The 57,671-nt window shown below is 60.9% G+C and carries 45 protein-coding genes and 1 CRISPR repeat array (2 of these 46 cut by a window edge); of the genes, 15 read left to right on the plus strand and 30 right to left on the minus strand.

Features of this window, described 5'->3' with window-relative positions:
• Both DESLA_RS0107270 and DESLA_RS22350 read right to left on the minus strand, forming a co-directional pair.
• On the minus strand, positions 1 to 309 hold the beginning of the coding sequence (locus tag DESLA_RS0107270; RefSeq protein WP_028571934.1) for a PHP domain-containing protein. It extends 552 nt beyond the left edge of the window; only the first 309 of its 861 coding nucleotides appear in the window; it begins with the start codon at positions 307 to 309; the stop codon falls past the left edge of the window.
• Between the two features lie 120 nt (positions 310 to 429).
• Positions 430 to 744, minus strand: a complete 315-nt coding sequence (locus DESLA_RS22350) for a flagellar protein FlaG (RefSeq protein WP_169732606.1) — start codon at positions 742 to 744, stop codon at positions 430 to 432.
• 536 nt (positions 745 to 1,280) lie between these two features.
• Between DESLA_RS22350 and DESLA_RS0107280 the strand changes: the two genes are divergently transcribed.
• Positions 1,281 to 2,228 (plus strand): flagellin N-terminal helical domain-containing protein, encoded by a 948-nt coding sequence (locus DESLA_RS0107280; protein ID WP_028571936.1) that lies wholly within the window; start codon positions 1,281 to 1,283, stop codon positions 2,226 to 2,228.
• A gap of 109 nt (positions 2,229 to 2,337) precedes the next feature.
• On the opposite strand, the gene rnc is transcribed toward DESLA_RS0107280, so the two are convergent.
• A complete protein-coding gene (gene rnc / locus DESLA_RS0107285) occupies positions 2,338 to 3,039 on the minus strand; it encodes a ribonuclease III (RefSeq protein ID WP_028571937.1) in 702 nt (233 codons plus the stop codon).
• Between the two features lie 474 nt (positions 3,040 to 3,513).
• Between rnc and DESLA_RS0107290 the strand changes: the two genes are divergently transcribed.
• Positions 3,514 to 4,578 (plus strand): phosphotransacetylase family protein, encoded by a 1,065-nt coding sequence (locus DESLA_RS0107290; protein WP_028571938.1) that lies wholly within the window; start codon positions 3,514 to 3,516, stop codon positions 4,576 to 4,578.
• Positions 4,579 to 4,650: 72 nt separating this feature from the next.
• On the opposite strand, the gene rnhA is transcribed toward DESLA_RS0107290, so the two are convergent.
• The 3 genes from rnhA to DESLA_RS0107305 all read right to left on the minus strand — a co-directional run bounded on the left by rnhA (position 4,651) and on the right by DESLA_RS0107305 (position 7,135).
• Entirely contained in the window at positions 4,651 to 5,124 is a 474-nt protein-coding gene (gene rnhA / locus DESLA_RS0107295; protein WP_028571939.1) for a ribonuclease HI, read from the minus strand.
• Positions 5,117 to 5,701, minus strand: a complete 585-nt coding sequence (locus DESLA_RS19300) for a TPM domain-containing protein (protein WP_156932903.1) — start codon at positions 5,699 to 5,701, stop codon at positions 5,117 to 5,119. Before DESLA_RS19300 ends, rnhA begins: the two co-directional genes overlap by 8 nt.
• 66 nt (positions 5,702 to 5,767) lie before the next feature.
• On the minus strand, positions 5,768 to 7,135 hold the full coding sequence (locus tag DESLA_RS0107305; protein WP_035261504.1) for a phosphomannomutase/phosphoglucomutase: 1,368 nt from the start codon (positions 7,133 to 7,135) through the stop codon (positions 5,768 to 5,770).
• A gap of 177 nt (positions 7,136 to 7,312) precedes the next feature.
• Between DESLA_RS0107305 and hflK the strand changes: the two genes are divergently transcribed.
• Entirely contained in the window at positions 7,313 to 8,458 is a 1,146-nt protein-coding gene (gene hflK, locus DESLA_RS19305; protein WP_051434474.1) for an FtsH protease activity modulator HflK, read from the plus strand.
• The gene (gene hflC / locus DESLA_RS0107315) at positions 8,455 to 9,318 is read left to right on the plus strand and encodes a protease modulator HflC (RefSeq protein ID WP_028571941.1); all 864 of its coding nucleotides are present in this window, start codon (positions 8,455 to 8,457) and stop codon (positions 9,316 to 9,318) included. The genes hflK and hflC overlap by 4 nt, the downstream gene beginning before the upstream one ends.
• Before the next feature lie 122 nt (positions 9,319 to 9,440).
• Here the strand turns inward: hflC and DESLA_RS0107320 are convergent, their stop codons facing one another.
• Positions 9,441 to 10,469, minus strand: coding sequence for a DUF21 domain-containing protein (locus tag DESLA_RS0107320; protein ID WP_028571942.1), 1,029 nt, complete (start codon positions 10,467 to 10,469; stop codon positions 9,441 to 9,443).
• A 200-nt stretch (positions 10,470 to 10,669) separates the two neighbouring features.
• On the opposite strand from DESLA_RS0107320, the gene DESLA_RS0107325 reads away from it, so the two are divergent.
• From DESLA_RS0107325 to treY, 4 genes are all read left to right on the plus strand, one after another.
• Positions 10,670 to 11,668 carry an amidoligase family protein gene (locus DESLA_RS0107325; RefSeq protein WP_051434475.1) on the plus strand — a complete coding sequence of 333 codons (999 nt, stop codon included), beginning with the start codon at positions 10,670 to 10,672 and terminating at the stop codon, positions 11,666 to 11,668.
• Positions 11,665 to 12,468 carry a gamma-glutamyl-gamma-aminobutyrate hydrolase family protein gene (locus tag DESLA_RS0107330; RefSeq protein WP_035261507.1) on the plus strand — a complete coding sequence of 268 codons (804 nt, stop codon included), beginning with the start codon at positions 11,665 to 11,667 and terminating at the stop codon, positions 12,466 to 12,468. Before DESLA_RS0107325 ends, DESLA_RS0107330 begins: the two co-directional genes overlap by 4 nt.
• Positions 12,469 to 12,767: 299 nt before the next feature.
• Entirely contained in the window at positions 12,768 to 14,948 is a 2,181-nt protein-coding gene (gene glgX, locus DESLA_RS0107335; RefSeq protein WP_051434476.1) for a glycogen debranching protein GlgX, read from the plus strand.
• A gap of 50 nt (positions 14,949 to 14,998) precedes the next feature.
• On the plus strand, positions 14,999 to 17,914 hold the full coding sequence (gene treY / locus DESLA_RS0107340) for a malto-oligosyltrehalose synthase (protein ID WP_028571946.1): 2,916 nt from the start codon (positions 14,999 to 15,001) through the stop codon (positions 17,912 to 17,914).
• A gap of 22 nt (positions 17,915 to 17,936) precedes the next feature.
• Positions 17,937 to 19,243: a CRISPR direct-repeat array (repeat unit 33 nt; unit sequence GTTTCAATCCACGCCCCCCGCGCGGGGGGCGAC).
• A gap of 179 nt (positions 19,244 to 19,422) precedes the next feature.
• Here the strand turns inward: treY and cas2 are convergent.
• The 13 genes from cas2 to DESLA_RS19310 form a co-directional block, all read right to left on the minus strand.
• Entirely contained in the window at positions 19,423 to 19,713 is a 291-nt protein-coding gene (cas2, locus tag DESLA_RS0107345; protein WP_028571947.1) for a CRISPR-associated endonuclease Cas2, read from the minus strand.
• A gap of 9 nt (positions 19,714 to 19,722) precedes the next feature.
• Positions 19,723 to 20,754, minus strand: coding sequence for a type I-C CRISPR-associated endonuclease Cas1c (cas1c, locus tag DESLA_RS0107350; protein WP_028571948.1), 1,032 nt, complete (start codon positions 20,752 to 20,754; stop codon positions 19,723 to 19,725).
• Positions 20,751 to 21,386, minus strand: a complete 636-nt coding sequence (cas4, locus tag DESLA_RS0107355; RefSeq protein ID WP_028571949.1) for a CRISPR-associated protein Cas4 — start codon at positions 21,384 to 21,386, stop codon at positions 20,751 to 20,753. Before cas4 ends, cas1c begins: the two co-directional genes overlap by 4 nt.
• Positions 21,387 to 21,438: 52 nt before the next feature.
• On the minus strand, positions 21,439 to 22,305 hold the full coding sequence (locus DESLA_RS0107360; protein WP_028571950.1) for a HEAT repeat domain-containing protein: 867 nt from the start codon (positions 22,303 to 22,305) through the stop codon (positions 21,439 to 21,441).
• Entirely contained in the window at positions 22,306 to 23,166 is an 861-nt protein-coding gene (cas7c, locus tag DESLA_RS0107365; protein WP_028571951.1) for a type I-C CRISPR-associated protein Cas7/Csd2, read from the minus strand.
• Complete coding sequence (gene cas8c, locus DESLA_RS0107370) at positions 23,163 to 24,914, minus strand: type I-C CRISPR-associated protein Cas8c/Csd1 (RefSeq protein ID WP_028571952.1); 1,752 nt, start codon at positions 24,912 to 24,914, stop codon at positions 23,163 to 23,165. The genes cas7c and cas8c overlap by 4 nt, the downstream gene beginning before the upstream one ends.
• Positions 24,911 to 25,576, minus strand: a complete 666-nt coding sequence (cas5c, locus tag DESLA_RS0107375) for a type I-C CRISPR-associated protein Cas5c (RefSeq protein ID WP_028571953.1) — start codon at positions 25,574 to 25,576, stop codon at positions 24,911 to 24,913. The genes cas8c and cas5c overlap by 4 nt, the downstream gene beginning before the upstream one ends.
• A 191-nt stretch (positions 25,577 to 25,767) precedes the next feature.
• Positions 25,768 to 28,011 carry a CRISPR-associated helicase/endonuclease Cas3 gene (locus DESLA_RS0107380; protein WP_028571954.1) on the minus strand — a complete coding sequence of 748 codons (2,244 nt, stop codon included), beginning with the start codon at positions 28,009 to 28,011 and terminating at the stop codon, positions 25,768 to 25,770.
• A 412-nt stretch (positions 28,012 to 28,423) separates the two neighbouring features.
• Entirely contained in the window at positions 28,424 to 29,185 is a 762-nt protein-coding gene (locus DESLA_RS0107385) for a TIGR04219 family outer membrane beta-barrel protein (RefSeq protein WP_084032197.1), read from the minus strand.
• A gap of 2 nt (positions 29,186 to 29,187) precedes the next feature.
• On the minus strand, positions 29,188 to 29,778 hold the full coding sequence (locus DESLA_RS0107390; RefSeq protein ID WP_028571956.1) for a cysteine hydrolase family protein: 591 nt from the start codon (positions 29,776 to 29,778) through the stop codon (positions 29,188 to 29,190).
• 9 nt (positions 29,779 to 29,787) lie between these two features.
• On the minus strand, positions 29,788 to 30,090 hold the full coding sequence (locus tag DESLA_RS0107395; RefSeq protein WP_028571957.1) for a Dabb family protein: 303 nt from the start codon (positions 30,088 to 30,090) through the stop codon (positions 29,788 to 29,790).
• A 171-nt stretch (positions 30,091 to 30,261) separates the two neighbouring features.
• Positions 30,262 to 34,890 carry a glutamate synthase-related protein gene (locus tag DESLA_RS0107405; RefSeq protein WP_035261510.1) on the minus strand — a complete coding sequence of 1,543 codons (4,629 nt, stop codon included), beginning with the start codon at positions 34,888 to 34,890 and terminating at the stop codon, positions 30,262 to 30,264.
• 216 nt (positions 34,891 to 35,106) lie between these two features.
• Entirely contained in the window at positions 35,107 to 35,859 is a 753-nt protein-coding gene (locus tag DESLA_RS19310) for a TIGR03915 family putative DNA repair protein (protein ID WP_051434478.1), read from the minus strand.
• Positions 35,860 to 35,906: 47 nt separating this feature from the next.
• Between DESLA_RS19310 and DESLA_RS19315 the strand changes: the two genes are divergently transcribed.
• The gene (locus DESLA_RS19315; RefSeq protein WP_156932904.1) at positions 35,907 to 36,119 is read left to right on the plus strand and encodes a hypothetical protein; all 213 of its coding nucleotides are present in this window, start codon (positions 35,907 to 35,909) and stop codon (positions 36,117 to 36,119) included.
• 22 nt (positions 36,120 to 36,141) lie between these two features.
• On the opposite strand, the gene DESLA_RS19320 is transcribed toward DESLA_RS19315, so the two are convergent.
• Positions 36,142 to 37,494, minus strand: coding sequence for a putative DNA modification/repair radical SAM protein (locus DESLA_RS19320; protein ID WP_084031952.1), 1,353 nt, complete (start codon positions 37,492 to 37,494; stop codon positions 36,142 to 36,144).
• Between the two features lie 182 nt (positions 37,495 to 37,676).
• On the opposite strand from DESLA_RS19320, the gene htpX reads away from it, so the two are divergent.
• Positions 37,677 to 38,567 carry a protease HtpX gene (htpX, locus tag DESLA_RS0107425; RefSeq protein WP_028571959.1) on the plus strand — a complete coding sequence of 297 codons (891 nt, stop codon included), beginning with the start codon at positions 37,677 to 37,679 and terminating at the stop codon, positions 38,565 to 38,567.
• Positions 38,568 to 38,680: 113 nt separating this feature from the next.
• Positions 38,681 to 39,529, plus strand: a complete 849-nt coding sequence (locus tag DESLA_RS0107430) for a ribonuclease H-like domain-containing protein (protein ID WP_028571960.1) — start codon at positions 38,681 to 38,683, stop codon at positions 39,527 to 39,529.
• 308 nt (positions 39,530 to 39,837) lie between these two features.
• Here DESLA_RS0107430 and metG read toward each other — a convergent pair whose 3' ends face one another.
• The 5 genes from metG to DESLA_RS0107455 all read right to left on the minus strand — a co-directional run bounded on the left by metG (position 39,838) and on the right by DESLA_RS0107455 (position 48,399).
• The gene (gene metG, locus DESLA_RS0107435) at positions 39,838 to 41,811 is read right to left on the minus strand and encodes a methionine--tRNA ligase (protein WP_028571961.1); all 1,974 of its coding nucleotides are present in this window, start codon (positions 41,809 to 41,811) and stop codon (positions 39,838 to 39,840) included.
• A 110-nt stretch (positions 41,812 to 41,921) separates the two neighbouring features.
• Positions 41,922 to 43,358: a PSP1 domain-containing protein gene (locus DESLA_RS19325; RefSeq protein ID WP_051434480.1), complete on the minus strand. Its 1,437-nt coding sequence runs from the start codon at positions 43,356 to 43,358 to the stop codon at positions 41,922 to 41,924.
• Between the two features lie 12 nt (positions 43,359 to 43,370).
• Positions 43,371 to 46,010 carry an alanine--tRNA ligase gene (gene alaS / locus DESLA_RS0107445; protein WP_028571962.1) on the minus strand — a complete coding sequence of 880 codons (2,640 nt, stop codon included), beginning with the start codon at positions 46,008 to 46,010 and terminating at the stop codon, positions 43,371 to 43,373.
• Between the two features lie 191 nt (positions 46,011 to 46,201).
• A complete protein-coding gene (recA, locus tag DESLA_RS0107450; RefSeq protein WP_028571963.1) occupies positions 46,202 to 47,272 on the minus strand; it encodes a recombinase RecA in 1,071 nt (356 codons plus the stop codon).
• Between the two features lie 140 nt (positions 47,273 to 47,412).
• On the minus strand, positions 47,413 to 48,399 hold the full coding sequence (locus DESLA_RS0107455) for a Solitary outer membrane autotransporter beta-barrel domain (RefSeq protein WP_028571964.1): 987 nt from the start codon (positions 48,397 to 48,399) through the stop codon (positions 47,413 to 47,415).
• 516 nt (positions 48,400 to 48,915) lie between these two features.
• On the opposite strand from DESLA_RS0107455, the gene DESLA_RS0107460 reads away from it, so the two are divergent.
• The 4 genes from DESLA_RS0107460 (at position 48,916) to DESLA_RS0107475 (ending at position 52,641) form a co-directional block, all read left to right on the plus strand.
• Positions 48,916 to 49,602 (plus strand): response regulator, encoded by a 687-nt coding sequence (locus DESLA_RS0107460; protein WP_028571965.1) that lies wholly within the window; start codon positions 48,916 to 48,918, stop codon positions 49,600 to 49,602.
• A gap of 20 nt (positions 49,603 to 49,622) precedes the next feature.
• On the plus strand, positions 49,623 to 50,282 hold the full coding sequence (phoU, locus tag DESLA_RS0107465; protein WP_028571966.1) for a phosphate signaling complex protein PhoU: 660 nt from the start codon (positions 49,623 to 49,625) through the stop codon (positions 50,280 to 50,282).
• A gap of 37 nt (positions 50,283 to 50,319) precedes the next feature.
• The gene (gene phoU / locus DESLA_RS0107470) at positions 50,320 to 50,988 is read left to right on the plus strand and encodes a phosphate signaling complex protein PhoU (protein WP_028571967.1); all 669 of its coding nucleotides are present in this window, start codon (positions 50,320 to 50,322) and stop codon (positions 50,986 to 50,988) included.
• A gap of 63 nt (positions 50,989 to 51,051) precedes the next feature.
• Positions 51,052 to 52,641 carry a CCA tRNA nucleotidyltransferase gene (locus DESLA_RS0107475; RefSeq protein WP_028571968.1) on the plus strand — a complete coding sequence of 530 codons (1,590 nt, stop codon included), beginning with the start codon at positions 51,052 to 51,054 and terminating at the stop codon, positions 52,639 to 52,641.
• An 87-nt stretch (positions 52,642 to 52,728) separates the two neighbouring features.
• Here DESLA_RS0107475 and DESLA_RS0107480 read toward each other — a convergent pair whose 3' ends face one another.
• The 4 genes from DESLA_RS0107480 to DESLA_RS0107495 all read right to left on the minus strand — a co-directional run.
• Positions 52,729 to 54,291, minus strand: coding sequence for an ABC transporter ATP-binding protein (locus DESLA_RS0107480; protein WP_084031953.1), 1,563 nt, complete (start codon positions 54,289 to 54,291; stop codon positions 52,729 to 52,731).
• 236 nt (positions 54,292 to 54,527) lie between these two features.
• On the minus strand, positions 54,528 to 55,448 hold the full coding sequence (locus tag DESLA_RS0107485) for an ABC transporter permease (RefSeq protein ID WP_028571970.1): 921 nt from the start codon (positions 55,446 to 55,448) through the stop codon (positions 54,528 to 54,530).
• Positions 55,438 to 56,538: an ABC transporter permease gene (locus tag DESLA_RS0107490; protein WP_028571971.1), complete on the minus strand. Its 1,101-nt coding sequence runs from the start codon at positions 56,536 to 56,538 to the stop codon at positions 55,438 to 55,440. Before DESLA_RS0107490 ends, DESLA_RS0107485 begins: the two co-directional genes overlap by 11 nt.
• A 60-nt stretch (positions 56,539 to 56,598) precedes the next feature.
• On the minus strand, positions 56,599 to 57,671 hold the 3' portion of the coding sequence (locus DESLA_RS0107495) for a BMP family ABC transporter substrate-binding protein (protein WP_028571972.1). The gene runs 1 nt beyond the window's last position; only the last 1,073 of its 1,074 coding nucleotides appear in the window; only part of the start codon is in view: it crosses the right edge, with 2 bases visible at positions 57,670 to 57,671; it ends in the stop codon at positions 56,599 to 56,601.

Below are 57,671 nucleotides of genomic sequence, written 5' to 3' on the forward strand. Positions count from 1 at the left end.
GTTGCGCTCATGCCGACGGTCCCGCAAAAAGCGCAACGTCTCGCTCAGCTTGCTGGGTCCGACGGGGATCCAGTAGCCCAGGATATGCATGTTGCCGTTCTGGGAAACCACGCTCAACTCGCACCCGGGAATAAATTCCACTCCCACGGCTTCGGCCGCAGCGGCGGCCTCCTTGAGACCGCCGGTGGTGTCGTGGTCGGTCAGGGCAATGGCTTCCAGATCAGCGTTCTTTGCCGCCTGAATCAATTCCGTGGGCGACAGGGTGCCGTCCGAGGCCGTTGAATGAGTATGCAGGTCGATTCCGGGCATGGATTTTTCCTTATCCTATTCCCGGAGTCCCTACAAGGAAGAACCGTCCAGTCCGAAAGGTCGAAGCAACACGAAATCGACGTTCGAGCCTTCACCGGCACCAAGTTTCAAATGGACGCCCTAAAGCGATCTGTCCACGATCAAGCCGGCCATTTCCTCAATGGACTCGGCCAGCCGAATGATTTCATCCGGAGGAAAACGCCGCAGGACTTCCTTGGTTTTCGGATCAAACACCTCCACCTGAAGCCGCTCGCTCTTGTCCGCGACCTTCAGGCGAACATTCAGTCCGGTTCCCTTCAGATGCTCTTCAGCCACATCCATGGCCTCCATCAAGGCGCTTCTTCCTTTCCGGCGAGCATCATCGCCCTTCTGCTCATCGCGACCCTTGTCATGGTTGAGTGCGCCGAGCTTGTCGCTTTCAGGCACGTTCAACACATGTGCAACGCCAAGGTCGCCCGGCACATATGACCGAGTCTCAAGAGTATTATCCACACGCATGGCTGTATCCTCACATTATATCCTCAAAGGTCGGAAAGAGGCTGTCCAGTCAACCGGGGCGCCAAAAACACCATCTTCCCTTTACCTTTCTTATCGGCCATTGCTCGAAAATCTTTAGCGGGCTCTCGACAAGCCTCAAAAGCGACATGGGATCAAACGAGTTCTTCCCGGCATGCAAGATTTTCAGCCTATTGTCATGACAATGACACGGGAAGACCCCTAGGAAGTGATAACCGCCAGAAGCACAAAAAAACAACCTAACAATCTAAAATAAAACAGTAAAAATTACCACTCCCACCTTTATCATCAGCGCTGGCAAGAAAAACAAACCGTTAGCGCAAACATGTCGCAAGAAGAGCTCTTAGCTCGCAACATAAAAATATAACACTCAGAAAAAAAACAACTAAACATAGTTGGCACTCCCCTTGCTAAAAGCTAGACATCACGATGTCACCCTTTTAGGAGGTTCAGCTATGTCCCTGACAATCAACAACAATTTAATGGCACAGAACGCCGCCAGGAATCTGTCCGCAGCCTACGGCAGACTCGGGACGTCCACGGAGCGGCTTTCTTCGGGATTGCGCATCAACAGCGCCGCGGACGACGCCGCCGGGCTGGCCATCCGTGAACTGATGCGAGCGGAGATTTCCTCCATGCGCCAAGGCATTCGCAACGCCAACGACGCCATTTCCATGATCCAGACCGCGGACGGCGCCCTGGCCGTCATCGACGAGAAGCTGATCAGGATGAAGGAACTGGCCACCCAGGCGGCCACCGGCACCTACAACTCCGACCAGCGCCTGATTATCGACTCGGAATATCAGGCCATGGCCTCGGAAATCACCCGAATCGCCAATGCAACGAAGTTCAATGGCATTTACCTGCTGAACGGCAATCTTTCCACAGGCTCTGGAAACCCAGCGGACTGGGGCGGAGATCATAACGGTGCCGGCCTTATCTCCAGTGGTCCTTTGAAAATTCACTTCGGGCCATCCAACAACAGCGCCGAGGACTACTACTACATTGCCATCGGTAACTCCACGGCATCCGCTCTCGGGGTCGGCAATGCGGCAAACCGAAACTATCGAAGCGCTTCCACCCTTGAAGGAAGGGCAGGTTTTTCCATCTCCACCCAAGAGGGAGCTCAGCTCGCCCTCGACGCCCTGGAAAACGCCATCCTTTCCAAGGACAATATTCGCGCCAGTCTTGGTGCCTTGCAGAATCGCCTGGCCAACACCATCACCAACCTGTCCATCCAGGCCGAAAACCTGCAGGCCGCGGAGTCTCGGATTTCCGACGCGGACGTGGCCTTGGAAATGACCGAATTCGTCCGCAACCAGATCATCACCCAGGCGGCGGTGGCCATGCTGGCTCAGGCCAACTCCCTGCCTCGAATGGCCATGCAGCTCATCAGCGGCTAACCTCGAGCAACCGCTTGAGCCGCATCGGCGAATTGGAATCCCTTGACATCGCTGACCTCCTGAAAAACTTCAGCCCCCGAGACGTGCGTCTCGGGGGCTGAAGTGAGGCTCATGACACGGGGTCACCTTGTTTGAGGAATACCATGGCTTGGCGGGCGGCATTCTGCTCGGCCTTTTTGACGCTGCTGCCCGAATCCCGAAACTCCTCGCCAGTGGGCAATTTAAGCAGGATATGAAACGTTCGCTCGTGCTCCGGCCCTGAACTTCCCTCCAAAACATATACCGGACGGTCCCGGCAATGTTGCTGGGTCAACTCTTGGAGCTTCGTCTTGTGATCCTTTTCCACGGGCAATTCCATCTGCCTGGGCCACAGTCCGACGAACCGCTCCAGAGCCCACTGCTTGGCCACCGCATATCCCCCATCCAGAAAAATCGCTCCAAGAAGCGCCTCAAAGGCGTCGCTGAGCAGCGATTGACGCTGTCGCCCTCCCTGGTTCTCTTCACCATGCCCCAGCAAAAGGACTCGGTCGATCTTCAGCTTCCGGCTCAACCCCGCTAAAACACCTTCATTCACCAGCATGGCCCGGAACGTAGTCAACTGGCCCTCGTTGGCCTCCGGATAGCGAACATACAATTCCTCGGTAATGCTCAGCTCCAGAACCGCGTCCCCCAGAAATTCCAGACGCTCGTTGCTCTGGCCTCTTCCGGGCGACTCGTTTGCATAAGAACTGTGCGTCAGGGCCTCGTTCAATAATTTGACATCACCAAACGCATACCGAATACGCGCCTGCACCTGCTCAATGTCATCCATTTTCACCTCTCAGTCGTGAATGAAAAATGTCGCAATCCCAACCGTCTCTTTCCATCAACGCACCCGACCTCCTTATGCCCCCCTTTTCAGCGTTCAGCTCAGAGCCTGTCTTCCGCCTTCTGACTCCTGACTCCTGACTCCTGACTCCTGACTCCTGACTCCTGACTCCTGACTCCTGACTCCTGACTCCTGACTCCTGACTCCCGCTATCAAGGAAAAAAATGCCCGGTCAAGAGCTTCGAACCGCGTCACCCTCTTGCACCTCAAGCCCGCTCAGAGCCTTTCAAAACCTTTCGTCGAGAAGAACGCGCCTTTTATCTAGGTTGAAGGAGACTTTCTCGAAAAATATTGCGATTGCTCGTGGGCAGGCGTAGTGTACGCCTTCTTCGCCGAACATCTAAAAAACATCTTTCGGCATTTCACGCTAGGCATCATCTTCCTACACGATTACGAACGTACGCAAGGAGGCATCCTATGGTCGGTATTTATGTGGGCTCGACGTCAGGCTATTCAGGAAAAAACCTGATAGCCATGGGGCTTGGTCTCAAATTTCAAAAAGACGGCCTGAACGTCGGCTACATCAAGCCTGTGGGCGCCGTACCCGTGGAAAAAGACGGCAAAATGGGAGACGAAGACGCGTTCTTTGTTCAGGACGTGCTGGGACTGAAGGAAGACCCCGAAGTCGTCACCCCCGTACTGGTCACCGAGGAGTTCAAGACCAAGGCCTTCGGCGGCCTGACCCACGACCTGATGGGCGACATCAAACGCAGCTACGAAGCCGTCAGCAAGGGCAAGGACGTAACCATCGTCGCCGGCTCCGGGAGCATGTATTCCGGCAAATACTGCAACGTGGACGCCGTGGAAGTCGTACGCACCCTGGGCATCAAATCCATCGTCATCGACCGCTGCTCCAAGGAACTGAACTACGACTACCTGGTGGTGCTCAAGGACGCCCTGGGCGATCAATTTATCGGAACGATTCTCAACGACATTCCCGCGGACTACATGGACGAGGTCAAAAACCGGCTGACGCCTTTCCTGGAACGCAGCGGAGTGAAGGTCCTCGGCATTTTGCCCCGGGATCCGCTGCTCGGCGCGGTCCAGGTGGGCGAACTGGCCCAACGGCTCGGTGGACGAGTGGTCACGGCCAAGGACAAGGCCGACCGCGTCGTGGAGAATTTCCTGATCGGCAGTATGCAGGTCGAAAACTTCATGACCCACTTCCGCAAGAACAAAAACACCGCCATCATCATGGGCGGCGACCGCTCCGACGTTCAGTTGGTGGCCCTGGAAGGGGAATGCCCGTGTCTGATCCTGACCGGGAACATCTATCCCAACGATATCATCCTGACCCGGGCCGAGGTCAAGGGAATCCCGATCATCATCGTCCGCGACGACACCTTCACCATGTCCAAGAAGATGGACGCCATTCTCTCCCGCCTGAAACTGCGCGACTTGGTCAAAATCCAGCAAGGCGCCCAGGTGGTCAGCAACAACGTGGACATCCCCTACATCAAGGAACAACTCGGATTGAAATAGTTTTCCGAACCGAATCACGCAAAAAAGGCGTCCCGAACCGGGACGCCTTTTTTGTTGCCCAGCGCCGCGACGCTATCGTACGTACCCGGCGTCCTTGGACAGATTTTTCCCTTGCGCGGCGGCACTGGCCAGTCTATCGCAACACTCGTTTTCCGGGTTTCCAGAATGGCCGCGAACCCAGTGAAAACTTACGTCATGCGTCTGAAGCAAGGCATCCATACGCAGCCAAAGGTCCTGGTTCTTGACCGCCTTCTTGTCCGCGGTCCGCCAGCCGTTGCGTTTCCACTTGGCCAACCACCCTTTTTCAACGGCGTCATGAATGTATTTGGAATCCGTATAGAGTTCCACCACCGACCGGTCCCGCAGAAGGCTCAAGGCCTCAATCACGGCCAGCATCTCCATCCGGTTGTTGGTGGTCAATCCGTAGCCGCCCGACAACTCCCGGCGTTCCCGGTCAGCGAGCACCACCGCGCCCCATCCTCCCGGTCCGGGATTTCCCAGGCACGCGCCGTCGGTATATATTCTCGTCACTTTATCCTCACTCATTGAAGGGTCCTTCGTCGCGCACGACGCCCCGGTACGAACCGCTCCCCTGAGGGCGATCGTCCGCGCCGTGATGATATTCGCCCAATTCGTCCTCCGGGCTGTTCAGGGCGTTCCAAATCAAGCTCAGCGCCTCTCCCAGCCCGCGTTGCCAATTGCCGCTCGCCCAGTATGGGACGAAATGCTCCTCGCGCAAGTACCTGGTAAACCCCTGCCCCAGAGCTCGTTCCACAATGGGCGGCAAGACCACCTGAAAGGTCTCGCCTTCGGGATCAAGGCCGATATGGATGGTCTTGGCGTCCACCGACGGCGGCGTCAACCCGTCCGCGGACACCACCAGCCGCAAGTCCAGCCCGAATGACGATTTCAGGGCCCGAGACAAATCGCGAACGGATTGTTTTTGCGCATCGGTCAGCATGCCGCCGTGATCCACGACCACTTGATGTGCATCCAGCATCTCAATGGTGCGCTGGTTGTGGTTCCAGAACAGCCAGATCACGCCCATGAACACGAAGATCATGCCTAAAGCCCGCAACAGCCCCTCCCAGGGCGCGGCATTTCGTTTTACTCCGAACGGCATCTCAGGACCTCGCGGCTGAAATCTTGAAGTTCAAGAAGCAGTGAACCCAAGCGGCTCACGCTGGCCTCACCCGCCCAACTCGGCGATCCATCGCTCCAGGGGCTCTTCCACCAGAGCGCGGATTTCCTTCAAGCGAGCCTCGGATTCAGCCTCGAAACGCAAGACCAGGATGGGTTGGGTGTTGGAAGCGCGCAGCAGCCCCCAACCGTCGGGAAATACGATGCGCGCGCCGTCCACGTCCACCACGTCGAAACGATCCCGGAAAAAGGCCTGGGCCCGCTCCACGATTTGAAACTTGATTTCTTCGGGACAATCCATGCGGATTTCAGGAGTGGAGAAGATGGGCGGCCATTCATCGAGATAGGTGCTCAGCGGCTTGGCCGGATTTTGGCCGATGATCTCCACCAGACGCATCGCGGCGTACAACGCGTCGTCGAACCCGTAATATCTGTCCGCGAAAAACATATGCCCGCTCATCTCTCCGGCCAGAGCCGCCCCGGTTTCCTGCATCTTGGCTTTGATCAGAGAATGGCCGGTCTGTCCCATAATCGGCTTGCCGCCGTGATCGGCGATGTCCTGAAACATCAGGTGCGAGCATTTTACCTCGCCGATCACGGTAGCCCCGGGCCGATCCTGGAGCACGTGACGGGCAAAGACGGCCAGGAGACGGTCGCCGTAAATCATCCGGCCCTGTTCGTCCAAGGCCCCGATCCGGTCCGCGTCACCGTCCAGCCCGATGCCCGCCTGGGCCCCGACTTCCAGAACCTTGGCCCTGAGATCATCGTTGTTTTCGTCACGGGTCGGGTCCGGATGATGATTCGGAAAATTCCCGTCCGGCTCGCAGTACAATTCCACCACGTCCGCGCCGATCCGGCGCAGCAGTTCGGCGCAAATCTCCCCACCGGCCCCGTTGCCTCCGTCCACGACGACCCGGACCGGGGCTGGGAGTTGGACCTGGGCGGAAAGTTCCTCCAGGTACGCCGGAACCACATCATGCTCGGAAGCGATCCCCTGCCCGGAACTGAACTCGCCGCGAGCCATGATTTCATAAACTTCCCGGACATCCTCGGAATGAATCGTTCCCGCTCCGGACCAGACTTTGAACCCGTTGAATTCAGGCGGATTATGGCTGGCCGTGATCATCACCCCTGCCTGGCGGTTGAACTTCTTTACCGCGTAGTAAAACAGCGGCGTGGGAACCATGTTGATAAACAGCACGTCCACGCCCGTAGACAGGAGTCCTTTAATCATCGCGGTTTGATAACCGGGAGAGCTGTGTCGGCAATCGTGACCGACAACGGCCTGATGCTGGCCTCTCCTGAGGAAAAACGTCCCGCACGCCTTTCCCAACACTTCCACCCACGCCTCGTCGAAATCACGATCCACGACACCACGGATGTCGTAGGCTCGAAATATTTCCCGTTTGATCAGCATCACCTCAGCTCCTCGGAAAAGTTCAATGGTTCACGGTTCAACGGATTACTGCCGGAGCAAATGACCTTTAGGCGGATTTTCGCTTCAAGCCAAGTCCGGACAGCCTGAGCCTTTGACCACTTGGTCCTCAAAAACCTCGCCTTGACCTCAAATCAGGGTTGCTTTAGGTTGACAACCATGAACTGGGACTGGGACAAACTCCAAGACAAACGGAAAAGGAACGGGCCTCCCGGGGCCCCGGATCTCGCGCAACTCAACGAGCAGTTGAACAAGCTGAAGAACATCAAGCTGCCCGGTGGCGGCAAGATCGTCGTGTTAGTGCTTCTTCTGCTGTGGCTTGCCTCGGGGATCTACATCGTCAATCCCGACGAAGTGGGTGTCGTCCAACGATTCGGTGCCTATAACCGCATAACCGATCCAGGGCCGCACTTCCGCATCCCCTTCCCCTTCGAGTCCGTGCAGACTCCCAAGGTGACGCAGGTCCGGCGCTTTGAAATCGGCTACCGCACCATTCAGGCTCCTTCGGCAATGGGCGGGGAGCCTCAGTACCGGATCGTCCCGGAAGAGTCGCACATGCTCACCGGTGATGAAAACATCGTGGACGTTCAATTCATCGTCCAATATCAACTCAATGATCCGGTCAAATTCCTGTTCAATATCCAAATGCCCGACGCATCGGTGAAAAGCGCCGCGGAGGCGGCCATGCGCGAGGTCATCGGCTACAATAAGCTGGATGCTGCCCTGACTGACGGCAAACCGGCCATTCAGGACGAAACTCGGGCTTTGATGCAAAATATCATGGACCGCTACGAGTCCGGAATCCAGATATTAGCCGTCCAGCTCCAGGACGTCCAACCGCCGGAACCGGTCATCGATTCCTTCCGCGACGTTGTCCGCGCCAGGGAAGACGCCGTCCGCATCCAGAACCAGGCCGAAGCCTACCGCAACGACATCGTCCCTCGTGCCCGAGGTGAAGCCGCCGTGATCATCAACCAGGCTGAAGCCCACAAGGAAGCCGTGGTTCGACGGGCGGAAGGTGAGGCCCAACGCTTCCTGTCCATGCTCGCGGAATATAATCAAGCCCCGGATGTCACCAGGACCCGACTCTATCTCGAAACCATGGAAGAGGTTTTAAGCAATCCCGAACTTATGAAGACCTTCATCTCGGACAATGCGCTGAGCCAAGTACTCCCTTACCTACCGCTCGGCGCCATGACCCCCGGGGCGCAACGGCTTGACGCTCCGGAAGCCGCCTCGCAACAGGCCAGACAACCGGCCCAAGCCGGAACCGCGCCGTCCGTACGAGGAGGTCGAGCACAATGAAAACTCCCACATTGACCCTTCCGGTGATTTTGGTCGCCCTGTTCATCGGCTTTCTGGTGGTCACACAAAGTGCTTACATCGTAGACGAAACGGAACGGGCCATCGTGCTCCAGCTTGGAAAGCCCGTGAGTGAGACCAAGGAACCAGGGCTGCACTTCAAACTGCCCTTTGTCCAAAACGTCCTTTTCTTCGACTCCCGAATCCTGGATTATGATTCCCGCCCGGCGGAAATCCTGACCAGGGACAAAAAGAACATGATGGTGGACAACTACACCAAGTGGCGGATCATCGATCCCTTGCGATTCTACACCACCCTGCGCACCCTGCCCATGGGCCAGGCCCGGCTGGATGACGTCGTCTACGCCGAACTGCGTGTCCTGCTCGGTCAGCACACCCTGACCGAGGTGGTCACCACCAAACGTTCTCAGATCATGGAAGAGCTGACCATCAAGAGCAACGAGTTGATCCAGGAATATGGTATTGAGGTCATTGACGTGCGGATCAAGCGCACGGACCTGCCGGCGGAAACCCAACGGGCGGTGTTCAACCGAATGATCGCTGAACGCGAACGAGAGGCCAAGACCTACCGCGCCGAGGGCGAGGAAACCGCGGCCAACATCCGCTCTCTGGCCGACCGGGAGCGGGTCGTCCTTATTGCCCAGGCCAACCGTACTTCCCAGCACCTTCGTGGTGAAGGCGACGCCCAAGCCATCAAGGTTTTCGGGGAAGCCCTGAATCAGGCCCCTGATTTCTACGAGTACCTGCGCACCCTGGAAGCCTATAAAAAGACCATAGGTGAAAACACCCAGGTCATCCTGACGCCTTCCAGCCCCTTCTTGCGATTGCTCCAGGAAAACTAAAGAATAGCCGCACCGAAAGCGTACGAAGTTGATAAAAGAATGCGGGGTGTTTCATCCCCGCATTTTTTTTTGCGCCGGAGACCGAACGCTTCCCGCGGTACCGCCCCCTGTACCCGCGTCTTTTACCCTTGCACCACCTTCGACTCCTCCCGGACGATTCCCCGCAGCAGCCGACCGAGAATGTCCGAGCCGGTGATCACGTGCTTTTCCTCGCCCCAATAGAGGATGATGTCGTTGTCGATTACGTCGTCGTCCGTTCGTTCCGGCAGGACCTTCAGGCGTGGAATCACGGCCCCCAGGCTGGTCATGGGGTCGCGGACGATGATCGGCCGGTGGCAGTGGGCCATGGGGTTGAAATTGTCCGGATCGAAAAAGGCCTCCCGCAAAAAGGAGGCCACGTTCACGGCGTAGCGCGGCTCTCCCTCCTGGTCCACGAGGATCACCCAGGTTTTTCCGGAGCTTTGCACGAGATTGAGAAACGGGTCCGTGCTGGACGGCCTGATAAGGGGAAAGACGGGCCTGTCCTGCTCGAACTTCATGGTCAGGATGCTTCGCGGGTCCGCGCTCTCGCCCTCCGCGGCCACGGGCAGGTCGTCCAGGGCCAGGAAGTTCAGGCTGCCCTTGCCCTCCACCTTGTCGATCTCCGTGGAAGGCGACTCCATATGCATCTTGATCAGTTCCCGCAGGTCCCGTTCCCGAAAGTAACCGATTCCCTCGGGGCCCAGCCATTTGTCCAGAAGCACGGCCGTGGGCTTGGTCACGGGGTAGAGGACGATCTGGTAAATCCGGATCACCGGGGCCAACAGGGCCCCCATCCGTAGCGCGTTCCGGGAAAAATAGGCCTGGGGCATGATCTCCCCGCAAATGGTGATCAGCACGGTGGAAAACAAAAACGCGGCCACTCCGGCGAGCACGGATCCGGACAGCAGGGCCAACAGGACGTTCACTCCCACGTTTGACCAGAGGATGGTCACCAACAGCAAGTTGGCGTCCCGACGCAGGGTCAGCACCCGCCGGGCATGCACGTTGCCCCGGGAGGACTCCATCTCCAGATGGAGCTTGCTCACGGAAAAGTAGGCCAGGTTCAGTCCGGAAAGCATGGCCGACTGAGTCAGACAGATCAGGATTCCGATCCAGATGAAGGTGGTCATGATGGCGGGGGATGATGATGACGGCAAAGTTGCCGATGGCGCAGCCGTTGTCGAAAAACGTGGGCGTCGTTGCCGAGCCTCGATTTTGACTTGCCCGGCCCGCGCCGTTACGCTCGGATCCGTCTACACGCTTTCACACGGGTCTTCCAGGGCCTGCCACCCCGGCCAAACGCCATTCCCGACAACACACCGGAGCGCATATGCCTCGACTCATCCTGCCCGACCAGACACGCACCCCTGATGGAGAGGTCCGTCGCGTGGGCGTGGAGATGGAAATGGCCGGACTGGAGCTGCCGGTCATGGCCCAGGCGGTCAAGGACCTGTTCGGCGGCCACATTGATTCCAAAAGTCCTTTTGAAATCCACGTCCTGGAGACGCGCCACGGAACGTTCGCCGTGGAACTGGACGCCAGCCTGCTCAAGAATCACGAATACCGCCCCTATCTGGCCCAGGTCGGCATCGACCTGGACGCCATGGACGACCAACGGGCCTTCGACGCCATACTGGCTCGCCTGGCGGCCAACGTCGTGCCCAGCGAAGTGGTGGCCCCGCCGATTCCGATCACGGCTCTGGAGGACATGGACGCCTTGCGGGACAGGCTGCGCCGGGACGGAGCCAAAGGCACCCGCGCGGCCCTGGTCTACGCCTTCGGGGCCCAGTTCAACGTGGAGGTCGCAGATCTGGACGCGGCTTACCTGCGGGACGTCCTGCGCGCCTACGTGCTGCTCCACGACCGACTGACCGAGCGAGGCGTCGTGGACGTCTCCCGCAAGATCTCGCCGTACATCCGCGCCTTCCCCGGCGGATACGTCCGGCTGCTTCTGGACGAGGCGTACACGCCGGACCTCACGGGCCTGATCCGCGACTACCTCCTGCACAACCCCACCCGCAACCGCCCCCTGGACATGCTCCCGCTGTTCGCGCACCTGGAACGGGATATGGTCATGAGGGCGCCGGTGGAGACCCACCTGATCAAGCCCAGGCCCACGTTCCACTACCGTCTGCCCAACTCCCAGATCGACGAACCGGACTGGTCCCTGGCCAAGCCGTGGAACGACTGGATCATGGTGGAAAAACTGGCCGCGGACAAGGACCGCTTGCGGGAGCACGCCCGGGCCTACCTGGAAAAACCCGGAGAAGTCGTGGGCCGGATGGTGGACGAATGGATGGAAATGCTGGGAACGTGGCTGAAGCGATGAATTGGAAAAGGCCGGTGATCGGCGTCACCGGGCCGGACCACGGCGGCCTGGCCGCCTGGTGGTTCACCCGCTTGGCGGTTTGGCGGGCCGGAGGCCGCGCGGTGCGGATCACGCCCCAGCGCCCCCGCCACGTTCAGGAACTGGACGGCCTGATCATCGGCGGCGGCGCGGACGTGGCACCGGATTTATATGGCGCGGAGCCGACGAGGCCTCCCGAAATAATGGCCGAGGAAATCACTCGGGGAGAAACGGGCTGGTTTCGACGCGGCCTGGCCTTGCTGGCCTTTCCCCTGATGCTCCTGATCCGGAGAATCCTGACCACCCGCAGCCCCGACCGGAACACGGACCGCGACGAACCGGAGCAGAACCTGCTCCGCGCGGCCCTGGAGCGCGACCTGCCCATCCTGGGCATCTGCCGCGGCGCGCAACTGATCAACGTGACCCTGGGCGGCACCCTGCACCAGCACCTGACCGGCTTTTACCAGGAATCCCCCAACATCCGCAGCCTGCTGCCCCGCAAGACCATTCATGTTGAGCCGGACTCCCGCCTGGCCGGCATCCTCGGCTGCGCGACCTGCGGCATCAACGCGCTGCACGACCAGGCCGTGGACCAACTCGGCCAGACCGTGCGCGTCACGGCCCGGGAGCCCAACGGCGTGATCCAGGCCGTGGAAGCCACGAGCAAAACCTTCGTCCTCGGTGTCCAATGGCACCCCGAATACCTCCCCCACCACCGCCGCCAACAACGCCTGTTCCGCGCCCTGGTCCAGACTGCTCGAGAACCACGCCGCTCAGTCTGAAAGGCGACGACCGCTTTCCGAAAAAGAACGTGTCATGTACCAGCAGGGGCACGACTTTCCGCATTTGCAAGAACCGGACAATGGGCTTATTCTGGGAGGACTGGAATCGAAAAGAGTGAACAAATCAATACATTCACGACTGTTCGGCTTTGGGGTGACGAATCGGCTTCGGCCCGTAACGGCTCGTCTCGGGCCATCCTCTTTCCCCGTCATGCAACGTGGAAGCCTCTCGTGGCCCGGCTTCAAGAACCGTCGCCATCCATCAGCCATTTTTGACAATCTTCTTCAGGAGCAACACCATGAACGCGGCTGAAACAGCCTTGAACGGCACGCCCTCAAAACCCAACGGCCCCCGGGTCTGGCCCGGTTCGCCCAATCCTCTGGGGGCCACCTGGGACGGGTCGGGTGTAAATTTTGCCCTGTTCTCGGCCCATGCCGAAAAGGTCGAGCTGTGTCTCTTCGACGGGGACGGCGTTACGGAGACCGCCCGGATAACCCTGCCGGAACACACCCATGAAGTCTGGCACGGCTATCTGCCGGACGCCCGGCCCGGACAGCTATACGGTTACCGCGTCCACGGCCCCTACGAGCCCTTGGCGGGACACCGTTTCAATCCCAACAAGCTGTTGCTGGACCCCTACGCCAAGGTCCTGGTCGGAAATCTGAAATGGGACGACGCATTGTTCGGCTACACAGTGGGCCATCCGGACGAAGACCTGTCCTTTGACGAACGGGATTCCGCGCCCTTCATGCCCAAGTGTCAGGTGGTGGACCCGGCCTTCACCTGGGGCCGGCCCATGGACTTTCGGCCCTGGCACGAAACCGTGATCTATGAAATGCACGTCCGGGGCTACACCATCCTCCATCCCGAGGTGCCCGAGGAGTTCCGGGGGACCTTCGAGGGCCTGGCTTCCCAGCCGGTGGTCGACCATCTCAAGAACCTCGGCGTCACGGCCATCGAGCTGCTGCCCATCCACGCCTTTTTGCAGGACCGTCACCTGATTGATCGCGACCTGAGCAACTACTGGGGCTACAACTCCATCGCCTATTTCGCGCCCAACCCGGACTACCTCCGCCCCAGAAACGATCTTTCATCCTTTAAGAGCTTTGTTCAAAAAATGCACGACGCCGGTATCGAGGTGATCCTGGACGTGGTCTACAACCACACCGCCGAAGGCAATCATCTTGGACCGACCCTCTCCTTCCGGGGCATCGACAATTACTCCTACTACTATCTGATGGGCGACCAGCCGCGGTTCTACAACGACTTTACGGGCACGGGAAACGCTCTGGAACTGCGCCATCCCAAGGTCCTGTCCATGGTCATGGATTCGCTGCGCTACTGGGTCCAGGTGATGGGCGTGGACGGCTTTCGTTTCGACCTGGCCACCACCCTGGCCCGGGTGGAGGGCCCCTACGACGAGCACGCCAGTTTCCTGGACGCCGTGGCCCAGGATCCGGTCCTGGGCCAGGTCAAACTGATCGCCGAGCCCTGGGATACCGGCCTGGGCGGATATCAGGTGGGCAATTTCCCACCCGGCTGGGCCGAGTGGAACGACCAATACCGGGATGCCATGCGCAAATTCTGGAAAGGGGACGAGGGGCTGCTGCCCGAGTTTGCGGGACGCTTCTCGGGCTCCGCGGACATCTTCAACCGCCGCGGCCGACGAACCTGGGCCAGCGTGAACTTCATCACGGCCCACGACGGCTTCACCCTGCACGACCTGGTCAGCTACAACCACAAGCACAACGAGGCCAACGGCGAGGACGGCCGGGACGGCTCGGACAGCAACAATTCCTGGAACTGCGGCGTGGAAGGCGAGACGGACGACCCGGAAATCCTGGCCCTGCGTCGTCGCCAGATGCGCAACTTCCTGGCCACCCTGCTCTTGTCCCAGGGAACGCCCATGCTCACCGCCGGGGACGAATTCGCCCGCACCCAGCAGGGCAACAACAACGCCTACTGCCAGGACAACGAAATCAGTTGGCTGGATTGGACGGCCATCGACGAAGCCGGCCGGGCCCAGATCGACTTCGTCACCCGGCTGCTCGCCCTGCGCCACCAGCATATCGTCTTTCACCGCAACCGCTTCTTCCACGGAGACATCATCCCCGGTACGCGGGTCAAGGACGTAATCTGGCTGCATCCCGACGGCCGCGAGATGATCCGGAACGACTGGCACGACCACGAAGCCCGCTCCCTGGCCATCCGTCTGAGCGGCGAAGCCGGCATCGTCCACCTCACGGAAACCGGGGAGCAAGAACCGGACGACACCTTCCTGCTCCTGGTCAACGCCAGCCATGAAGACGTGGCCTTCGTACTGCCCAATGGAGACAGCGGAGCCTGGGAGTCCCTGATGGACACCGTGTCCGAGGACGGCCAGCCCGAAGGCGACGTCGGCCCCCACTCGCCGGGCGTAAAACTGACCCTGGGAGGGCGCTCGCTGCGTTTGCTGCGCCTAGTGGCGGAGGCTGGGTGAGCCATGGAGGAAATGACGCTGTACCAGCCCAAACAGGACAGGATCACCCCATGAATCCGCTCTACGCCCCCACATCCTTCTACCGGCTGCAATTCCACGCCGGCTTCACCTTTGCCGACGCCCTGGAAATCGTGCCCTATTTGCGGGACATGGGCGTGAGCCACGTCTATACGTCTCCGGTCCTGGCCGCCCGGCCCGGCTCCACCCACGGCTACGACATCGTGGACCACCAGTCCCTGAATCCGGAACTCGGCGGACGGAAGGGCTTCGACGCCCTCAGCGCGGCCTTGTTGGAAGCCGAAATGGGGCTGGTCATGGACATCGTGCCCAACCACATGGGCATCGGCCGCAGCGACAACCAGTGGTGGCTGGACGTGCTGGAATGGGGCCGCAGCAGTCGCTTTATCCATTTTTTCGACATTGAATGGTTTCCCCAGACCCAGGGCATCCACGACCAGGTCCTGCTGCCCGTGCTGGGCGACCTTTACGGCGCGGTCCTGGAGCGCGGCGAACTGCGCCTGCGCTTCGACGCCCAGGCCGGCTCTTTCAGCGTCTGGTACTACGAGCACCGCTTTCCCGTCTGCCCGTCCACCTATCACCGGATTCTGGCCCCCTGCCTGGAATATGCCGGAGAGGAAACAGCCGCGCACCCGGAAATCCGCGCCGCGTTCACCGAATCCAAACGCCTGCGGACCACGCCCCGCTCCGGAACACGGCGCAAGGCCCTGCGGACCCGGGGCGAGACCTTCAAAGGCACTCTGGCCCGACTGACCGCGGATCTGCCGGACCTTCGCCGGACCTTGGAGCATGCCGAGCATCTTTTTTCGCCCGAGAGCCCTGACGGCCGGGGCTTGGAGCGACTGCACAAGCTGCTGGAACGCCAGCACTATCGCCCGGCGTTCTGGCGGGTTGCCGGACACGAAATCAATTATCGCCGCTTTTTCCAGATCAACGACCTGGCCGGATTGCGCGTGGAGGAGCCCGAGGTCTTTGCCGCGGCCCACGGCCTGATCCGGGAACTTGTCGCCGCCGGGCAGGTGCACGGGCTGCGCATCGACCACATCGACGGGCTCTATGATCCCGCCGGATACCTGGACCGGCTGCAAAAGCTGCTCAAGCCCCAGGCCGCAAGTTTGGGCTTCGTCCCCGGCCGTTTTCCGGTCTATGTGGAAAAAATCCTGGAAGAGCACGAAACCCTGCGCAACCGCTGGCCGGTGCATGGAACCACGGGATACGACGCCCTGAGCGAAATCAACGCCGTGCAGATCGATTCCGGAGGTTTGGCCGAGCTGCGCGCCCTGTACGAAATGCGCGAGGGCGCGGGGAGCGCGGACGCCCATGCCGAGGGCGTGCGGGCCAAACGGCAGATCATGGATCAGGAACTGGCCTCGGAACTGGAAGTGCTGGCCACGGAAACCACCCGCCTGCTCAAGCGCGATCCGGCGACCCGGGACTTTTCCCGGGGCGAAGTCCGCCAGGCCCTGCGGGAGATCGTGTCCCGTTTTCCGGTCTACCGGACCTATGTCGGCTCCAAAGGCCCCACCGCGGAGGATGTCCGGGACCTGGACTGGGCCCTGGGCCTGGCCCGGCGAGCACGGGCCGTGAGCCATCCCCGGCTCTTCGACGTGCTGGAATCCCTGCTCAAGGCCTCCTGGCAAAAACGCGCCGACGGTCGCCCCCGGGCCGACGTCCTGCGCCTGGCCCGCAAATTCCAGCAGTTTACCGGCCCGGCCATGGCCAAGGGCATGGAGGACACCACGTTCTACCGGGTCTTGCCCCTGATCTCCATGAATGAGGTGGGCATGGGGCCGGACCGGCGGATCAGCACGGTGGGGGATTTTCATCAGCAGATGCAGCGCCGCGCAGCGGACTGGCCCAGATCCATGGTCACCACGGCTACCCACGACACCAAGCGCAGTGAGGACGTCCGGTCCCGGATCGCGGTGCTTTCGGAACTGCCCAAGGCCTGGGCCGAACGGGTGGAACGCTGGCAGACCCTCAACCGCCGGGCCCGTCGCGAGTCCGCCCTCGGTCCTCTGCCCTCCAGCCGGGACGAATACCTGTTCTACCAGACCCTGGTCGGTGTCTGGCCTCCGGAAGGACTCGGCCCGGACCTTCCCGGAGCAACGACTCTTTCCGCGTTGCAGGACCGGCTGCGGGCCTACATGATCAAGGCGGCCCGGGAAGCCAAGATCAGCACGTCCTGGCTGAACCCGGACGAGGAATACGAACAGGCCCTGACCGACTTCACGGCCCAGGTCCTGGATTCCGGCCCGACGGCCGCGCCGTTTTTGCGCGACGTCCAGGAGTTCGTGACCAAACTGGCCGTACCCGGCGCGTGCAACGCCCTGACCCAGACGATCCTGAGCCTGACCATGCCCGGAGCGCCGGACACCTACCAGGGCACGGAACTCTGGGACGACTCCCTGGTGGACCCGGACAATCGCCGTCCCGTGAACTTCGCGGACAGATGGAATGGGTTACGGGAATTTCAAGCCGCAAAGGCCGAAGACAATCAAAGAGGCTACGTGGCGTTGCTCAAAAGGACCTGGCACGACGGGCGCATCAAGCAATACGTCCAATGGCGCCTGCTGACGCTGCGCCGCGCCCATCCGGAGCTGTTTCTGAACGGGAACTACGTCCCTCTGGAGGTTTCCGGGACCAGAGCGAACAACATCCTCGCCTTTGCCCGTATCCATCGGACCCATGGGCGACAGGCGGTCATCGTAGCCCTGCCCCGCCTCGTCGCGGACCTTTGCCCACCGGACGGCGGATTTCCCACCGGCGAACCCTGGTCGGCCTCGACCATCGCCCTGAACACAACCCTTCCCAAAGCCGGCAAGGACGGTCGCTGGCAAGACCGCTTCACCCACCGTTCCATATCGCCGACGGACGGCGTACTCACCGCAGCCGAACTCTTCACCGACCTGCCCTGGGCAGTGTTGACCTTTACGCGAAAAGGCTGAGAACAAGATCAACCTACGAAGCGTTTCAATCCACGCCCCCCGCGCGGGGGGCGACCCCGGTCCCACGCCAGCCCCCGGTTCGCGGGCCGGTTTCAATCCACGCCCCCCGCGCGGGGGGCGACAACAGCACCTTGACCGGCATTTTCTACTGTAGTTTGTTTCAATCCACGCCCCCCGCGCGGGGGGCGACAAGCATCTATAATCCCATTTACTTCTTCATTTATTGTTTCAATCCACGCCCCCCGCGCGGGGGGCGACAAGGTCATCGTTAACGTCCGGGCCGCATTTTTTGTTTCAATCCACGCCCCCCGCGCGGGGGGCGACCGGAAAATGGTGGAACGTTCAGGAGTGGGACATGTTTCAATCCACGCCCCCCGCGCGGGGGGCGACTTTCCGTAACCGTAACCGCAACCTTCAACAGGAGTTTCAATCCACGCCCCCCGCGCGGGGGGCGACAACAATGGGTCACCCGCCGCAGCCGCCCGCGCAAGTTTCAATCCACGCCCCCCGCGCGGGGGGCGACTTTTCCTATCATGTAGCGTGCAACCCATGAAACAGTTTCAATCCACGCCCCCCGCGCGGGGGGCGACTGAGAGCGTAGCGGATTTTCAAAAAGGAGGTCGTGTTTCAATCCACGCCCCCCGCGCGGGGGGCGACCCGCCGACTTCGAACAGGGCGTGCAGGCCGATGATGTTTCAATCCACGCCCCCCGCGCGGGGGGCGACAATACACCCAAATCCTGTTACAGCAAGGGATGAGGTTTCAATCCACGCCCCCCGCGCGGGGGGCGACTGAATCCAGGACCTGGGCCGTTGAAGAAAGACATGTTTCAATCCACGCCCCCCGCGCGGGGGGCGACGGCGAGGTCGCATTATTTCCGTGGTAGAAGGTTCGTTTCAATCCACGCCCCCCGCGCGGGGGGCGACCTGTGAGTCTAAGAGCAACCAAGACCCCTGAAAGGTTTCAATCCACGCCCCCCGCGCGGGGGGCGACTGTATAGGAAATTCCATATTTTCCCCCAAGTAAAGTTTCAATCCACGCCCCCCGCGCGGGGGGCGACTGTGGCGCATGGCGGCCATGATCTCCTGGAGCGTGTTTCAATCCACGCCCCCCGCGCGGGGGGCGACTTGGCCGAGGAACAGCGACAGATGCCAACACATTGTTTCAATCCACGCCCCCCGCGCGGGGGGCGACCTTGAAAACCTCTCACTCCCGGAAAGGTTAATCGTGTTTCAATCCACGCCCCCCGCGCGGGGGGCGACGATCACAAGGGTGGGGGGTGGGATCTCTATTAAAGTTTCAATCCACGCCCCCCGCGCGGGGGGCGACTGTTGGCTTCCATTCCTTTGCCGCCCAAGGATTCAAAGCCAGATAATCGCGAACCTCCGATTTGCAGCGTGTAAGAAGTGTCAAAAAATCAAGCAGAAATATTTATCGATAAAAATCAAAATGTTGTATTCCGCGCGAACCTACCGTCATTTTTACCGCAGCTTCAGGTTCGCGGAGCGCTAAATGACCAGCGGGCCTTCCTGGTCAAAAGGCTCTTTTGCTCCGGCGTGCTCCACCCGTTTTCGCCAGTTGGAGCCGAGAAAATAGAATCGCAGGCTGTCCTTTTCCGGGTTGATTTCGTCGAGCAGTTGCTGTTTCAGCTTGGTCCACTGGGCAGGATCGACAATGCACTCGAACACAGAGAATTGAACACGCTGCCCATGGTTCTTACAAATTTTAGCCACTCGGCGCAGACGTCCCGGACCGCCGGGATCGGATGTGGACACGTCGTAACTGACAAGGACGAACATGGAATTGCATCACCTCCAGATAAACGGCGGGTAGCCGTCCAGGTCTCCGCGAATATGCCGAGCCAAAAGCAGGGCCTGGATGAACGGCAGAAGGCCGATTTCCACTTTTTCATTCAGGAACGGATGGCTGATCACTTCTTGTTTGCGTTTCTGGTAGGCGACAAGGAACGCCTTGCGGGTGTCGTCCTTCATCAATACGCCGCCGGTTTCGGCTTGGTTGAATCCGGACTTTTTGATGACCCCGAGGTTGATCTGGGAGAGCACCAGCCGATCCGCGACGACGGAGCGAAACTCCTCCATAATGTCCAGGGCGAGACTGGCTCGCCCTGGCCGATCCCGATGCAGAAAACCGACCGCGGGGTCCAAGCCGACGGACTCCAAGGCGCTGCGGACATCGTGCATCAGCAGGGTGTAGGCGAATGACAGCAGGCAATTGACGTTGTCCAACGGCGGGCGGCGGCTGCGATCCTGGAACGAAAACCCCTCTTTTTGCGAGGTGATCAAGAAATTGAATACACTGAAATACGTTCCGGCCGCGTCGCCTTCGATGCCTCGCAAGACATCCAGGGAGGTGGAAACCTGGAGTTGATCCAGGGAAAAGCGCAACCGTTGCGCGGCGTCCCGCAGGGCCTCAGCGCCGGGTTTGTCGCCGTGATCGCGGAGCGCCCTTTGGAGCACCGTGCGGCTGTTGCTGATTTTCCCAGCAAGCAGCGCACGAGCTATATTCGCGGACTTTTCCTGATCATCAGCCCACCGATACTGTTCCCGCCGCAACAGCACATTGCCTGCAACCGGTCCCTGAAGCCGGGCCAAAAAACGACCATACTCGGTCAGAAAACTGACCCCCACGCCCCGCTCGGCGCACAGTCCCAACAGAAACGGACTGCACGAGACCTGTCCGAAGCAAACGATGCCGGCCAGCGTATGGATGGGGACCTGCAGTCGCGTCTCCTTTTCCACGCGCACCAGCACGGTCTCGCCCTCACGGGACAGATACGCGCCCTGGGTCGTCACATAGAGGGTGTTCAAAAGTTTCTTCATGTTGTCGGTTCCATAAGCATGCGTGAGAGGTAGCGCCGAGCGCTTTTCGCTGATCCGGCCACCCTGGGCAGACAAAGTTCAAGCAGCGAACAACTGTCGCACTTTTTTTCGTACCGAGCCGGCGGGGTCGTTCCGGAACGGATCAACTCGTGCAGCCTGGCAGCCGTATCCATGGTTTCCCGGCGCAGTGCCGCATCAAAAGCCACGTCCTTGCGCCTGCGATTCTGGCCGTAAAACAGCGCCCCTTCGGGCACATGGCGGCCCAGCATTTCTTCCAGGCACAGGGCCTGGGCGCAGAGCTGCACCTCGTCGCAGTTGTCCTTCTTGGGGCGACCCCGCTTGTATTCCACGGGAAACGGCACCCAGTCGTTTCCCGTGAAATGGTACTCCACCACGTCGGCCCTTCCCGATAGGCCCAAGTTCAAAGACCGTAACGGCACGCCCGTTTCGATCCGCGCCGTGTCCCTGGTCTGCCGCTGCCCTGAATCCACCCGCTCATGCATGATCCGCCCTTCAGCCGTGAAGCGGTTTTCCGTCCAGACCTGCTCGATGTGGATCAACGCGCACTGCCTGGGGCAGAATATCAGGTGCTGCAACGCGGAAAGAGGGAGGAGGTCGGCTTCCAGGTACATACGACTATCTTCGCTTACGCTGTGCGACGTCGCGACTCGCCAGAAAAGCAAGTCAGCGATACTGGCGCAGTTTCTCCAGCAGACGAACGCGCAGGACCGGCTTGTCGGCTGGATACAGGGAGATGAGGCGCTTGCCCTGCTGTTGATAGAGCTGTTGTTTCTTGAGCATGCCGATTTTGTAGTCCGCCGTGTCCATGCCCCAATATTCGATATAGACGTCAAATTCCGGCAGATAAAAATCCGGACGGATGGCGTACCCGTCCAGGATGCGGAATCGTTCGTCGTAACGATAGCGGATGCCTTCCGCCTTGAGGGCCTCGCAGATGAGCCGCTCGCCTTCGGATTGCACCCAGGTACCGTCCCTGGCCCGAATATTTTTCTGCAGTTCCACCTTGATCTCGTAATTGCGGCGCTCCAGGAACACTTCGTCGAAGCAGTGGTCGCAAAACGGACGCTGGAAGGCCTTGCGGCTGCGGACGTACTCATCCGGAGCCAAGCGCACGCCGCACCGCTTGCACAGATGAACGACCTGTTCCTCGGCGATGCGCACGGCCTCGGTGATGTACTCAACGGCCAGGGCCGCGTCGCGTTGATTGTAGTCCTTTTCCACCGGGTTCGCGGCCATGTCGCGGAGGTCCGGCAAGGCCGGCTTGGCTGCGACGCCGTACAGCTTGAGCGCCCGTATGGCATACTGGCGGACCTGGGGATGCGTGTCGGACAGCAAGGGATGCAGCGCGGCAACGGCCTCATCCGCATCGGCCAACCCGGCCAACTTGCCCATGGCCGACGCGGCCAGACGGCGCACATTGGCCACGGGCGAACGAGCCAGTTGCGCAAGTTCCGGCAAGGCGGCCGGATCACCGGAGTTGCCGAGATCCACCGCCCGTTGCCGGAATTGCTGTTCGAGTTTTTTGTCCATCTATAGCATTTCCAATAGTTCAACCCCCGCCGGAGGCTGGCCAAGGGTGACCGCATAGTCCTTGAAGGAGCGGGCCGGGCCGGTGGAGTCGTCCCGGCGCTTCACCTGGACCAGGTCGAAGAGCTTGTGGGCCGGAGCGTTGCCGAGCTTGTTCTGGTGCTTGAAGACAAAGAGCTTGCGGCTGCTCATCAGGCCGCGCGCGGCCGAGCGGTCGTGCTCGAACATGTTGACCAAAGCATCCCAGAGCAGATCCAAATCCGCCTCGGAAAAGCCGGTTTTTTCGGCCAGGGGCGCGGAGACAAAACCGTGGGCCACGTACAATCCGTAGGGCACGATATGCTTGCGGCCCATGGTCCGCTCTTTTTCCAGATCCTTTTCATTGGTCACGGCCATGCGGGTGATGCTGATCTCCTGGGGCACGATGGGTTCCACGCTTTTGGCGAAGGCCAGTTGCACCGGTCCGCGAACCTGTCCGCAGTTGATATCCGTGGTCATAACCGCGCCGAAGGTCCGGATGTCATAGAAGTTGGCGCACATCCAACCCGTAACCTTCAGGGCGTCTTCAACTTTTTTTGGCAGTTTCTTGGCTTCGAACTTGAGGTCATGAGCGATGTAAGCCTGCTCATGCGTCCTGTTCAGCACGGCCTTTTCCTGGATGTATATTTTGAAGCCCTCGGCCCCTTCCTTGGCCAGAGCCACATGATTGCGGATCTTGCGCTTGATGCAGACGTCCGTGACCAGCCCATGTCCGGTCTCCGGGTCGATGCGGGGCATGTTCCCGGCGTCCGGATCGCCGTTGGGATTTCCGTTGACCACGTCGAAAAGCAGGACGAATTCATGGCGGTTGGCAATGGCGGTCATGACTGAGTCTCCTTATTTTTCTTGGTGAAAAAATCCTTGCGCTGATGGTAGTAGCCGATCATGAACAGTCCCTGTTCCTCGGAGGACATGGTGGCCGGAAAATCGTCAAAGGCGTCGATGATGTCCTGGATCATTTTATCATAGCTGAATGCCAGACCTTTTTTCTCAGGCTCCTTGCGCAGCTTGGCCGTATGATTGGCCGCGTTTTTGAGCAGCATGTGGAAGACCTGCCCGGGGTTGGCCGAGACCGAGCCGAGGTAACGGTCCTTGATGGTCGCATTGGTGCCGGGGACCGCCTCTTCCTGGGCTTTTTCCAGCACCGCGAACAACCTGCCCAACAAGTACGGGCGATCGGTTCGAGCGGGATCGAATGACACGGGAACCTCCCATTGTTTGTTGCGGATCAAAAACGCCTTGATCAAGGCGGCCCGGAAATACGTCACCTGATGCTCGGCCCGGATGCGGCCGAGCACGGTGGGCAGCAGACTTTGCGGATACGGCGAGCCCGTCAGCATGGCTTTGGCTATGCCTCCGGCCAGAACGGGCGGGATATTTTCGCTTTTGCCCAGCGGCGCGGTCTGGCGGAGCAGTCGCCAGAGCGGCGGAAACTCCGGATCGGAGTCGAATTGCCGGACGATTTCCAGTTGCTGGAAATGTATGCCCACCTTTTGCAACAAGCCGCCCACGGTGTTGGTTTCCCAGAAACGAATGGCCAGCCGGGACGCATTGGGCGCAAGGGCCAGCAGATAAAAGCGCACGGACTCGTCCAGATCCGGCACGATGTCCACGGCCCGCTTGCCGGAGCGGATAGCCTGGAGCAGATCGTGAATTTTGAGCGTGGTCTGATAATCAATCTGGATTTGAGGCAATGCGTCCACTGGGGCGGGGTCAATCAGGTCCGCCAGAAAATCCTCCACCGGATTGGAACGTTCGGCCCAGAACACGATGGTCATGTCGCCAATGGTGATTTTCTGGCGGCTCCCCCTGGTCAGAAGGGCATTGAGGGCCGTGGTGTAGGCAAAGGCGGATGTTTCGCCCACATCGGCCTTGTCCCGCCCGTAGGAGACGAACGCCGAAGCATTGAAGGAAACGATGTACCCGCCGGAAGTCTGCCCGCCTACGACGCCTTTGATAGGCGTATGCACTCGGGCCAACGGGACATCATGTTCGCCGGTTATGAGACACTGGACCTTGAGGGCCTCATCCAGCTTGGCGCAATGAGTGCGCCATACATTTTGCAACGGTGGACGGTCGTGAATAAAACCCCTCACTCCGTCCAGCCGAAAGACAAGATTGGCTCCGGCGACTTCTTCCCAAGGGGAATAGGCATTGATGATTGTCTCAGCCTCGTCCGGCTCCCAACTTTCCATGAAGCCCCGGATCGCAACAAAGCCAGGATCGGCGAGGTCAGCGCCAATCTCGTGAAGCAGTTCCTTGAAGGCGGCAAACCGGGGTACGTTGGTATTTGTTTCGTTCTTGTCCGCGCCCAGCACATAGGCGGCCTTGTCCCAGAGGAAGTTCGCCTTGACCCCCGAAGTCCTGGTCACTGCCGCCGGAACAGCCATTTTGCGGGGAAAGCGTTTTTTGCCGTCCGTTTCTCGCAGATCCTCCACGCCACGGAGATTACCTTCCGTGTCCAGGATCAAGGCAAAGGAAATATTTTCAATGCTTGTGCCGTAAGGCGGCATGCCCGAGTCGGGATCGGCGATCATCCTCTCGTAGTAGCCGTGCAATGCCTGGAGAATCATGCTCGCACCTCCGCTGACCAGGGCGGGGGCGGCTCGATGATGCCGTCCTTCATTTCGGCCTTGAAAAACAGCGGCGTCATGCCCTGGGAAAAGTCGATGTCCAGGAGCATGTAGCCCAGTTCCCTGGTCTGGCCGACATAGAAAGACACCGGCACCTCGCCTTCGACCAGTTCAAAAGAGGCCGGGAACTCCCGGCAGCCCAGGCATGGCTGGTGGAAGAACTGCCCGGCCCTGACCCGGCGGTTGAAAATGTCCAGGTGCTTGCCTTCGTTGTCCTCTGGTCCGGCCTTGTCCGTGAGCACGAAATGGGCTTCGATGACATAGTCCACATGCCGCAGGAGCGTGGCGGCGCGTTGCTGGCGGTTGTTGCCGTCGTCCACCAGGAAATACAGCGGTTTCTTGTCCCGCATGGCCGTGACCGGATTGGGTTTGGGAATCTTGGAACTGACCTCGTTGCGACGGACGTTATCGAAAATAATGGGCTTGAGCACATGAATCTTGTCCACCACCCAGCGGATGGCCGGTTTCCAGTGGATGGCCTCCAGAATCCCCCGGGCCGCGGACGGGGTCATCACGTCGTAGGAAACTCTCTCGACCTTCATTTCGGGTCTGGTCCAGCACGCATAGTCGCCCCAGACCCGCAGCTTGATGCCGAATGCCATGGCGTCCTCCTGAACGTTGGCCGCGAGGCATGCGCCTCGCGGCCAGAAAGCTAACAGACACAAACGTTTAAATCCAAGTTTCAATCCACGGACCGATGTTGGCCGACGTCTGTTTCACCTCCTTGTGTTTTTGAATCCCCATATCGCAAGAGTAAATTTCTTGGCAAGAAAAATTTTCTTGGATTTAAAAGTTAGATTATCAAAGACGACGGCTCCCAAACATCTCCTTCATCCACGCGCAAACCGACGCTCCTGTCGTAGGCCGCCAGGTTGCACAGAACAGGATACTGGTCATGGATCATCTCCACGGCTCCGGCCGCGTGCAGCCGAGTCAGATCTTTGGAACGAACTGTCATGGAATACTGTTGCAGCTTGCGCAGTGTGGAGCGAGGAAATTCGGTGTGCCGCAACTCCCGGATCAACAGTTGGGCTTCTTCGGATTCCTTGAGGTCGAGACCATTCACCTCCGGCATCAAGGGAATGATCACGCCCGTGCCTGCATCCTCAATAATGCGGAAATCCTGGGCCACCTCCTTGAACGGAAGAATCAGTTCCTTGTTGAGGGGAGCATTCAGGCGTTTCAGGATCTGTTTACCGTCCAAATCCTGAACATCGTAGAGTAACTCGAAATACCGACGCATGACTTCAAGCCCCAGCGGATCAGCATCCGGCATGGTGCGCAAGGTCTCGGCTGCACGGGATGCGCAGCGTTGCAGCCAGGGCATTTTCGGTGGCTGTTCAGGTTCAAAGACAACAACCTGACCGCCGCCCCCCCGTCCAACGGGCAGCCTCCCTTCCCGGTTGCACCGCCCGGCGGCCTGGGCAATGGAGTCCAGCCCGGCCATGGCCCGATAGACCACGGGAAAATCGACATCCACGCCTGCCTCGATCAGGGACGTGGAAATCACCCTGCACGGCAACCTGTCCTGGAGCCGCCCACGGATCACGGCCAGCACATGCCGCCGGTGGACCGGGGTCATGTTGGTGGAGAGGTGAAACGCGCCATCCCTGTTGGCCAGTTGTTCAAAGACCGTCTTGGCCTGGGGCTTGGTGCTCGCGATGCACAGCACCTGTTCATGTTCGTCCAATCGCGCGGCCAGTTCCGCGTTGGACAGCTTGCCGACGAACCGGACCTGGGTGCGCTTGAGTTGTTCATAGAGTTGGTTCGGCTGGACAATGATTTCCCGTACGTCGCGCAAGGCAGTTCGCAGTTTGGAATCGTCCAAGGCGGGCTGAGTGGCGGTACACAGAACCACGGAGCAGCCGTAACGGTCCACCAGTTCGCGCAAGGCCGCCAGACAGGGTTCCAAATACTCGGTGGGAATCGCCTGGGCCTCGTCCAGGATGATCACGCTCCGGGCGATGTTGTGCAGCTTGCGGCAGCGCGAAGGCTTGTTGCTGAACAAGGACTCGAAGAACTGGACGTTGGTGGTGACCACCACCGGAGCGTCCCAATTCTCGGCGGCCAGACCGCGCCGGGTGTCGTATTCCCGGTCCTCCGGAGCATCCTTGTCCCGATAGTTGCAATGATGCTCCAGCACGTTGGCCCGTCCGAGAATGTCGCTGAATACCTTGGCGTTCTGCTCAATGATGGACGTGAAGGGGATGGCGAAGATGATCCGGCGCAGTCCGTGGGTCACGGCGTGGTCCAAGGCAAAGGCCAGGGAAGACAAGGTCTTGCCGCCGCCCGTGGGCACGGTCAGGGAGAAGAAACCCGGCGGCGACGCGGCCATGCGACGGCAGTCTTCCAGGACCCCGCGGCGCAGGATGTTCACAGGAGTGGGATCGGCCTTTTGCAGCAGGCGATCCAGGTACCTGTTCAGGTTGGTTTGCAATGTCGGGATCTGGTCGGCTTGAGCCTGAATCTTCGTGTACTTCAGCGAGTTGCGCAGTCCGGCCTTTTCCGGCGAGCAAAAGGCCTCTGTGTCCAGAAAATCCGCGTCCGTGAGGCAGGAAAAGAGCATGCGGGTGAAGAAGGACAAGGTGAAGCCAACCTGGTTGCGGGACAAAGTGAACGGCGGTTTCAGGTCGGCTGGACAGGCGACCACGGGCAACACTTCGACGTAATCCGGAAGGCGTTCCTGCTTCAGGCGAAAGTGAAGCTGTCCTTCCTGCACCCCTCCGTCCGGCAAGCCGCCGTGATGGCCGGCCACGATGTAGGACAGCAAAAGCCCGAGCCGCCCGCATTGCTCCGCGCCCAGGCGGGCTCCAAAAATGGAGTGGTTGACCCGGATTGGTCGCCCTTCCAATCTCGCGATGAACTCCGCAGTCGCCTTGCCCGCGTCGTGCAGCAAACCGACGGTCCGCCCCCAGTCGGAAGCGCCGAAAGCCGCGGCGAATTCCGCGGCAAGTCGGGCCACGTTCTCCAGATGGTCTTCAAGAAGCTGCCAGTCCGACTTGTCCGGATTGGGCGTCGAATGGGCGTAAAATGGCATGGTCACTTCCTCACCTCCATCCTTGACGGTTCAGATTTCTTGGCACCCCTCGAAAGAATAACGGGATACTGCTCGACCGAGGTTGACCTCTACCATGACCACAGGCTCAAAACCTGACCTTGTCAAAAACAACTTTTCGCAGAGGCAAGGGCCATTTTTCCGAATTGATTCAGAAAAGTCCGTTGGGAGAAGAGAGGGTCGTTGCCGGAGTTCATCAGCCGTTTGTCCGGCTTGTGGCGCAGGTGTGATGGGAGGGAGAGCGTGGACCGGGGTTCAGGAGGGGGTGAACCGCTGTTCATGGCCGAGGATTGCGGCGCTCCGGTGGAGGATTATCAGAAATACGCGGCATGGGCGTCCTTCTGGACGCCCATGCCTTTCTCTGATGGGTCGAGGGGAAAAATGAAGCAACGAATCAAAAGCTGATCCCGATCTCGGCGAACGGACCGCTGATGTCCACGTCGGCCTTGAGGCCCTTTTCGTCGATGGACACGGAGTCGTAACGATAGCCTCCGGCAAGAAAGAGATGGTCCAGGGGATCGAAGCGCACCCGGCCGATGAGGCTGTAGAAGTGGTTTCCGGCGTAGGTCACGCCGCGGGCCTCGGCTTCCAGGGCGAAGAAGTCCACTGGTCGCAGGCTGGCTCCGGCGTAGAGCGTGGGCACGGGCAAAAGCATGCTCTCGGACTCGGAAAGCCCGGTCTGCTCCTGACGGACCTCGATATCCACGTCCATCAGCCGCAGGTTCAGCCCCAGATCCACATTGAACATGCCCATGGTCGCCATCTTCAGCCCCGGAATGCCGTAGAACAGACTCACGTCGTACTGATTCAGCCGCAGCTTGCCGTCGATGGGCGCATCCGCTGAAAAGGTCTGGTTCCCGAAGGTAAAGCTCCCTTTGGCCGTCCCCTTGCCCGAAAAGGTCGTCGGCGTGGCCATGAATCCGATATTGGGCAGGATCAGCGGGGTTTCCAGGCGAGCGCGAAAGAGCAGCCCGGTCTCATCGTCCAGTCCCAGAGTGCTTTCCAGATCAAGCCGATCATGGCCCGTCTGGCCTTTGTAGGACACGTCCCCGGACGGGGACTGATGCCAGACGCCCACCGCCGCCTCGAACCCCGTGGCCCCGGCCCATCCGGGAAGAATCAGCATGATGCACGTCGTCAAAACAGTCCAAAACATCTTCACTGTGGTTTCTCCTCTGAAAGGTTGCTCAACTCCTGGAACGCCATACACGTGATGCCCATATTGCGCATGTCCTCGATATTATTCGCCGCGACCCGCTCGGTCTGAGCGGAACAGGCGTCCGAGACCACGATCACCCGGTAGTCCCGGCCCAAAGCGTCCACGGCCGTGGCCCGGATGCAATTGGGATACTGGGTTCCGGCCACGACCAGCGTCTCGACTCGCAGACGACGCAACAGAAAATCCAGTTCCGTGCCCAAAAACGCGCTGAACCGCTGCTTGGTCAACACGTAGTCGCCGGAGCGCGGCGTCAGTTCCACCACGATCCGCGCCCCGGGCGTCCCGGCCACGCAGATGCCCGCGCCGTTCTGAAACAGCTCCTGCCGGGTATATTCCACGTCGCTGCCGTCGGGCCGGTGCTCCCGAACCACGTGGATCACCGGCCAGGATCGCTTCCGGGCATGCTCCGCCAGCGCGGCGATGACCGGAATGGTCTCCCTGGCCCCGGCCACGGCGGCTGGGGCGTCGGGCAAAACGAAATCGTTTTGCATGTCCACGATCAGCAGAGCGGGACTCAAAAATCCTGACACCGCGTCCTCCTATATCTCGTAATCCACCACGCCCCGATCAACCACCACCTTTTTCACGAACTCCACGCAGCGCTGGTGTTCCGGGTGCTGCTGGTAGCCTTGCAGGGCTTCGCGGGATTCCAGCTCGGAGTAGAGCACCACCTGCCACGTTGGAGAGGCCTGAAAAACATCCAGTCCGACCTCCAGGTGGAGCAGACCGGGAACCTTGCCGTTCAACGCCTCCAGCATCTGCTTCATCTTCTTCCCGTTCTCCTCAGCGCTCCCCCCTTCGGCCTGGTCCTTCAACGTCCACATCACGATATGCTTGATCATTGTCTTCCTCCTTGGATGTTATGGTTTGTTGCGATGAAAGGTCGGATTGTTCTTACGGAGATCCTCGCGGCGTTGGATTACAGTTTCGATTGCGATTTCGATTTCGATTTCGAGCACCGCATCGCAAAGCACGAAAGATCCTCCTGACTCCTGACTTCTACCCTCCCCCCCTCACTCCGCCTTGGGCGGGTTCTTATCCGCCGGTACGATCATCACGAAACGGGTTTCGGCCTCGGCCATGAGTCGTTCCACGGCCTGGGCTTCCTCCTCCTGGAAGGTGGCCCGCAGCTCGGCTATGTAGCGGCTGACCAGCTCGCGGATATCCGCGAGGCCCTGTTCGGTGACGTCCCGGACGGCCACGTCCGCGCCGCTGGCCAGACGCCGCCGGATCGCGGCCTTGTCGAATCCGAATTCCGGGTAGAGGCATGGATAGACCACCCCGCCGGTCATCCCGGAGCAGATCCATGGTCCGGGATCTCCCAGGACCACGACCCGTCCGCCGGTCATGTACTCGAAGGCAAAGCCCTTCAGGTGGGCGCGCACCGCCAGGTTGCCTTCCTCGTCCCGGACCTTGGACGTAATCCGGGCTCCGAACACCGCGTCCGCCCCGGACATCCGGATGCAGGCCCGGGAATCGGCGTAGTTCTGGACCATCAGCATCCCGTTGATGGCTCCGTAGGCAAAGCTCTTGCCCGTGGAGCCGTCCACCCGGCGGCCCATCAGGTTCGCGCCCTTGAACACGCCGCAGGCCCCGCCGAAGCTGCTCTTGGCCGTACCGTCCTGGGCCCCGCCGTCCACCATCACTTCAATGCCCGGAATGTTGAAGGCGCACAGACCGTTGCCGGGTACGGAGGAATCCAGACGCAATCTGGCCCGGCGCTCCCCGGAATCACCGAACCGGCGGACCACGGCCCCGGCCAGGTAGGTGCCCATGGCCCGGTCCACGCTGCGCACGTGCTGATCCGTGTACCGGACCTCGCGGGTCTGTTCGTCGGCAAACTCGGCCAGGGAGATGTCCGCCACCAGCTTGGTCAGGACGTTCAGCGGCTTGCGCACCATGCGCAGGGCTCCGGCCGGTCCGGCGGCGCCGTCCATGGCCGGGCGGGCCAGAATGTCCGTCAGGGCCACGACGTTGTGATGGGATATCTGGGCCAGAAAATCCGTACGCCCGACCACGTCCCGAACCCGGCTGACGCCCAGGTCCGCCAGAATGGCCCGCATTTCCTCGCCGATACAGGTGAACAGCCGCACCAGGTTGCCGGTTTCCGCGGCCGCTTGCAGCGGAGTAAATCCCTTCACGCCGTGCTTTTCCGCGTCAGCCTTGGTCCGCAGCTGGGTGGAGATGCCCCGGGGGCAGGTGTCCAGGTGGCAGCGCCGGCAACTGATGCAGCCCACGCCCATCAGGGCCGCGGTGCCCATGCCTACCCGGTCCGCGCCGAGGAAGATCATCTTCAGGGCATCCGCGCCGCTGCGCAGCCCGCCGTCGGCCCACAGTTCCACGCCGTCCCGCAGGCCGGACTCCACCAGGGCCCGATGAGCCTGGCTGACCCCGATCTCCGCGGGCAGGCCGACATACTTCTTGCTGTGCTCCCGTGCCGCGCCCGTGCCGCCGTCGAACCCGGAGACCGCGACGATGTCCGCCCCGGCCTTGGCCACGCCCACGGCAATGGTGCCCACCCCGCTGGTCACCGGGATCTTCACCGAAACCCTGGCCATGGGGTTGGCGGTCTTCAGCTCGGTGATGATCTGGGCCAGATCCTCGATGGAATAGATGTCGTGATGATTGGAGGGGGAGATCAGGGCGATGCCCGGCTTGCAATGCCGGGCCTGGGCCACCATGGCCGTGACCTTCTGGCCGGGCAGGTGGCCGCCCTCACCGGGCTTGGCCCCCTGGCCGATCTTGATTTCCAGAAAATCCACGGAGTTGAGAAAAGCCATGTGCACGCCGAACCGGCCCGAGGCGATCTGCTGGCCCCGGTTGTGGCGGTATTTGCCAAGCATGTCCGGAATTTCCCCGCCCTCACCGTTCATGCACACGATGTTCAGGATCCGGGCGGCCTCGGCGTAGCTTCGGAAGGAGTTCTCTCCCTGGGAGCCGAAGCTCATGGCCGGAATGACCAGGGGCATGGCATGACCGGCAATGGAGATATCCACTTCGCTCATGGCCAGGGGCACGGCCTTGCTGGGCCGCGTAAAGCCCAGGACGTGCCGCAAGGCCACTGGATTCTCCTGTTCCAAAGCGGCCAGTTCCTGGGCCATCTCCCGGAATCCGGCCACCCCGGTGGCGGCCCGGCGCATCACCCGCCCGACCTTGGTGTTCCGGGCCGGGGTGCTCCAGAGCTGGGCCGTGGTCTCCCGGACGGCCTTGTCCAGACGACGCCGGGCGATCTCTTCCAGTCGGGCCAGGGACAGGCCGACATCCGGGGACTGGCAGAAGTTGGCGCACTTGAAGATTTTCGCCAAATCCCCGGCCAAGCCGATGGAGGAAAAAATCCGGCCATAACCGCACAGTTCATGGATGCCCATGGTGGACATGACCTTTTCCATGCCCTTCTGAAGCACATCCATGGTGGTCCGGATCACGGTCTCGGCCGACCGGCTTTCCGTGGCGTGCTCCCGGGCCATGCGCCAGATCATGTACGGATTGATCGCATCCGCGCCCAGTCCGAGCAGAAACATCACATCGTGCAGATTGCGCACCGCGGCGCTGCGCACGACCAGTGAACAGCGCCGCCGCAAACGGTGTTCTTCCAGATAATTGCCGATCATGGCCAGGGCCAGGCCTGGATCGACATAGACCAGCCCGTCGGAAAACGTCCGTGAATCGTCCAGAACCAACAGCACGGCACCGGCGTCGATGGCAGCCCGAGCCTCCAGGCACAGTTCGGAAAGGCGTTGCTCCAGGCAGCCTTGGCCGTTGCCTGGACCACTGTCCGGGCCTTCAGTCCTGGCCTCGAACACCGCATCCAGGACGGCCACCCGGTTCGGGTCCCGACCCTGACCCGTAAAAAACGAAAGCACGGAGTCCAGGGTCTGGGTGCCGAACTCCGCGGCCAACTGGGACAGGGCCGACCCGCAGACCCGGCCATCCAGGCAACCGCCCAGCAGCAGCGGCGTGCGCAGTTCCAGCCCCACGGCCCCGGAGCGCTCCCGGTTGTCGATCTCCGGTCGGTCGCCGAGCATGCAGCGGGTGGTGAAATGATCGGCCTCCCGCTCCCGGTCAATGGCCGGATTGGTGACCACGGCCACGTTTTCCTTGAAAAACTCGGAGATATTGGGCAACCCTTCCGGGCTCAGGCAGGCCAGCGGCCCCTGGTAGCCCATGGAGCCGATCAGCGCCCCGCCGACAATGGTCGCTGTTTTCTTGCGCATCTCCACGTCGTACTTGTGCCACCCCAGGGCGGCCAGCACGTTTTCCCGCACCATGTCGCCCGGCGACAACCGCGACCGGCCGTCGTCGAGCAGGTTTTCCAAGCCAAATGCTTCCTCCGGCTGCTCCGGAACAGCTTGATACAACGTGCCGATCCGCTCCCGCAGACCGCTGCGGCCCTGCATCAGCCGGACCAGTTGGCGCTGAAAGGCCCGGTAGTTGAACACCACGGCCCGCCGACCGGTCAGAGACAGGATGGCCATTTTCTCCCCGGGAGCCAGAGGCACGGGGTCCGTAGCCGTGTCCTCCAAATCCACCACGCCCTTTTCCGAAGACAGGTAATAGTTGTAGTCGCTCTCGCCGAACCACAGCGGACGCAGCCCCAGGGCGTCCACGCTGCCGATGCAGACGTCGCCGTGCCGGGCGATGACCGCGGCCGGTCCCTGGGCCGATGGCGGAAAGAACCAGCGGTAGGTTTGATAAACCTTGCGCAAATCCTCGGGATAGTGCTCCACCTCGCTGTGCACCGCCGGGAAGACCATGGCAAAGGCTTCGGCGGGTTCCAGTCCGTAACGGTGGATCAATCCTTCGACGGCCCGGTTCAGGTCCTGGGAATCACTGCCTCCGGGCACGGGCTCAATGCCCAGATTGCGCGACGCCCCGCGCAGCCGTTCGATGGTATTGATCTCGCCGTTGTGGGCCAGGAGGGAAAACGGCTGAGTGCGCTCCACCGTGGGCAGGGTGTTGGTGGAATAGCGACTGTGGCCCAGACAGATCTTGGACCGGGTGGCCGGGTCGCGCAGCTCCGGATAGACCCGCTGCAGCAGATCCGGCCCGCCCCGGACCTTGTAGACAACGCTGTGCTGGGACAGGGAGGCGACATGGAGATCCGGCTCCAGATCCTCAAGCTCCACAAGCACCTTGAACAGGAGCCGGCCGGAGTCAATGCGCACGTCCTGGCGGACCAGCCCGGCCACCTGCCAGAACAGCGGCGTCTCGGCCCGGGCCATGGGCCCCAGCTCGTCATCGTTGGTCCGGCCTTGCAATTCCAGGACGATGTCCAGCCCCCGCAGGGCAAAGGTCTTGCGGACCGTGTCCAGAACGTCGTCGGCCCGCTCGCGTATCCGCCGGGGCAGGAGCAGATGACCCACGAAAAACCCGCTGGATTCGGCCAGATGCGGCGACAAACCGGCTTCCTGGAGCCGACGGCTCCACAGTTCCCGCGGCACGTCGGTCATGATCCCGCATCCGTCGCCCTCGTCGTTGATGTCCCCGGAGCGATGGGCCATCTTTTTCAGGGCCTCAATGGTCCGGACAATATTGGCATGGGTCACGCGGCCGCGCTTGTCCACGAAGGCGATAATCGCGCAGGCGTCGCGCTCTTCGCAAATCGGGCCGTCAAAAACTGAATGAGGGGATGGAATGGGCATCGCCAACGGGTCCTCCGTCTTAAAAACTGGAATGATAGATGGGCAAAGAATCGACATCCGTCAACAGGGTGATGGAAGCGTCCTCGCCATCATTAGCCGACCCGGAGAGAGAAATCAAAATTTTCAAACGCCATATCAGCCGGTTCAACCGTTCTATTCAACCGTTCAGTTAAGCGTTCAGTTAAGGCGTTCAATTCAGACGTTCGAATGAGAAGTTCAATTCGGGCGCTCCACCAGATGCTTCCAATACCGCCGGGGCATGAACCGGCGCTGCAAGGCCGGATTGCGGCGCTCGGGCACGGCCAGGGCCTGGACATACTCTCGCCAGAGTTCCTGGAACGTGGTTTCACGTCGGCTGAGCAGGGCGTCCACGTTTTCGGGGACCCCGACCACCGGATGCAACTCCTGGCCGTCCCAGGCCAGGGCCAGCCCGCGACGCAGGTCGTGGATCACCCAGTTGTCCTGGGGAAAACGGCGCTGAAAATGGGGGGCCACGAGCGGCAACACATTGTGGTCCGGCTCAAAGCGGGCGTACAGGGTTGCGTCCCGCAATTCCATGAAACGCAGCAGGCCGGTACAGCGATGCGCCTCCTTGCCGACCTTGGCCTTCCAGTCCATCACCCGGCGCACCGCGGCGTTGGTCCTCATCCCCAGGACGCTTGTCCCTGCTTGCAGCGTGAGGCGCGCGAATTCGTACAGCTCCGGCTCAGCCCCCTGAACTTCGGCCAAAAACACATAAACCAAATGCTGAACAGCCCCTTCCCCGCCTGACCGGCGCAAACGCTCTAAAAACCGAGCCGCCGTCTCGGCATGGACCGCTACCCGTGTCGGCGGCCACAACCCGGGCCGCCCCCCACCCTCGACCACAAACCCGCACCGCTCCAGCCCTTCTCCATCCGCCGCGGCAAAGGCACACAGCAGTCCGTCGAAGCTTCCGTCGTAGGAAAAAATACGCGGTATCTGATCCATTGCGAGTACCTCTTGTCAGAGGGTTTAACGTTCCCTACATTCCTGGCATGAAAACGCTTGCATACGGAAGCTATAGGGCGCGAGTCGATTTCGACGCTCGCGACAACATTCTGGTTGGCCACATCATCGATATCAACGACATGGTGAGTTTCCATGCGCCCACCATTGAAGAGCTGTTCGTGGCCTTTGCAGAAGCGGTCGAAGACTATCTTGCGACTTGCACGGTCATAGACAAGCCTCCTGAGAAAAGCATGTCCTAATTGCTCCCCCCGACGCTTCGTTTCACCAAAGCGACAACTGCTTCATCCTTGGCGCTCTGGTCTTTTCCAGGCCGCGGAGCACGGTTTCGGCCTGGGCCGGGTTCCAGGCTTCGTTGTTCCAGAACTTGCCGCTGGCCGTGACGAAGAAGCGGGCGCGTTTCATGACCACGCCGAGTTTCTTCAGGTCTTCGGGGTGCAGGGGCCCGAAGCGGCGGGCCGCGATGATCCGTCGGGACGAGCGGATCCCGATGCCGGGGATGCGCAGGAGTTGGTCCAGGGGGGCCCGGTTGACCTCCACGGGAAACAGGTCCGGATGACGCAGTGCCCAGGCGGCCTTGGGGTCGAGCTGCTCGTCCAGCCACTCGTGTTGGTCATCGAACAGTTCCGCGCTCTGGAAGCCGTAATACCGCAGCAGCCAGTCCGCCTGGTACAGACGATGCTCCCGCAGCAACGGTGGCGCATTCAGAACCGGCAGGCGGTTGTCCCGGCTGACCGGCACGTAGCCGCTGTAGTAGACCCGCTTCAGCCCGAACCGCCCGTACAGCGCCTCGGCAAGCCGCAGAATCTGCCGATCCGGCTCCGGACTGGCCCCCACGATCAACTGCGTGCTCTGTCCCGCCGGGGCGAACACCGGGGCTTTCGCGGTTCGTGCCGGCAGCCCGCGCCGCCCGTGGGCCGCCTCGCCGATCAGCTCGCTGATCCGGAGCATGGGCAGCAGCACCCCCTCCCGGGTCTTTTGGGGCGCAAGGCTGCGCAGGGAGGCCTCGGAGGGCAGTTCAATGTTCACGCTCAGCCGGTCCGCGGCCAGACCGGCCCGCTGGATCAGTTCCGGAGCCGAGCCGGGGATGACCTTCAAATGGATGTAGCCGCCGAAGCCATGGACGCGACGCAGCTCTTCGGCCACCCGGACCATCCGCTCCATGGTCCAATCCGGATTGCGGCAGACCGCGGAACTCAGAAACAGTCCTTCGATGTAATTGCGCCGATAGAAGTTCAAGGTCAGGTCCACGAGCTGGCCGACCGTGAAGGTGGTCCGGGGCAGGTCGTTGTCGCCGCGATTGACGCAGTACGCGCAATTATACTCGCAGACGTTGGTATACAAAATCTTAAGCAGGGAAATGCACCGCCCGTCCGCGGCCCAACTGTGACAGATTCCGGAATGAGCCGGAGCGCCCAACACGGCTCCGGGACGAGCCGCCGTGGAACCGCTGGAGGAGCAGGACACGTCGTAGCGGGCCGACTCGGCCAGAATGGCCACCTTGCGGACCAGATCCGGCCGACGGATCAGCGCGGGGGTGCCGAGGCGGGGCTCGGTGCCGAAATCAAGGCCCGGGCTTAAAGAGAGAGGCACTTTTGCCACTGAGTTTAAAACCATATCCATTCCTCTTGCCCGGATACTCTTATCGCGGCCGTCCATGCGGGACGTTCCCGCCTACCGACAATCGCATTCTGACCAATCTTGCCTCGTGAAACAAGATTGATTATATACAACTGTTAAGGCATACGGCAGCTTTGCTTGTTGACACATATCTTCTCATTCAGGAGGTCTATCGGAAAATGAAACGGATTGGATTGTTTTTACTAACAAACATCGCCATCCTCGTGGTTTTGAGCATCGTCCTTTCCCTGTTGGGCTTCACGGGCATTCTCGATGAAACGGGCAGGGGTCTGGACTATGGCAGCTTGCTGGTCTTCGCCGCTGTTTTCGGCTTTGGCGGTTCGTTCATCTCCCTGGCCATATCCAAATGGATGGCCAAGCGCCTGACCGGGGCCAAAGTCATCACCTCGCCGCGCAACCAGGCCGAGGCTTGGCTCGTGGAAACCGTGAAAAATCAGGCGGCCCGCGCCGGCATCGGCATGCCCGAGGTGGCCGTCTACGACTCCGACGCCCCCAATGCATTTGCCACGGGAATGAGCAAAAACAACGCCCTGGTGGCGGTGAGCACAGGACTCATGCGCTCCATGACCCAGGACGAGGTGGAGGCGGTTCTGGCCCACGAGGTCAGCCACGTGGCCAACGGGGACATGGTCACCCTGACCCTGATCCAGGGCGTGGTGAACACCTTCGTGATCTTCATCTCCCGGGTGGTGGGCTATTTTGTGGACCGGGTGATCCTCAAGAACGAGGAAGGCCTGGGGCTGGGCTTTTTCATCACCAGCATCGTGGCCCAGATCGTTTTCGGCATCCTGGCCAGCGTCGTGGTCCTCTACTTCAGCCGTGAACGGGAATACCGGGCCGACGCAGGTGGAGCCAAGCTGGCCGGACGGGAAAAGATGGTCGCGGCCCTGGAAAAACTGAAACGAGGCGTTCAGGAGCCCCTTCCGGAGCAGATGTCCGCCTTTGGCATCAACGGCAAGCCCGAAGGCCACGGCCTGAAGCTGCTGTTCATGACCCACCCGCCGCTGGATGATCGCATCGCCGCCCTGAAACGGCAGAACATCCAGTAGATCCGGCCACGAGAGCCGAGTCGGAACGTACCAGCAAGGCCGTCATTCGCGTAGGAATGACGGCCTTGTTTTGTTCACCCTTGCCCTCCTGTCGCGACACCGCAAAGGCCCACATGCTCACCCATTCCTTCTGCCATCTGCCCCGCATCGGCAACGTCACGGAACGAAAAATCTGGGAGGCCGGCATCCCGTCCTGGAAAGAAGCCCGGAACAACGGAGGACGGTACCCGAAGCTCTTCTCCAAGGCCGCGCTGGAAACCCTGGAAGAATCGGAGGACCGCCTGGACAACGGGGAAGCAGCCTGGTTCGCCGAACATCTGCCCCGAAACGAAACCTGGCGGCTCTGCTCTCATTTCGCGGACCGCGCGGCCTTCGTGGACATCGAGACCACCAGCGGACCGGGCCCGGTGCACATCACCACCATCGCCCTGTACGACGGCGAACGCCTGCGCACCTACGTCCACGGCCGGAATCTGGAAGCCTTTGGCGACGACATCCGGGAATACTCCCTGCTGGTGACCTTCAACGGCCGGTGCTTCGACGCCCCGATCATCCAGCGCGAACTCCGGGCCCCGCTCCCCGAGGCCCATGTGGACCTGCGCTTCGTGCTGCGTTCCCTGGGGATGAAAGGCGGATTGAAGTCGTGTGAAAAGCAGATGGGATTGGGACGGAACGATCTGGAGGGACTGGACGGATACTTTGCCGTGCTGCTCTGGCACGAATACCAGGCCACCGGTGATGAACGGGCCCTGGAAACCCTGCTGGCCTACAACGCGGCGGACGTGCTCTCCATGCCGGTCCTGCTGGCCCATGCCTACGAGGCCAAGCTCCGGGAAACCCCGTTCTTCACCGCCCAGCCTCCTCGCCCGGAAATCCCCGAAAACCCGCACCAAGCCTGCCCGGAAATCATCCACCGCATCCGCAAACGCTTCGGCCTGCGGTTTCTGCCGAAAATGCGCTAGCAGGGCTTCCGATTCCGGAGGCCCTTCAGGGGTTGGCGGGTTATCTGCTCAAGGCACAAGGGTCGCAAAGGAAAAATTTTTGGTGTCTACTCAGCACATTTTGTATCCGCCCTTGCTCCGACAATCGGAGTCGGGGTCGCTATCGGAATCGGAATCGGAACAGGAAAAATTTGAACGCTTCCCAGCGTTTTCGATCCCGATAGCGAAGCGCCGATCCCGACTCCGACCCCGACAACGGCATTACTCTATGCTGAATCGTTACGAACTTTTTGCAGTGACGCAGCAATTGGGAGTTTTTCAACGGACTGCTACGAAACCTTGCTGCCCGGCGGCACGGTGTCCGACGGCGCCAGCAGGCGCAGCCCCTCGGGGGCATGGACGGCCAGGACCATGCCCTGAGACAAGGCGCCGCGCAGTTTGCGGGGTTTGAGGTTGGCCACCACCACGACTTGGCGACCGACAAGGTTGTCCGGGGACCAGTGCTGGGCGATACCGGCCACGATGCTCCGCGGCTCGTCTTCCCCGATATCCACGTGCAAGTGGAGCAGCTTGTCCGCCCCCTGCACCGGTTCTGCCGAGACAACCGAGCCCACGCGCAGATCCAGGCGCTGAAAATCGGCGAACTCCAACAACTCCGCGGCGTCGCCTTGTTGAGCTGTTTTCGCGTCTTTTTTTCCGCCGTCGCCCTTTTCAGTTTGCCCTCGTGGAGCAGGCTTGGTCTGCTTGTCTTCATGCTTCTCGGGCTTCGTCATTTCCAGGCGGGGGAAAAGGCTGGAAGACGCGGCCACCTCGGTTCCAGGCTCCAAACCGCCCCACCGCAAGACCTCGTCGGCCAGATGCGGCCAGCGTTCCGGGTCGCCATGTTGGCCAAGTTGGCCCAGCATGGTCTCGCTTTGCTCGGGCATCACCGGCCACAGATGCACGGCCACCTTGCGCATGCCTTCCAGCAGGGTGTACATCACCGTGCCCAACAGATCGGTCTGCTCCTGCTTGAACAGGGCCCAGGGCTGGGACGCGTCCACATACTTGTTCAGCGCCCGGACCAGCACCCACAAGGATTCCAGACCCATGGAAAACTGGAAGCGGTGAAACTGGGCCTGGAAGTTCTCCAGGCATTCGGAGGCCAGAACGTGCAGATCCTCCTCTTCCGGACGGATCTTTCCGGGCGCGGGTACCCGGCCCTGGAAATACTTGTGGGTCATGCTCAGGACCCGGCTGAACAGGTTGCCCAGATCGTTGGCCAAGTCCGCGTTGAAGCGCGTGCGCAACGCATCTTCCGAAACATTGGCGTCCTGGCCGAACTGCATCTCCCGGAGCAGGAAATAGCGAAACGGACCGCGTCCGTACTTTTCCGCGAAATCCAACGGTTCCACCACGTTGCCCAGGCTCTTGCTCATCTTGGTGTCCTGGACCAGCCAGTAGCCGTGAACGTTCAAATGACGATACAGCGGCAGGCCAGCGGACAACAGCATGCAGGGCCAGAACACGGCGTGGGGCTTGAGGATGTCCTTGGCCACCAGATGTTGGGCCTGGGGCCAGAAAGTGGCAAACCGCTCCCCGTCCGGCCATTCCAGGGCCGTAATGTAGTTCAGCAGGGCGTCGAACCAGACGTAGGTCACGTATTCCGGGTCAAAGGGCAGCTCGATGCCCCAGGACAGTCGGCTCTTGGGCCGGGAGATGCACAGATCCCCCAGGTCCTCCCGAAGCAGCCCCAAGACTTCGTTGCGGTAGCGTTCCGGCCGGATGAAGTCCGGATTGGCTTCGATATGTTCGCGCAGCGGTCCGAGATACTTGGACATCCGAAAAAAATAGTTCTTTTCCTGAATATACTCCGGCGCGGTGAGGTGATCCGGACAAAGTCCGTCACGCAGTTCCTTCTCCGTATAGAACCGCTCACAGCCAAAGCAGTAATGCCCGCCGTATTCGCCGTGATAGATGTCTCCCCGGTCGTAAATACGCTGCAAAAACCGCTGTACCCGTTCAACATGCCGGGGCTGGGTGGTCCGGATGAAGTCGTCGTAGCCGTAGCCCAGTGCGTCCCACAGTCCCTGAAACTGGGCGCTGACCGTGTCCACGTACTCCCGCGGGGACACACCCCGTGCCTCCGCGGCCCGGACGATTTTGTCGCCGTGCTCGTCCGTGCCGGTCAAAAAAAACGTCCTGCGCCCCATCAATTTCTGGAAACGGATCATGGAGTCGGCCACGGCCGTGGTATAGGCGTGTCCCAGATGCGGCTTGGCGTTGACGTAGTAAATGGGCGTGGACAGGAAGAACGATTGCAAGGGGGTACCTCCGAGGGCGGATGTCAGGAGTCAGGAGTCAGAATTCAGTATTCAGGAGTCAGAAGCGTCTTTGAAGGGCGCGAGGATTTCTTGCGGTTGACCCGGCGGCCTCAGCTTTGTTCCTTGGGAGGGCCGGACTGTTTCTTGGGCTTGCGACGCGACGACCGCGAACGACGTTTGGACTTGCCCGGCGTGGCGGGGTCGGGCTTGCCGGATGGAGAACCACTCGAAGAATCACGAGCCGCGCCGGAACCGGTAGCCGGAGGGTTGCCCTGTTCGGCCTTCGAATCAGCGGAAGGCGCCTTCTCGGGGCGAGGCTTTCCTTTGCGCCCGGAGCGTTTGTTCTTTTTTCGAGACGGGGCCGGGGACGGACGATCCGCTTCCGAACTCGCCCGGGGAGCTTCGACTTGGCGACCGGGGGTGTCCGCCGTTACGGACTCAGGAGCCGGTACGGGCCGGGAAACCACTCGCGGCGGCTCAACGTCGGCCCCCTCCGGCCTTCCGGACCGAGGTCCGGGCTCGCGGCGCTCCGGTTCCCCTCTCTCCCTGGGCGGGGAAACCAGACGTTTCCATTCTTCCAGATCCACTTCCTTTTCTCCACCGGGCTCCATGAAAACGGACACGGTGCGGCGGAAATAATTGGCCCGGATCACCTTGGCCGTTCCAAGAGAAGTGGGGAAACGCTTGCCCACTTTCGGACATTGATTCAAAAATTCATCGTAATTGGGCTGTTCATAGCTCAGGCAGCACAACAGGCGGTTGCAGACCCCGGAAATCTTGGCCGGGTTCAGAAACAAATTCTGCTCCTTGGCCATTTTGATGGTCGAGGGGGCGAACTGACGCAAGAAGCGTTGGCAACAGACCAACTGCCCGCAATTGCCCAGGCCGCCGAGCATCTGGGTTTCATGGCGGGCCCCGATCTGGCGCAGCTCAATCCGGGTACGGTAGGAGCGGACCAGATCCTTGACCAGCTCCCGAAAGTCGATCCGGTTGGGCGCGGTGAAGTAGAAGACCATCTTGCTGCCGTCGAACAGCACTTCCACGTCCACCAACTTCATATCCAGAGCGCGCTCCGTGATGCACTCCCGGCAGTAGGCAAAGGCGTTCCGAGCCAATTCCCGGTTTTCCCGATCCCGGATCAAATCCTCTTCCGTGGCCGGACGAAAAATGGACGGCATGCCGTTGTTCTCGGCGGAACCCGCACCCCGATCGCACTCGGCGTCCTTATCTGAAGCACCGCCCAAAACACTGTCGGCGGCACTGTCAGAAACCCTTTCCGAGGCACTTTCCACGTCAGCTTCAGACTCGCCGCCCACTTCATCATTTTGGTCGCTCAAATCCTCGCGGGCCTCGACATCCTCCGGTTCGGCCCATCGCGTTCCGCCTTCGCACCCGGCCAGAGGCGTGATCCGTTCAACCTTGCCCATATGCAGCTCGCCCTGCACCTGGACCAGGACATGGTCGCCCTGGGAGACCACGTAGGGCTCGGAGCGGAACTGAAGCAGGCGGTTTCCGGAGGTGACGCGGACGGAAAGAATGTTACTCATAGGATGTCCAGATCAACCGGCGACCAAGTGTCGAACTCGTTCTAGAACCAGGGGGATGCCGCTGGGATCACTGCCGCCGGCCTGGGCCATGTCCGGTCGACCGCCTCCGCTGCCGCCCACCAGGGGCGCCAGTTCCTTGACCAGGCTGGAGGCCGTGAATCGGGAGTGCAGATCCTTGCTCACCGCCACGATGAGCATGGCCTTGCCGTCGGCCTGGGCCGCCAGGACAATGACCCCGGAAGCGATCTTGGAGCGCAAGTCGTCCATTGTCTCCCGCATGGCCTTAACGTCCTTGACCTCCACGGCCGCGGCCAAAAGCGCGACCCCGGACACGTCGTCGACCTGGGCCGCCAGGTCCGCGCCCTGACCGGAGCGCAGTTGCCCTTCCAGGGCTTCTTTTTGTTTGACCAACTCCCGGTGTTGGGCCAGCAGGTTCTGGATCTTTCCGGAGATGTCCGACGGAGCGGCCTTGAGCAGGCCCGCGGCTTCCCGAAGCAGCGCGGATTGGCTGCGCCAGTGCTCCAGGGCCTTGGTCCCGGCCAGGGCTTCAATCCGGCGCACACCGGCGGCGATCCCGGATTCGGAGAGGATCACGAAGCTGCCGGCCTGACCCGTGGAGCGCAGATGGGTTCCGCCGCAGAGTTCCGTGGAGACTCCGGGCACGCTGACCAGCCGGACCTCCTTGCCGTATTTTTCACCGAAAAAGGCCAACGCCCCGCGTTGCTGGGCTTCCTCCGGCGTGGTCACAACCACGTCCAGAGGGATGTCGCCGAGGATGGCCCGATTCACCTCGTCCTCCACGGCCCGCAATTCCTCGGGGGTCAAGGCCATGGTATGGGTGAAGTCGAATCGCAGCACTTCTGGGGAAACGTAGGAACCGGCTTGGCGGACATGCTCGCCCAGGACCTTGCGCAGAGCGGCCTGGAGCAAGTGGGTGCAGGTGTGGTGCCGGGCGGTGTCCAGGCGGGTCGTTTCAGAGACCAGCAAATCCACCTCCTGATCCAGGTAGAGTTCGCCTTCGCGCACGGCGATCCGCTGCACGGCCAGATCCTGACCGACCTTGACCACGTCCGTAACCTCGGCCATGCCGCTGGTGGAGCGGACCCGGCCCTGGTCTCCCACCTGACCGCCGGAAGCCGCGTAAAAAGGCGTCGCCGCGGCCACCAGCCAACCGTCCTGCCCGGCCGCCAGCTTTTCCACGCTCTCACCGCCGGCGTCGGTCAGGGCCGTGACCCGACTCCGGGTCGTCACGTCGTCGTAGCCCACGAACCGGGTGGTCAGTCCGGCTTCCAGCAGATGGCCGAACAGCACGGAGGGATCGGCATCCCCGCTGCCCTTCCAGGCCTTTTTGGCCCGTTGCTTCTGCTCGGCCATGCACTCCCGGAATCCCGCCTCGTCCACCTCGTAGCCCTGCTTCCCGGCCACGTCGTGGACAATGTCCAGGGGAAAACCGAACGTGTCGTACAGCTTGAAAATGGTCTCGCCCAAAACCCGGCGCTCGCCCCGGGCCGTCAGGGCATCCAGCTCTTCGGCCAGCAGCTTCAGGCCCTTGTCCAGGGTTTGTCCGAACCGTTCTTCTTCCTGCTTCACCACCCGCCCCATGAAGGTCCGGTTCTCCAGAAGTTCGGGAAAGGTCTCGCCCATCATGACGCAGACGTGGTCGCAGACCTTATGCAGAAACGGTCCCTCCAGACCCAACAGCCGCCCGAAGCGAAAGGCCCGACGGATCAGGCGGCGCAGGACGTAGCCGCGCCCCTCGTTGGAGGGCACGATGCCGTCGGCAACCAGGAAGGCCACGGACCGGCCATGGTCCGCTATCACGCGCATGGCCGTGTCCCCGTCGTCCGTCGCGCCGTAGGCCTGCCCGGACAGCTCGGAAATCTGGGCGATCAGCGGGGTGAACAAGTCGGAATCGAAATTGGAGAACACGCCCTGGCAGACCGCGCTGATCCGCTCCAGGCCCATGCCGGTGTCGATGCTCGGCTTGGGCAGGGGGTGCATGGTCCCGGAGGCGTCGCGCTCGTACTGCATGAAGACCAGGTTCCAGATCTCCAGATACCGGTCGCAGTCGCACCGCCCGATGCCGCAGTCCGGTCCGCAGGACATGGACTCGCCCTGGTCGATGAGGATTTCGGAACACGGCCCGCAAGGGCCGGTGTCGCCCATGGACCAGAAGTTGTCCTTTTCATCCAGCCGGAAAATCCGCTCCCCGGGGACTTTGGCCACCCGTTTCCATATCTCCTCGGCCTCGTCGTCCTCCCGGAACACCGTGACGTACAGCCGCTCCTTGGGCAGCCTCAGTTCCTCGGTCAAAAACCGCCAGGCAAAGTCCACGGCTTCGGCCTTGAAGTAGTCGCCGAAGGAAAAATTGCCGAGCATTTCGAAAAACGTATGGTGCCGGGCCGTGCGCCCGACGTTTTCCAGGTCGTTGTGCTTGCCGCCCACGCGCAGGCATTTCTGGGAACTGACCGCCCGATTGGAATCGCGTTTCTCCTGACCCAGAAAGGCCTTCTTGAACTGGACCATGCCCGCGTTGGTGAACAGCAGCGAAGGGTCTTCCCGAGGCACCAGCGAGGAACTGGCCACGACCTCGTGACCGTTGCGGGCGAAAAAGTCCAAAAAACGTTGACGGATGGATTCAGCGGTGATCACGTTTGGGTGCTCCTGAGATGGTGATGCCGTGATATGAGATTCTTAGCTTGAAAAAGTCCTTATTCGGCAGTCCGTTCAAAAATCCCAAGTGCAAGGAACAAGAAAAGTTCAAGGTCGAAGCGTATTTATTGATACGTGAGAGTTTGAACTTTTTGCAGTGACGCAGCAATTGGGAATTTTTCAACGGACTGTTAAGCGGCTTCCGGGGCGTCCTGCTCTGCCGGAATATCCGGCACGTCGGCTCCTTCAGTCATGCCCAGATGACGCAAAAGCTGGTCTTCAATGGATTGGCGCAAATCCTGATTTTCCTGCAGGAAGGCCCGGACGTTCTCGTAGCCCTGCCCCAGACGCTCCGAGCCGAAGGAGAACCAGGACCCGCTCTTGTCCACGATCTTGTGCTCCACGCCCAACTCCAGGATCTCCCCTTCCCGGGAAATGCCCGTGCCGTACATGATGTCGAACACGGCCTCCCGAAACGGCGGAGCCACCTTGTTCTTGACCACCTTGACCCGGGCCTTGATGCCCACGGACTCGTCCTTGTCCTTGATGGTCTGGATGCGGCGGATGTCCAGGCGGATCGAGGCGTAAAACTTCAAGGCGTTGCCGCCGGGAGTGGTTTCCGGGCTGCCGTAGCCCACCACCCCGATCTTCATCCGGATCTGGTTGATGAACAGAACCGAGGTCTTGGACTTGTGGATGGTCGCGGTGAGCTTGCGCAGGGCATGGGACATCAGCCGGGCCTGGGAGCCGACCTGGGTCTCGCCCATGTTGCCTTCCAGCTCGGACTGAGGAATCAACGCCGCCACGGAGTCGATGACGATCAAATCCACTCCGCCGGAGCGGACCAGCATGTCCGCGATGTCCAGGGCCTGTTCGCCGTAGTCCGGCTGGGAGATCAGCAGTTCGTCGGTCTTGACCCCCAACCGCCGGGCATAGGTTACGTCCAGGGCGTGCTCCGCGTCGATGAACGCGCACACCCCGCCCAGCTTCTGGGCCTCGGCGATCATGTGCAGAGCCAGGGTGGTCTTGCCCGAGGATTCGGGTCCGTAAATTTCAGTCACCCGGCCACGGGGAATCCCGCCGATGCCCAGAGCCAAATCCAGGCCGATGGAGCCGGAGGGAATGGCCTCAATGGCCTGATGGGCGTCGTCGGACAGACGCATTACCGAGCCCTGGCCGTATTTGCGTTCTATCGTCGTCAGCGCGGTCTGCAACGCCTCCCGGCGGGCGTCCTGCGGCTCAACAGCGGGTTTGCGGGCCATGATCATCTCCTTGACGTGCCGTAAGATTGAACAAACTAAAAGTCGATAAGAATAGCAAAAGTCCACCCCATGAGCAACCAAGCGCGCCGCGGCGCATTCGCCCCCCCACCCAGCTTCTCAGGACCAGCAAGCTCGGTGGGTCAAATAAAATTAAGGCCGAACTTCCAACCGCGCAGGCCCTCTCCGTTGATATACGATCCGCTCAGGGATATGCGGGAAAACAGATTGCCGAAGTCGCCCACGTCGAGGATAAACCCCAGGCCGAATTCGTAAAAATGGTTCATCTCCATCCCTTCCCTGAAGTCCGCGAATAAATCCGTCCGAGCCAGAAACGGTTTGACCGCCAAATCCTTGTCCCAAAGGGTCAGGCCGGTGGGAAGCTCATAATCGAGAGTGGTTCCCAGAAAGCCGCTGTGGACGGTAAAGTCGGCAAACCTGCTCTTTGACCGCCAGGGCTTGGAGTACGAGTAGGCGTACTGCAGATCAAATCCCAAAATCCCCGGCCCCAGAGGGTATTCGATTTCGTGGCGAAGACCGGGGCTGACGGAGTACAGATCAACGGTCGTGTTGAAAAGGTCGCGGTCCAGAGAGGGATAATGCGTTACCAGTTCCCGCATGAAGCGGGTATTGTAGTCGTACTTGTATTCGATGTGACTGTACGCGAAACCGATGGTGGGTTCGATGAAGAAACCCGGCATATATTCCCATTTCACGCCCGGAGTCAGACTGATGCTGTGGGTTCGGCTGCGATCACGATCCCTGATGTCCCGGTCTTCAGGATATAAGGACGACGATGGATAGGAGGTGGACGTTCGCGCGTAGCCGTAGGAGAATTTCAGGAAAGGTCGAGTCCGGCTTTCCGGCGGCGAAAAGTAGTATCGCAGCGGCGCCTTGACCACATCCATCTTGAAGTCGTCCCCGGCTTCGTCGACAAAGACGAACCCGCCCTGGGTGACGCCGGTTTGCGAAGTGAAAGAGACGAATATCGAGCTGGTGATCTTAAAGTAATCCTGACTAAAGCCGCGGATATACGCTTCCAGATCCGGAGGAAGCTCTTCAGCCATGCCAACCCTGGGGACCATCAGGAGCAACACCACCAGGGCGGTGAGGGAAAAAAGGTGTTTCATGAAGCCTCCCCTCCAGTTATGTTCATCGTTAGTAACTACTCAGTACATTTAGAGTCCGCTCTTGCTCCGGCAATCGGTATCGGGGTCGGTATCGGAATCGAAACAGGAAGAATTTAGAACGCTTCCCAGCGTTTTCGATCCCGATTCCGATTCCGACCCCGGCAACAGAATTTCTCTGTGCTGAGTAGTTGCCATCGTTATACCGTATGAGCCCGAGCGGGCCCTTTTTCAGATTCGGAGCAGCGGATTTCAAGTAAAAACCCAAGACGACTTGCTGATGCGACACTACCTCCCGGCGGAGCATTTCGCAACAATTTCTCATGCTTTCGCCCTTAGTGACCAAATCACGAATAGGTGGGGCGCGAGTTGACTCCTTTCCCCGAACCCGTCAAAAATAAAAAAAGGTCCGGCATGGCTGCATGCTTCACCCAATTGTAACAAAACCTCAACACTCTCGTCACCGAGGTCCGCTAGAATCCCTCAATTCACTGTCGCCCGAAGTCAAGGACCATGCACATGAGCCAGGAAAAAATCCTCATTGTCGAAGATGAAGCGGATATCCTCAACCTGTTGGAATACCACCTTCGGTCCGCGGGATATGACATTTTCTCGACGGCCAGCGGCACGGAGGCTCTGCAAATGGCCCGCCACCACCAGCCGGACCTGGTCTTGCTCGACCTGATGCTGCCCGGCCTGGACGGTTTCGAGGTCTGCAGGGAACTGAAGCGGGACCGCTCCACCAGCGGGGTGGCCGTGATCATGCTCACGGCCAAGGGCGAGGAAGTGGACAAAGTCGTGGGGTTGGAACTGGGGGCCGACGATTACGTCACCAAGCCGTTCAGCCCGAGGGAGCTCGTCCTGCGGGTCAAGGCCGTGCTACGGCGAGGAAGGCACGACGCCGCGCCGAACGGGGGGCTTTGGGAACGCGAAGGGTTGCGCATCGAGGAAGACGGGCACCGCGTTTACGTGGACGGCACGGACACGGATCTCACCGCCACGGAGTTCAAACTGCTCGCGGAGCTGATCCACAACGAAGGCAAGGTGCTCAACCGCGATCAGCTCCTGAACAATGTCTGGGGCTACCAGTTCAGCGGCTATTCCAGAACCGTGGACACCCACATCCGCCGACTGCGGCAAAAACTCGGTCCCTACGCCGAGTGGGTGGAAACCATTCGCGGGGTTGGCTACCGTTTTCAGCGATAAACCGTATTTCGGAGACATTCATGACCAGTTTTTTCCTCAAACGTCTTGATGAACTCAAGACCTCGGCCACGAACATGGCGGCCCTTTGCGAAAAGGCCCTGGAAAAGGCCCAGCGCGGATATTTCGAACGCGACACCGGCTTGGCCAAGGAAATCATGGCCGGGGACGAGCAGATCAACCTGCTGGAATTGGAAGTGGATCAGAGCGCCCTGAGGCTGCTGGCCCTGGACCACCCCATGGCCAAAGACCTGCGATACATCGTCGGGACCTTGAACATCGGGCTCGACCTGGAACGGGTTGGAGACGAATCCTACAACATCGCCAGGCGCTCGCTCTTTTTGAGCAGTCGCCCTCCCCTGCCCTATTTTCCAGCCATGGAAAACCTCGGCCGTACGGCCATGGAGATGCTTTCCGGAGCCATTTCCGCCTATCTGAACGACAATCCCGATCTGGCCGTGGAAATCTGCCGGATGGACGAAAAGGCCTCCACCGACAGCGTCAAAGCCATCAAGGCCCTGATCGACTACATGGTCCACGAAGCCCCGACCATCGAACGCTGCGTCCACTCCATCTTCATCGCCCGTTCCTTGAAACGCATCGCCGACCTGTCCACGAACATCGCCGAATCCGTCATCTTCATCACCCAAGGCGTCAACATCAAGGCCAGCTGCCAGCGCTGAACCGCGACAGCCCCAGCTATCCCCGGAGACCACAGTTATGCAAACCCGACTCCCTTTCCATCAAGAACTGCAACGAATGCATGATCACATTCTGGTCATGGCCGCCGCGACCCAGGAAAGCCTGGAAAAGGCCATCCGGGCGCTCACCGATCGTGACATTGTTATTGCCGAGGAAGTGATCGACGAGGACAAGATAATCAATCAACTGGAGTGCCAGATCAACGAGATGGCGCTCCAAATGCTCGCTCTTTCCCAGCCCGTGGCCAGGGACCTGCGCTTCATCATCGGCGGCAACTGGATCGCCAGGAACATCGAACGGGTTGGGGATGAGGCCGTGAACATCGCGGAACGAGCCATTCTCCTGACCAACCGGCCGCCCCTGCCCAGCGCGGACATGCTGGGGCGCATCGCCGAGGTCAGTCTGGACATGTACAAGAACGCCATCAAGGCCTTTCACGGCCATGATGAAAAAATGGCCCGCTATGTCTGCGTTTCGGATGAAGAAGTGGACGAACTGGACGTGCTGATCCTGCGTAAACTCATCGACCACATGATCAGCGACACCCCTTCCGCGGAAAGCTCAGTGCACGCCATGCTGGCCTCCCACTGCTTCGAACGCGTGGCCGACCTGGCCGTGAACATCTCGGAGAACGCCATTTTCATCGATAAGGGCGAGAACATCAAACACAGTTGTCAGAAGCTCTAAACAGCGGAAAGTCGAGTTTCAGCTTTACCGCCCATTCCGGGACGTGGTAGCGGTAACGCGGCCATGTCCCACACAGCTTTCTCCCCCGCTCCCCACCCGTCGCTCCATCGCCTCCTGAGCGGCCTGCAACACGCCTCGCTGCCCTTGGACGGAGTATTTCTCGTAGGCGGCGGAGTTCGCGACCTGCTCCTGGGCCGCCCCCTGAAGGACATGGACCTGGCCTGCCGCGACGCTGAAAACGTCGCTCTCGGGCTGGCAAGGTCTCTGGAGGCCAGCTTTGTTCCTCTGGGTCGGGGCCACTATCCTCCGAGTTTTCGAGTGGTTCCGCGCGATGCCGACCAGCACGGAACCGAGTCCGGCTCGGTCTTTCTGGATGTCACGGAAATTCACGGTCGGGACATCCTTGAAGACTTGGCTCGTCGGGACTTTACAGTCAACGCCATGGCTCTGCCTCTCGGCCTGCTTCCGGATGCCCTGGCTTCCCCGATAGGCGACGCCCTCAAAAGCAACCACGGAATCCCCCCCGAAAGTCCTGCCTGGCAACGGCAACTGCTTGATCCGCACTCGGGCCGTCTGGATGCTCTCCAAGGCCTGATCCGCCGCACGGGGCCGCGCAGCCTGGTCGAAGATCCGCTGCGCATCCTGCGCGGATTCCGGCTGCGCGCGCAACGGGGCTGGATCATCGAACCGGCCACCCTGGACGACATGGCGCGACACGCCCACGGCCTAACCAAAATTTCCTGGGAACGGATTCGATCCGAACTGCGGCTGATTCTGGAATGTCCGGAAGGCGGTCGGCTGTTAGCGGAAATGGACCGGGCCGCAGTGTTGGACGTTCTGTTCCCGGAACTGAGGGAGATGCGCGGCTGCGGCCAGAACCATTTCCACCATCTGGACGTGTTCGAGCACTCCCTGGCTGCTGTGGATCAATGTGAAGTCCTGATCGCGGAACTCAACGCCGTATTCGGCGAGCTTGAGGAGCCGATCCTCACCGCGTTGAAGGGCTGGCGGCTGCCCTGGCTGAAACTGGCCGTCTTGCTGCACGACATCGGCAAGCCCGGAACCAAAGGCCGCCGGACCACGAAAGAGAACACGGAGCGGATTACCTTTTACGGCCATGACGCCTTGGGCGCGGCCATGGCCGAATCCATTGCCGCCCGGCTGCGGCTGTCATCCGCGGAGAGCAAATATGTCGTCGGCTTGATCCACAACCACCTGCACGTAGGCGTGCTGCTGCGCCCGGAAGCCAAGCTCAAGGCCCGGCTGCGCTGGATGCGCCGCCTCGGACCGGATATGATCCCCGCTGTCCTGCTCTGCCTCGCCGACATCCGCGCCACCCTCGGCCCCGCCAGTTCCCTCTCGGACCATCAAACCCAGGAAACCCGAGGCGTCGCCCTGATCCGAGAATACTTGGAGCAGACCAGGACCACCTTCAGCGCCCCCCCCCTGATCAACGGCCACGACCTCCAGGCCCTGGGCCTGCCGCCCGGCCCGGCCCTGGGCCGAACCCTCAAGCAGCTGCAAGAAGCCCAGGACGCGGGAGAGTTCACGACCAAGGAAGAGGCCGTGATGCTGGCAAAGCGTCTTCTTGAGATCGAAGCCTCGATGCGCGAAACGACCCACGACTCCAGCAAGACCCGAACAGGTTGTTGAAAATCCCCGCTGGCTGCGTTGCTGCAATTGGGAGTTTTTCAACGGACTGCTATGCCTCTCTTCGTCCGCGCACGATCAACACGCAAACTACGTCGAACCGGCCATCAACAAGCCGATGCGCTTCATCCGTTCCTGGTCGTCCACCGGGAAGTCGTCCATGATTTTGCCCCTGAAGATCACGGCGATCCGGTCGGCCAGGGTTACGGCTTCGCGCAGGTCTCCGGTGACCAGGAGGATTCCGGCGTGTTCGCGGGCCTGGAGCAGTTGTTGCCAGACCTCTTCGGTGGAGGAGATGTCCAGGCCCTGGGTGGGCTGTTCGGCCACGATCAGCCGGGAAGCGCGGAAAAATTCCCGGGCCAAGACCAACTTTTGGAGGTTGCCGCCGGACAGCCGGCCGGCGAGCATGTCCGGACGTCCCGGTTGGACGTTGAATTCCGCGACCTTTTCGGCCACGGTTTCCCGGGCCAACTTGCGGCGCAGCCAGGGGCCCCGGCAAAAGCCCTGGCGGGTGGTCAGCAAAAAGTTGTCCGTGATGGTCATTTCCCGGCACACGGCCACTCCCAGACGATCCTCGGGAATGTAGCTCAAGGACTCCTTCCACGAAGGATTGGCGAAAAAGGACTTCCAGTCCGCGCCCAGAATCTCCACCCGCCCGGCTCCCGGCGGCCGCAGTCCGGCCACGGTTTCCACCAGTTCCTTCTGGCCGTTGCCGGCCACCCCCACCAGGGCCATGATCTCGCCTTGGCGGACCACCAGGCTGACGTCGTCCAGGCGCGGGCCGGTGAGATGTTCGACCCGCAGAACGGGTTCTCCGGGCGTGCAGCATGGTTTGTCGATGTCCAGGGACACCGTGCGCCCGATCATCCGATTGGCCAACTCTTCCTTGGACTGGATTTCCTTCGCGTCCCAGTGCCCCATCAGTTCGCCGCGGCGCAGCACGGCCACCTCGTCGGCCACGGCGATGACCTCCTCCAGCTTGTGGCTGATGAAGATGATCGACTTGCCCTGCTTGGCCATGTTCCCCAGGGCTTCGAACAAGTGGGCGATTTCCACCGGGGTCAACACCGCGGTGGGTTCGTCGAAGATCAGGACCTGGCTTTGCCGGTAGAGCAGCTTGAGAATCTCCACCAGCTGCCGCTCGCCCATGGACAGTTCCCAGATCCCGGCCCCCGGATCAATGGGCAGGTTGAAACGCCGGGTCAGCTCGCCCACTTCGCGCTCCATGGCCTTGGGAGAGATCCAGAACCGCCTCTCCTGGCCCAGGAGCACGTTCTCGGCCACGGTCATCCGGTTCACCAGCATGAAGTTCTGATAGACCATGCCGATCCCCGCGGCGATGGAATCCTTGGACGAATCAAAGCACATCTCTTCGCCGCGCAGAAATATCCGCCCGGCGTCCGGCTTGAGCCGTCCGGCCAGCATGCTCATCAAAGTGCTCTTCCCGGCCCCGTTTTCGCCCAGCAGGGCCAGAATCCGACCGGGCCGGATCTCGAAGCTGATGTCGTGGTTGGCCCGCACCGGGCCGAAGGACTTGGAAAGCCCTTCCAGGCGGATCAAGGGGACGTCGGATAAAGGACCGGCCGCCGAATCGGAAGGCGGATCGAGCGCCACGTCGGACAGTGCGCCAAGAGATGAGTCAACCTGGTTCATGCGCTAATCCTGGGATGAAGAAGTCCTTATCCTGCAGTTCGTTCAAAAACCCCAAGTGCAAGGAGCAAAAAAAAATCGTATTTGCTCAGCACGTTTTGCGACCGCTCTTGTTCCGGCAATCGGGGGTCGGTATCGTTACGGTATCGAAACAGGAAGAGTTGAGAACGCATCCCAGCGTTTTCGATCCCGATCCCGATCCCGATTCCGATTCCTATTGGGAGTTTTTCAACGGACTGCTACTCTTCGGGTTCCATGTTCACGCCCAAGGCCGCGGGCGCCTCGCCGCCGCGACCGGTCATGGTCGAGGCGATGAGCACCAGGATGGTCAGGGCGTAGGGGAGCATCATCAGAATCGAGGAGGGGATGTCCGTGCCCATGGCCTGCAAGCGGAGCTGAAAGGCCATCACCCCGCCGAAGAGATAGGCCCCGAACACGGCCCGGCCCGGGCGCCAGAAGGAAAAGATGACCAGGGCCACGGCGATCCAGCCCCGGCCCGCGGTCAGCCCGTTGGTCCAGAGATGGATATAGGCCAGGGAGAGGTACGCTCCGCCAAGGCCCACCAGAAAGCCGCCCAGGGTCACCCCCAGCCAGCGCAGGCCGACCACGTTCAGCCCGGCCGTGGCCGCGGCCACGGGGTTCTCCCCCACGGAACGCAGGTGCAGGCCCAGCCGGGTATGCCGGAAAAAGGCCCAGATCAGCACCGGCAGGCCGAAGGACAGGTAAACCAGCACGTCATGGGAAAACAGGATCGGCCCCAGCACCGGAATGTCCGCCAGCACGGGCAGGGAAACCTTGGAAAAGCCGATTCCCTGGGTTCCCACCAGCGGCGTGCCCAGGTAGTTGGCCAGACCGACGCCGAAAATGGTCAGAGCCAGCCCGGAAACCACCTGGTTGCCCTGAAAGCCCAGGCAGACCAGGGCATGCACCGCGGCCAGCATCGAGGCGCAGAGTCCGCCCATCAGGAATCCCAGCCACGGGCTGCCCGTGGTCAGGCTGATCCAGAACGCGGACAACGCCCCGACCATCATCATCCCTTCCACGCCCAGATTGAGCACCCCGGACCTCTCCGTGATCATCTCGCCCAGGGTGGCGTAAAGAATCGGGGTCCCGGACTGCACGGCAGCGGCCAGCAGCGGAATGAGCAGTTCAATGGGCATGACTCCTCCCTCCCTTGCCGACGGCCTCGCCGGGCAGGTTCAGCCGCAACCGGTAGTGGTGAAAAAACTGCCCGGCCAGCACGGTAAGCAGCACCAAGCCTTCCAGAATGTGACCAAAGGCCGCCGGAACCCTCAGCTCCAACTGCAAGACTTCCACGCCCACCCGCAGCCCGGCCAGCAGGAACGCGGCCAGGGCCATGGGCCAGATCTTCAGCCGGGCCACCCAGGCCACCACGATGGCCGTGTACCCATATCCCACCAGGATGCTGGGCTGCAGGCGGTGGGCCACGGCCGAGGTCTCCACGAACCCGGCCCAGCCGGCCATCATCCCGCAGATGCCCATGACCAGGAAGACAAGAAACCCGTAGGGCATGAAGGCGTAGCGGGCCGCGGCCAGGCTCTCGCCGCTGGCCCGGATCTCATAGCCCAGCCGGGTCTTGTTCAGGAACAGCCAGGCCAGACCGCTGAGCACCACGCAGAGCACCAGGCCCCAGTGCAGCCGCGTCCCGCCGAGCATCCCGAGCTGGGCCGCGGCCGGGTATTCCATGGTCATGGGAAAGTTTCGGCCCGCCGGATCTTTCCAGGGCCCGTAGACCAGATAGTTCAAAAACAAAATCCCGATGTAATTGAGCATCAGGGTGGAGATGATCTCGTTGACCCCCAGCCGGACCTTGGTCAGGGCCGGAATCAGGGCCCACAAGGCTCCGGCCGTTCCGGCGCAAAGCATCATCAACGGCAGCAGCACCGGGGCGGGCAGATGGGGAAAGGTCAGCACGGCCCAGGCCGCCCCGATGGCCCCCAGGGCGAACTGGCCCTCGGCCCCGATGTTCCATATCTGCATCCGGAAGGTGAAAGAAACCCCCAGCGCGCACAGGTAGATGGGAATGGCCTTGCGCAGGGAGTCTTCCAGGGACCAGACGCTGCCGAAACCGCCCTCCCAGAGCAGGGCCAGGGCACGCAGGGGAGCCACGCCCTGGACGGCCAGGGCCGCGCAGGCCAGGGCCAGGGACAACGCCAGGGCCGCGCAAAAAACAAGGACCGAACCCCATCCCAGGGGTTCGGTCCTTTTAACGACGCGAATCAGACGCATGCCGGCAACCAGTGCGTGTGGCGATGCGGATGGCGATACATGAGGTTCAACCGCGTTGCCCTACTGGGTGGAACCCACGACTCCGCGCACAAACCAATCCATGGACAGCATTTCCTCGTCCGTGGCCTGAACGCCTTCGGCGATCCGGACCTCGCCCTGCTGATCCAGTACCGGACCGACAAAGACATCCGTGGCGCCGGAGCGGATTTCTTCCTTCTTGGCCAGGACCTTGTCCTGAACGTCCTGGGGCACCATGGGACCGAAGGGCGCCAGGTCCACCAGGCCGTGATCCAATCCCCACCAAATAGACTCGCTGGTCCAGGTTCCGTCCTGGACCTGTTGGACAACGGCCTTGTAGACTTCGGCCCAGTTCCAGACCGGGGCGGTCAGATGGGCCTTGGGCGCGAAGACGCTCATATCCGTGTTGTAGCCCACGGAGTAAACACCCCGTTCTTCTGCCGCAACCTGAGGACCGGGAGAATCCTGATGCATGGCGATCACGTCCGCGCCCACGTCCAGCAGGCTGTTGGCCGCTTCCTTCTCCAGAGCCGGATCATACCAGGTGGAACTCCAGACCACGCGAACCTGGACGTCCGGATTCACGGCCTGGGCGCCCAGGGTGAAAGCGTTGATCCCGCGGATGACCTCGGGAATGGGGAACGCGGCCACGTATCCCAGAATGTTGGACTTGGTCATGGACCCGGCCACCATGCCGGCGAGATAGCGCGGCTGATACATCCGCCCGAAGTAGGTGCCCACATTCTCGGCCTGCTTGTATCCGGAACAGTGCATGAACACCACGTCCGGATGCTGGGCCGCGACCTTGATCACGGAATCCATGAACCCGAAGCTGGTGGCGAAAATCAGGTTGTGCCCCCGTCGGGCCATTTGCGTCAGCACCCGCTCGGAATCCGGACCTTCGGACACGGACTCCACAAAGGTGGTCTCCACCCCGTCCAGGGCCTCAATGGCCATCCGGCCGTCGTCATGAGCCTTGGACCAGCCCGCGTCACCCACCGGCGAAACATAGATGAACCCGGCCTTGATCTCCTTGGCCGCCACGGCACCAGGCCCCACCAGCAGGGCCAGGGCCACCAAAGCCGCCGTCACCATCCCAAACACGCCTCGCTTCA

Source organism: Desulfonatronum lacustre DSM 10312, assembly GCF_000519265.1.
Taxonomy (GTDB): domain Bacteria; phylum Desulfobacterota; class Desulfovibrionia; order Desulfovibrionales; family Desulfonatronaceae; genus Desulfonatronum; species Desulfonatronum lacustre.

Bases quoted from the DNA above. Each gene is read 5' to 3' on its own strand.
- DESLA_RS0107280 (WP_028571936.1), top strand. From the start codon at position 1,281: ATGTCCCTGACAATCAACAACAATTTAATGGCACAGAACGCCGCCAGG.
- rnc (WP_028571937.1), bottom strand. From the start codon at position 3,039: ATGGATGACATTGAGCAGGTGCAGGCGCGTATTCGGTATGCGTTTGGT.
- DESLA_RS0107290 (WP_028571938.1), top strand. From the start codon at position 3,514: ATGGTCGGTATTTATGTGGGCTCGACGTCAGGCTATTCAGGAAAAAAC.
- rnhA (WP_028571939.1), bottom strand. From the start codon at position 5,124: ATGAGTGAGGATAAAGTGACGAGAATATATACCGACGGCGCGTGCCTG.
- DESLA_RS19300 (WP_156932903.1), bottom strand. From the start codon at position 5,701: ATGCCGTTCGGAGTAAAACGAAATGCCGCGCCCTGGGAGGGGCTGTTG.
- DESLA_RS0107305 (WP_035261504.1), bottom strand. From the start codon at position 7,135: ATGCTGATCAAACGGGAAATATTTCGAGCCTACGACATCCGTGGTGTC.
- hflK (WP_051434474.1), top strand. From the start codon at position 7,313: ATGAACTGGGACTGGGACAAACTCCAAGACAAACGGAAAAGGAACGGG.
- hflC (WP_028571941.1), top strand. From the start codon at position 8,455: ATGAAAACTCCCACATTGACCCTTCCGGTGATTTTGGTCGCCCTGTTC.
- DESLA_RS0107320 (WP_028571942.1), bottom strand. From the start codon at position 10,469: ATGACCACCTTCATCTGGATCGGAATCCTGATCTGTCTGACTCAGTCG.
- DESLA_RS0107325 (WP_051434475.1), top strand. From the start codon at position 10,670: ATGCCTCGACTCATCCTGCCCGACCAGACACGCACCCCTGATGGAGAG.
- DESLA_RS0107330 (WP_035261507.1), top strand. From the start codon at position 11,665: ATGAATTGGAAAAGGCCGGTGATCGGCGTCACCGGGCCGGACCACGGC.
- glgX (WP_051434476.1), top strand. From the start codon at position 12,768: ATGAACGCGGCTGAAACAGCCTTGAACGGCACGCCCTCAAAACCCAAC.
- treY (WP_028571946.1), top strand. From the start codon at position 14,999: ATGAATCCGCTCTACGCCCCCACATCCTTCTACCGGCTGCAATTCCAC.
- cas2 (WP_028571947.1), bottom strand. From the start codon at position 19,713: ATGTTCGTCCTTGTCAGTTACGACGTGTCCACATCCGATCCCGGCGGT.
- cas1c (WP_028571948.1), bottom strand. From the start codon at position 20,754: ATGAAGAAACTTTTGAACACCCTCTATGTGACGACCCAGGGCGCGTAT.
- cas4 (WP_028571949.1), bottom strand. From the start codon at position 21,386: ATGTACCTGGAAGCCGACCTCCTCCCTCTTTCCGCGTTGCAGCACCTG.
- DESLA_RS0107360 (WP_028571950.1), bottom strand. From the start codon at position 22,305: ATGGACAAAAAACTCGAACAGCAATTCCGGCAACGGGCGGTGGATCTC.
- cas7c (WP_028571951.1), bottom strand. From the start codon at position 23,166: ATGACCGCCATTGCCAACCGCCATGAATTCGTCCTGCTTTTCGACGTG.
- cas8c (WP_028571952.1), bottom strand. From the start codon at position 24,914: ATGATTCTCCAGGCATTGCACGGCTACTACGAGAGGATGATCGCCGAT.
- cas5c (WP_028571953.1), bottom strand. From the start codon at position 25,576: ATGGCATTCGGCATCAAGCTGCGGGTCTGGGGCGACTATGCGTGCTGG.
- DESLA_RS0107380 (WP_028571954.1), bottom strand. From the start codon at position 28,011: ATGCCATTTTACGCCCATTCGACGCCCAATCCGGACAAGTCGGACTGG.
- DESLA_RS0107385 (WP_084032197.1), bottom strand. From the start codon at position 29,185: ATGTTTTGGACTGTTTTGACGACGTGCATCATGCTGATTCTTCCCGGA.
- DESLA_RS0107395 (WP_028571957.1), bottom strand. From the start codon at position 30,090: ATGATCAAGCATATCGTGATGTGGACGTTGAAGGACCAGGCCGAAGGG.
- DESLA_RS0107405 (WP_035261510.1), bottom strand. From the start codon at position 34,890: ATGCCCATTCCATCCCCTCATTCAGTTTTTGACGGCCCGATTTGCGAA.
- DESLA_RS19310 (WP_051434478.1), bottom strand. From the start codon at position 35,859: ATGGATCAGATACCGCGTATTTTTTCCTACGACGGAAGCTTCGACGGA.
- DESLA_RS19315 (WP_156932904.1), top strand. From the start codon at position 35,907: ATGAAAACGCTTGCATACGGAAGCTATAGGGCGCGAGTCGATTTCGAC.
- DESLA_RS19320 (WP_084031952.1), bottom strand. From the start codon at position 37,494: ATGGTTTTAAACTCAGTGGCAAAAGTGCCTCTCTCTTTAAGCCCGGGC.
- htpX (WP_028571959.1), top strand. From the start codon at position 37,677: ATGAAACGGATTGGATTGTTTTTACTAACAAACATCGCCATCCTCGTG.
- DESLA_RS0107430 (WP_028571960.1), top strand. From the start codon at position 38,681: ATGCTCACCCATTCCTTCTGCCATCTGCCCCGCATCGGCAACGTCACG.
- DESLA_RS19325 (WP_051434480.1), bottom strand. From the start codon at position 43,358: ATGAGTAACATTCTTTCCGTCCGCGTCACCTCCGGAAACCGCCTGCTT.
- recA (WP_028571963.1), bottom strand. From the start codon at position 47,272: ATGGCCCGCAAACCCGCTGTTGAGCCGCAGGACGCCCGCCGGGAGGCG.
- DESLA_RS0107455 (WP_028571964.1), bottom strand. From the start codon at position 48,399: ATGAAACACCTTTTTTCCCTCACCGCCCTGGTGGTGTTGCTCCTGATG.
- DESLA_RS0107460 (WP_028571965.1), top strand. From the start codon at position 48,916: ATGAGCCAGGAAAAAATCCTCATTGTCGAAGATGAAGCGGATATCCTC.
- phoU (WP_028571966.1), top strand. From the start codon at position 49,623: ATGACCAGTTTTTTCCTCAAACGTCTTGATGAACTCAAGACCTCGGCC.
- phoU (WP_028571967.1), top strand. From the start codon at position 50,320: ATGCAAACCCGACTCCCTTTCCATCAAGAACTGCAACGAATGCATGAT.
- DESLA_RS0107475 (WP_028571968.1), top strand. From the start codon at position 51,052: ATGTCCCACACAGCTTTCTCCCCCGCTCCCCACCCGTCGCTCCATCGC.
- DESLA_RS0107480 (WP_084031953.1), bottom strand. From the start codon at position 54,291: ATGAACCAGGTTGACTCATCTCTTGGCGCACTGTCCGACGTGGCGCTC.
- DESLA_RS0107485 (WP_028571970.1), bottom strand. From the start codon at position 55,448: ATGCCCATTGAACTGCTCATTCCGCTGCTGGCCGCTGCCGTGCAGTCC.
- DESLA_RS0107490 (WP_028571971.1), bottom strand. From the start codon at position 56,538: ATGCGTCTGATTCGCGTCGTTAAAAGGACCGAACCCCTGGGATGGGGT.